The organism is Pseudomonas sp. 008 (assembly GCF_016861935.1).
Taxonomy (GTDB): Bacteria; Pseudomonadota; Gammaproteobacteria; order Pseudomonadales; family Pseudomonadaceae; genus Aquipseudomonas.
Genome location: NZ_BOMA01000002.1, coordinates 515,296 through 572,039 on the forward strand (window position 1 = coordinate 515,296; position 56,744 = coordinate 572,039).

Here is a 56,744-nt window from a genome sequence, read left to right on the forward strand (position 1 = left end):
CTATGAAGATGCATTGCATTTCGTGCGGACCAAAACCCGGCCGTGGATCGACGCCACGCATGAAACAGCCACCGAAGACCCACTGACCATCAAGAGCTTCGGCCACTTGAGCATTCGCCTGCACGCCACCGAAGCCTTGCTGGAGCGCTCCGGCGAATTCCTTGACCAGGCCCAGGCCGACACCAATGCCGAGACCGTCGCCGCCGCGTCGATTGCGGTTGCCGAAGCCCGGGCCATCAGCACCGAGATCTCCCTCGCCGCCGGCAGCACGCTGTTCGAACTGGCTGGTAGCCAGGCGACCCTGATTGAGCACGGCCTCGATCGCCACTGGCGCAACGCCCGGGTGCACACCCTGCACGACCCGGTGCGCTGGAAATACCACGCGGTGGGCAATTACTACCTCAACGATGAAAACCCGCCGTTGCGGGGGACCATTTGATGAGCAAAAAGAAGATCCTGCTCAACGCGTTCAACATGAACTGCATCGGGCACATCAACCATGGTCTGTGGACCCATCCACGGGACACGTCCACCCAGTACAAGACGATCGAATACTGGACCGAACTGGCGCAACTGCTGGAGCGCGGGCTGTTCGACGGTCTGTTCATCGCCGACATCGTCGGTGTGTACGACGTCTATCAGAACTCGGTGGACGTGCCGCTCAAAGAGTCGATCCAGTTGCCGGTCAACGACCCGCTGCTGCTGGTCTCGGCCATGGCCGCGGTCACCAAAAACCTCGGCTTCGGCCTGACCGCCAACCTGACCTACGAGCCGCCGTATCTGTTCGCCCGACGCCTATCGACGCTTGATCATCTGAGTCGCGGCCGCGTCGGCTGGAACATCGTCACCGGCTATCTGGACAGCGCCGCCAAAGCCATGGGTCTCAGCGAACAGGCGGAACACGACCGACGTTACGACCAGGCCGACGAATACCTGCAAGTGCTCTACAAACTCTGGGAAGGCAGCTGGGAAAACGGCGCGGTGCTCAACGACCGCGAGCAACGGATCTACGCCCAGCCAGACAAAGTGCACAAGGTCGAGCACAAGGGCGAGTTCTATCAGGTCGAGGGTTATCACCTCTGCGAGCCGTCGCCGCAACGCACGCCGGTGCTGTTCCAGGCCGGCAGCTCCGATCGCGGCTTGCTGTTCGCCGGTCGGCATGCCGAGTGCGTGTTCATCAGCGGCCAGAACAAACCGGCGACCCGGGCTCAAGTGGACAAGGTTCGTGCCAGCGCCGTCGAGGCCGGGCGCAATCCTTGGGACATCAAGGTGTTCATGGGTTTAAACGTGATCGTCGGCGCCACCGAAGCGCTGGCCTGGGCCAAGCATGCCGAGTACCTGAGCTACGCCAGCGCCGAGGCCGGCGTGGCGCACTTTTCGGCGTCCACCGGGATAGATTTTTCCGAGTACGAACTCGACGAACCGATTCAGTACGTGAAGAGCAACGCCATCCAGTCCGCCACCAAGAACCTGCAAAACAACGACTGGACCCGCCGCAAACTGCTGGAACAACACGCCCTCGGCGGCCGCTACATCACCGTGGTCGGCTCGCCTGAGCAAGTGGCGGATGAGCTGGAATCATGGATCGCCGAAACCGGCCTCGACGGCTTCAACCTGACACGGATCGTCACCCCGGAAAGCTATGTGGATTTCATTGAGCTGGTGATTCCCGAGTTGCAACGCAGGGGCTCGTACAAGACCGCTTACGACGACGGCAGTCTGCGGGAAAAGCTGTTTCAGCGTGATGCGCATTTGCCTGAGCAACACACAGGCTCTGCGTTCCGCCGCTAATCCTGTGGCGAGGGGGCTTGTCGGAACGCCGCATCGCCCCGTTCGGCTGCGCAGCAGTCGCAAACCTGCGGACCGGTTTTACCTGACACACCTCATTGCATGGTTTTGGGGCCGCTTCGCGGCCCAACGGGGGCAAGCCCCCTCGCCACAAATTTGTGCACCGATTAAACAATTGACTGGAAACTACTCATGACCAAAAAACTCTTATCCCACCCAGTCAAAGCACTGGCCCTGGCCCTCGGCCTCTTCAGCTCCATCACCTTCGCCGCCGACGCGCCGCTGAAAGTCGGCACCACCGCCGCCTTCGCCATTCCGCTGGAAGCCGCCGTAGAGGAAGCCAGCAAACAAGGCCTGAAAGTCGAACTCGTGGAGTTCAGCGACTGGATCGCTCCCAACGTCAGCCTCGCCTCGGGCGACATCGACGTGAACTATTTCCAGCACATCCCGTTCCTGGAAAACGCCAAGGCCGCGGCCGGCTTTGATCTGGTGCCGTTCGCCCCGGGCATCATCAACAACGTCGGCCTCTATTCGAAGAAATACAAAAGCTTCGCCGAGTTGCCAGAAGGCGCCAGCGTGGCCATCGCCAACGACCCGATCAACAGCGGTCGCGGCCTGCAACTGTTGGCCAAGGCCGGGTTAATCACGCTCAAACCGGGCGTCGGCTACAAGGCCACCGAAGAGGACATCATCGCCAACCCGAAGAAAATCAAAATCCTTCAGGTCGAAGCCGTGCAACTGGTACGCGCCTACGACGACGCCGATCTGGTCCAGGGTTATCCGGCCTACATTCGCCTGTCGAAAACCTTCGATGCCAGCTCCGCGCTGCTGTTCGACGGTCTCGATCACAAGGAATACGTAATCCAGTTCGTGATCCAGCCGAAAAGCAAAACCGACCCACGGCTGATCAAATTCGTCGACATCTATCAGCACTCGCCAGCGGTTCGCGCAGCGCTGGATAAAGCCCACGGCAAGCTCTATCAAGCTGGCTGGGAAAGCTGAGCATGACGGCCGCCATCCAACGGCGACTGGAGACTCCAGAGCCACACAGTGCTGAACGCACCGAGCTCCACCCCGAGCTGAACCGCGCCCACGTGCGCTTCATCGGCCTGGGTAAAACCTACAATGGCCAGCAAGGTCCGGTGGCGGCCCTGCACGGTATCGACCTGGCAATCCAGCGCGGCGAAGTGTTCGGCATCATCGGGCGCAGCGGTGCCGGCAAGTCGTCTCTGATCCGTACCATCAACCGCCTCGAACAACCGAGCAGCGGGCGAGTGCTGATCGATCAGGTGGACATCGGCGAGTTCGATGAAGACCGTCTGGTGGCGCTGCGCCGACGGATCGGCATGATCTTCCAGCACTTCAATCTGATGTCGGCCAAGACGGTTTGGCAGAACGTCGAGTTGCCGCTGAAAGTCGCCGGTGTGCCCAAGGAAAAACGCGAGCAGAAGGTCCGTGAATTGCTCGAACTGGTCGGCCTGCAAGGTAAACACAAAGCTTATCCGGCGCAGCTTTCCGGCGGGCAGAAACAACGTGTCGGCATCGCCCGTGCGTTGGTGCATGACCCGGAAATTCTGCTGTGCGACGAGGCCACTTCGGCCCTCGATCCGGAGACCACCCAATCGATCCTCGGCCTGTTGCGCGAGATCAACCAGCGACTGGGCCTGACCATCGTGCTGATCACCCACGAGATGGCGGTGATCCGCGATATCTGCGATCGGGTCGTGGTGTTGGAGCACGGGCGAATCGTCGAGCAAGGGCCAGTCTGGGAAGTCTTCGGCAACCCGCAACATGAGGTCAGCAAGACCTTGCTCGCGCCGCTGCAACACGGCCTGCCGGATGAACTGCAAAGCCGCTTGCGGGCACAGCCGCAGTCTTCGGACGCTGCCGTGGTCCTGCGCTTGCAATTCACCGGCAATACACGCGACGAGCCAGACCTGGCGGCGCTTTTCAGCGCCCTCGGTGGCCGCGTGCGTTTGCTGCAAGGGGGCGTGGAACGGATTCAGGGCCATGCGCTGGGGCAATTACTGCTGGCGGTGACCGGTTCGTCCCTCGGTGCCGAGGAATTGCGTCAGCGCGCCAGTCATTGGGCGCAACAGGTGGAGGTGCTGGGTTATGTGGTTTGATCGATTGCTGCAAGGCTTCATCGACACCTTCCTGATGGTCGGCGTGTCGTCACTGATCGCGCTGTTGGTGGGTATTCCGCTGGCGGTGATCCTGGTCACCAGCACCAAAGGCGGGATCTACGAAGCACCGGCGCTGAACCGCGCACTGGGCGCGTTCGTGAACCTGTTCCGCTCGATTCCGTTTCTGATTTTGATGGTGGCGCTGATTCCGTTCACCCGGTTGATCGTCGGCACCACTTATGGCGTTTGGGCAGCGGTGGTGCCGCTGACTATTGCCGCTACGCCGTTCTTCGCACGCATCGCCGAAGTCAGCCTGCGGGAAGTCGACCACGGGTTGATCGAAGCGGCGCAAGCGATGGGGTGCCGGCGCTGGCATATCGTCTGGCATGTGCTGTTGCCCGAGGCGCTGCCGGGAATTGTCGGCGGCTTCACCATTACGCTGGTGACCATGATCAATTCGTCGGCCATGGCCGGGGCGATTGGCGCTGGCGGGTTGGGGGACATTGCGTATCGGTATGGGTATCAGCGCTTTGACAGCCAGATCATGTTGACGGTGATTGTGTTGCTGGTGGTGTTGGTGGCGGTGATTCAGTTGGGTGGGGATCGGCTGGCGCGGGGGTTGAATAAGCGCTGAATCAAGATCAAAAGTGCGAAAGCGCTTATAGTCAGCGCTTCTCTCTTTTTCTGTGCAGCCGACCATGAAACAGACTCCCACCGACCTGGAGCAGATCACCTCCACCACTCTGGGCCATTACAACGCGGTGGCTGAAGACTTCCGTGAAGGCACTCGCGATCACGATGTCAGCCAGAACATCGATGCCCTGCTGCGGCATATTCTGGGTAAGGCGCCCTTCAGCATTCTCGACTTTGGCTGCGGTCCTGGCCGCGACCTGAAAACCTTCACCCGCCTGGGCCACATCGCCATCGGGCTCGACGGTTCGGAAAAGCTTGCGCAGATGGCCCGGGACGACAGCGGGTGTGAGGTCTGGCAGCAGGACTTCCTGAAACTCGATCTGCCGGCCGAGCGCTTCGACGGGATTTTTGCCAATGCGGTGCTGTTTCATGTCCCGAGTCAGGAGTTGCCCAGGGTGTTGAAGCAACTGCGCGCGGCGTTGAAGCCGGGCGGTGTGTTGTTCAGTTCCAATCCCCGTGGCGAGAATCAGGAAGGCTGGAACGGATCACGGTATGGGGCGTATTACGACCTAGCGGCGTGGCAACAAATGCTGTCCGAGGCGGGGTTTGTGGAGCTTGAGCATTACTACCGGCCGGCGGGGCTGCCGCGGGAGCAGCAGCCTTGGTTGGCCAGCGTTTGGCGTCGAGCCGACTGATCGTTACGGCGCTTGTTTCTTCGGCTCGCGTACCTTGTACCAGGCCACATACAGCGCCGGCAAAAACAGCAGCGTCAGCAAGGTGGCGATGATGATCCCGCCAATCATTGCGTAGGCCATCGGCCCCCAGAACACTTCCCGGGCAATCGGGATCATCCCCATGCTCGCCGCCGCGGCCGTCAACAGAATCGGTCGGCGACGGTGTTCCGTGGCGTGCAGCACCGCGTCCCACGGCGTATAGCCGTCCTTCTCGAGGGCGTCGATCTGGGTCACCAAGATCACCGAGTTGCGGATGATGATGCCGATCAGCGCCAGAATCCCGAGGATCGCCACGAAGCCCATCGGCGTGCCCGTCGGGATCAGCGCCAGCACCACGCCGATCAGCCCGAGCGGCGCGACGCTGGCCACCAGGAACAGCTTCTGCACGCTGTGCAACTGGATCATCAGGAAGGTCGCCATCAAAAACAGCATCAACGGCACCACCTTGGCAATCGGCCCCTGGGCCTTGCCGCTTTCCTCCACCGTACCGCCGGTGGCGACTTTGTAGCCCACCGGCAAACCGGCGGCAAACTTGTCGATATCCGGTTGCAACTGCTTCACCAGGTCGGTCGGCTGAATCTCGTCGCGCACCGCAGCCTTGATGGTGATGGTCGGTTTGCGATCACGACGCCACACCAGCGGCTGCTCCAGTTCGTAGCGCACCGTGGCAAACGCCAGCAGCGGAATCGACGTGCCGCCGGGAGTGACGATCTGCAAATTCTGCAAGGTTTCCGGACTGCCGCGCTCGGCATCTTCAGCGCGGCCGACCACGTCGATCAGGTAGATGTCATCATCGACCTGCGTCACCGGCGAGCCGACGACGATGCTGTTCATCAGGTTCGCCACGTCTTCCGACGACAGCCCCAGTTGCCGCGCCTTGTCTTGCGCGATGTCGATGCGCAGCACTTTACCCGGCTCGTTCCAGTCGTAAATGATCTCGCCGATGTGCGGATTTTTATCCAGCTCAGTGGCCAGGGCGATCGCGTGTTTGCGCACCTGATCGATGTCCTTGCCGCTGACCCGGTACTGAATCGGCCGCCCCACCGGCGGGCCCATTTCCAGGGCCTGGACGTAACTGCCGATGCCGACGAACTCTTCACGCAAGCGCTTTTGCAAACGAGCGGTCAGCGCCGTGCGTGACTCCAGGCCTTTGCTGACGATCACCAGTTGCGCGTAGTACGGGTTCTGCAATTGCTGGTCGAGGGGCAGGTAGAAACGGATCGCGCCCTCGCCGATGTAGGTGCTCCAGCGCACGATGTCCGGGTCGCCCTTGAGCGTTGCTTCGAGCTTGTCCACGGCTTTGCGGGTTTCGGCGATCGAGGCGTTTTGCGGCAGGTTCAGGTCGACGAGAATTTCCGGGCGGTCCGAGGACGGGAAGAACTGGTTCTGCACAAACTGCATGGAAAACACCGAGAGCACGAACAGCACTACGGTAATGCCGATAGCCCACCAGCGATTGCGCATGGCCCAGAGCAGGCCACCATTGAATGCCCGACCGATGCGCCCAGGCTCGGTGTCGTGAGGTTTCACCTTGGCGCTCAGGATATGCACCCCAAGCACCGGGGCGAACAGCACGGCGACGACCCATGACACCAACATGGCCACCGCGATCACCGCGAACAGGGTGAAGGTGTACTCACCGGCGGAGCTGGCGTTCAAGCCGATCGGCACGAAACCGGCGACAGTGACCAGCGTGCCGGTGAGCATCGGGAACGCGGTCGAGGTGTAGGCGAAGGTGGCCGCTTGCTCTTTGGTTTCACCCATTTCCAGGCGCGTGACCATCATCTCCACCGTGATCATCGCGTCGTCCACCAGCAGGCCGAGGGCGATGATCAATGCACCGAGGGAAATCCGCTGCATGGTGATGCCGCTGTATTCCATGAAGAGGAAGACCATCGCCAGCACCAACGGAATCGAACATGCCACCACCAGCCCGGCGCGCACGCCAAGGCTGACGAAGCTGACGATCAGCACGATCACCACGGCCTCGAACAACGCACTGGTGAAACCGCCGACAGCTTCTTCCACCACTTCGGCCTGATCGGAAACGTTGTGCACGCCAACGCCCACCGGCAGGTCGGCCGTCAGCTCGTTCATGCGCAGATGCAGCGCCTTGCCAAATGCCTGGATGTTGCCGCCCTTCTTCATGGCGATTGCCAGGCCGATGGCCGGCTGGCCGTTGAAACGAAACTCCGGGGTGGCAGGATCGACATAGCCACGACTGATATCGGCGATGTCGGCCAGGCGGTAGAAGCGGTCGTTGAGCTTCAGATTGACGTTGGCCAGGTCTTTCTCAGAGGCAAACTGCCCCGAGGTCCGCACCGAAATCCGCTCCGGGCCGGCCTCGATCACTCCCGCCGGGGTCACGGCATTCTGTGATTGCAGGCTCTGCACCACCTGGCGCTGATCGATGCCGAGGGCGGCGAGTTTGCGGGTGGAGAAGTTCAGGTACAGCACTTCATCCTGCTCGCCGATCATTTCGACCTTGCCCAATCCTGGCACTTCACGGATTTCGGCACGCACCTGTTCCACGTAATCGCGTAGCTGGCGCATCGACAGGCCGTCAGAGGTAAAGGCATACACCGAACCGAACACATCACCGAACTCATCGTTGAAGCCCGGCCCTTGCAGGCCTTGCGGGAAGTCGCCGCGGATGTCGTTGATCTTCTTGCGCACCTGGTACCAGATTTGCGGAATGTCCTTGGCGCTGGTGGTGTCGAGCAGGTTCACGAAAACCGTTGATTCACCGGGTCGGGTGTAGCTTTTCACGTAATCGAGCGAGTCGAGTTCTTCGAGTTTTTTCTCGATCCGGTCAGTGACCTGCTTGAGGGTTTCTTCCTGGGTCGCGCCGGGCCAACGGGTCTGGATCACCATGGTTTTGATGGTGAACGACGGGTCTTCTTCGCGGCCCAGGTTCAGGTAGGAGAACACGCCCATCAACAGCGCGACGAACATCAAATACCAGACAAACGACTGATGCTTGAGGGCCCACTCGGATAAGTTGAAACTCCCTTTCATTGCGGGCTGCCCTCGTCAATTCTCACTTTCTGCCCCGGTTTGAGGCTATTCACACCGGCACTGACCACCCGCTCGCCGGACTTCACTCCGTTGGCCACGACTACTGTGTCGTCGGTCCGGCTGACCAGGCTGACCTCCCTTGGGGCAACGGTTTGCGTCTGTGGATCGACGACCCAGATCCGTGTTTTCCCATCGACCTCCTGCAATGCGCTCGCCGGCAGTTCGAGGCGTGGTTTGATTTCAGAGCTGAGGGTCACGCTGATCGCCGTGCCGAGATGAAAACCCGGCGGCGTATCGGTCAGGCTCAGGCGGGCGCGACGGGTACGGGTCGCGCTTTGGGCCTGGGGTTCGATTTCACGCACGATGGCGGTGCTGGTGATGCTCGGGTCCAGCTGCGAGGCGACCTGGAACACCACGTCGGCCGGCAAATCATCGACCAGGGTGTCGGGCAAGTCGATCACCGCTTCCTTGATGTCCGGCTGCGCCAGGGTCACCACTTGCTGGCCGGCGGTCACCACTTGCCCGGCTTCGGCATTCCACGCGGTGACAATGGCTTTGTGATCGGTGCGCAGCTCGACGTAGTTGAGTTGGTCCTGCGCCTGGTTGACGGCGGCCCTGGCTTGATCGAGGGACGCCTGGGTGGTTTTCAGTTCGGTCTGGGCGATGTCCAGTTGTGCCTGGGCACCGACCCCGCGATTGAACAGTTCCTGCTGACGCCGGGCGTTGGCCTGGGCGTTGATGAGCTGCGCCTGAACACGCGCCAGGTCACCCTGGGCCGAGCGCAACTGGTTCTGCTGATCGGTGGGGTCGAGGGTGGCGAGCAAGGCGCCTTTCTGGACTTCGGCGCCGACATCGACATTGCGGCTGGCGATACGCCCCGGCACCCGGAAACCGACATTGCTTTCGTAACGGGCCTGAATGCTGCCGGCGAACCGGCCGAGGTTTTCTTGATGGAGCGCTTTCACTTCCACAGACAACACCGGCCGCACCGGTTCTGGCGGCGCTTCTTCCTTGGAACAGGCGACCAGCAGTACAGCGGCGGACAACAGCAACAGGTGCTTCATGGTTGGGCTCCTGTGGTTGGGGTCTGATCGGTATTTTCGACGACCTCCACCCGTACGCCCGGGTGCAGCAACTGGCCGCCCGCAGTGACGACTTTTTCGCCACCGGTGAGGCCGGCGCTGACAATGACTTTGCCGGTCAGGTAACGGCCAACGGTGACGGTGTGCAACTGCGCCTTGCCCTCGGCGTCCACTAACCACACGGCAGGGTCGCTGAGGTTTTTGGTCAGGGCAGCCCAAGGCAGCTCCACCGCGGTTTTGCCCACAGGCTTGGCGGTGGCGCTCACCACCGAGCCGAGCTGCATGCCTTCAGGGAGACCGTCGAGGCTGACTTTGACTTGCACCGTGCCGGTCTGCGCGGACACCGCTGGCGTGACTTCGCGAACGGTGCCCGTGGTCTTGATTTTCGGATTGTCGAGCAGGCTGACCACAATTGATCTGTCCGATGGCGGCTCGGCCAGCAGCGATTCGTAAACGTTGAACACCGCGTCACGCTCGCCATCCCGGGCCAGGCTGAAAATCGGCACCGTGGCTTGTACCACCTGGCCGACTTCGGCCTGGCGCGCGGTAATCACGCCTGGCGCATCGGCAATCAACGCGGTGTAGCTCAGTTGATCGCGGGCGTTGGCCAATTGCGCTTGAGCCGCGCTCAATGCGCTCTGGCTGCTGCGCAAGGCCGCTTGGGCGGAGTCGTATTCGCTCTGGCTGGTGTAGCCCTTGGGCAGGAGTTTTTGCTGACGAACGAAGGCTGCCGCTGTCTGTTTGACCCGCGCCTGTTCGGCAACGACCTGGGCCTGGGCCGAATCGACATTGGTTTGCAGGTCTTTGGGGTCGAGCCTGGCCAGCACTTGTTTGGCTGAAACCCGATCACCGACGTCGACCATGCGCTGGATGATCTTGCCGCCCACGCGGAACGACAACTCGGTCTGGACTCGGGCCTGGACATCGCCGGTGAGTGTCACCGCGGCGGCGTAATCGGTTGGCTTGACCTCTTGCACGAAGACTCGCGGACGGTCCTTCTCGACGGGCTTTTTCTCGCCACAAGCGGTCAGCAGGGCGAAGAGGCTCAGGCCAACCATTAATTTCAATCCGGGACCCGCCATGCAGACTCCTTTGCGTTGTACGTACGTGCCAGTGACGATACGACTGTGAGCTTAGAACAGGGTTCAACAGGTGCACGGGTTTGCTGCATTCCCTGTGGCGAGGGGCTTGACTGTGGCGAGGGGGCTTGCCCCCGTTCGACTGCGCAGCAGTCGTAAGCCGGCTAACACAGTGATCCTGAAAGAAACGCGGTGACTGGTTTAAGGGCTGCTTCGCAACCCAACGGGGGCAAGCCCCCTCGCCACAGGGATCACCGTGTTGCTGACAATAAGGCAGAATGGCTGACCCTGCAGCAGGAAGCTCCCCATGCTCAAAGCCCTCGCGGTGGCCAACTACCGCTCGATCAATAAATTGGTGATTCCGCTCGAACGGCTGAACCTGATCACCGGCCCCAACGGCAGCGGTAAATCCAATCTCTACCGCGCCTTGCGCCTGCTGGCGGAAACCGCTCAGGGTGGCGTGGTCAATGGCTTGGCACGCGAGGGTGGGCTGGATTCGACCTTCTGGGCCGGGCCGGAAACCATCACCCAGCGCATGCGCAAGGGTGAAATCCCGGTCCAGGCAACCATGCGACACGGCGTCAAGCGCCTGCGCCTGGGGTTTGCCGGTGAAGACTTCAGCTACTCGATCGCGCTGGGCCTTGCGGAACCGAGTCTTTCCGCGTTTTCTCTGGACCCGGAAATCAAAAAGGAATGCATCTGGTCCGGGCCGTTCTATCGCCCGGCCAGCCTGCTGGTGGATCGCAACGGCCCGATGATCCGCGCCCGGGTCGGGCGCGGCTGGGAGGTGCTGTCCCAGCACACGCCGAATTTCGACAGCCTGTTCGATCAGGTTGGTAGCTTGCGTACCTCGCCGGAAGTCTTGCAGCTGCGTGAATTCATCCGCCGCTGGCGCTTCTACGATCACTTTCGCAGCGATGCCGAAGCTCCGGCGCGACAACCACAACTGGGCACTCGCACGCCGGTGTTGCACCACGACGGTCGCGACCTCGCGGCGGCATTACAGACCATCCGCGAAATCGGCGATCCCGAAGCCTTGCAGGCGGCGATCAGCGATGCGTTCCCCGGCGCGACGCTGAACATCGCACTGCTGCAAGGTGGCCGATTTGCAATCGAGTTTTATCAGGAAGGGTTGTTGCGGCCACTGTCCGCCGCCGAGCTGTCGGACGGGACGTTGCGCTATCTGTTGCTGGTCGCGGCATTGCTGACACCCCGGCCGCCGACGCTGATGGTGCTGAATGAGCCGGAAACCAGTCTGCATCCGGACTTGTTGCCGGCATTGGCGCGGTTGATTATTCGAGCGTCCGAACAGTGCCAGGTGTGGGTGGTGTCCCATGCGCGGCGCTTGATCTCGGCATTGCAGCAAGACCCGGAGTGCAATTGCATTGTGCTGGAAAAAGATTTCGGTCAGACCGGGATGGTCGGGCAGCGGATGCTGGATGAGCCGGTGTGGTATTGGCCTGACTGAGACACACTGATCGTTCCCACGCTCTGTGGCGAGGGAGCAAGCTCCCTCGCCACAGGTGGGAACGATCATCTGAAGCAAATCACCCCTGCCACTTCCCACCCTCGACAATCACGCTTTCAGGCCTGGTGTCGTCGCTCAGCTCTTTGCGCACATACTGGTCGTACAGCTTGAGCAAAAATTTATCCTCACCCAGCTTCGCCAACTCCGCATTCACCCAATCACGCAGTTCGATGTTGCCCTTCTTTACCGCCGGGGCGATCGGTGCTTCGGCGCCCAACTTCTGCTCCAGTAAGCGGTAGCCCGGGTTTTGTTTGGCCCAGCTGAACAGCACCAGATTGTCCTGCGCATAAGCGTCGCCGCGACCATTGGCCAGGGCTTGCAGGGACTCAGAGTTTTTCTCGAACTTCAGCAGTTTCCAGTCCGGGTGATTTTTGGTCAGCCAGACATCGGCTGTGGTGCCCGTGGTCACGATAGTCGTGCGGGTCGCCAAGTCATCAAGGTTCTTCACTGAACTGGCCTGCGGCACCAGCGCCTGCACCGCCACCTTGAGGTTCGGGTTGGTGAAGTCCACCGCTTCCTTGCGCTCCGGGGTGACGGTCATGTTGGCCAGGATCAGGTCGACCTTGTCGCTTTGCAGGAATGGAATCCGGCTCGCCGGCTCCACCGCCACGAACTCGACTTTGTTTTCATCGCCCAATAGATCCTTGGCGAATTGGCGACCAATGTCGGTATCGAACCCCACGTAGCGCCCGGCTTCATCGACAAAACCGAACGGCGGTTTGTCGGTGAACACCCCGACAATCAGCTTGTCCCGGGCTTTGATCTTTTCCAGGTATCCGGCCGGTGCGCTGCTGACGCTGGCGACTTTCGGCTTGGCCGGTTCTTCGGTTTTGTTGCAGCCGGCCAGCAGCGCCAGGCCGAGCAGCGGGAGTAGCAGCAGAGAATACTTGGCAGTTTTCATGGCAGTTCCAATTCCTTTATTTGAGTCGTTTTAGGTAGTGCGGCGACGAAGGAGAACTTCTCCAGGAACTGCTGCGCTCGTGCGGTTTGCGGGTTCGTAAAGAAAATCTCGGGGGGTTGTTGCTCAAGGATGCGCCCGGCGTCCATGAACACGATGCGGTCGGCCACGGCGCGGGCGAAGGCCATTTCGTGGGTGACAATCAGCAGGGTCATGCCCTCGCGGGCCAGGCCCTGAATCACTTCGAGTACCTCCTTGACCATCTCCGGGTCGAGGGCGGCGGTGACTTCGTCAAAGAGCATGACCTGGGGATTCATGCACAGCGAACGGACGATGGCGATGCGTTGCTGCTGACCACCGGAGAGCTGACGCGGGAACGCGTCGCGCTTGTCCAACAGGCCTACGCGCTCCAGCAAGGCTTCGGCCTGGGTACGGGCTTCGCGGCGGTCGCGCTTCTGCACTTTCACCGGGCCAAGCAGCACGTTATCGAGCACACTCATGTGCGGGAACAGGTGATAACTCTGGAATACCATGCCGATCTGCTGACGCACTTCGCGCCAGTCGGTGCCCTTGCCCAGCAACTCACGCCCGGCAAAATTCAAGCTGCCGCTGTGAGCGACTTCCAGGCCGTTGAGGCAGCGCAGCAAGGTGCTTTTGCCACAGCCGCTGGGGCCGAGGATGACGATCACTTCGCCCGGTTTCACCTTCAGGTCGATGCCGTTGAGCACCTGCTGCTCGTCGAAAAACTTGTTGAAACCCTTGAACTCGATCAATGCGCTCATGCTTGCGTCCAGCGCCGCTCCAGCACGCGGGAAGCGGCCGACAGCGGGTAGCAGATGAAAAAGAAAAACAGAAACAGCGCGCCATAGATCAGTACCGATTCGTAGGTGCGCTCGATGATCTGCTGGCCGACCTTGATCACGTCCACCACGCCGATCAGCACCGCCAGGGAGCTGGTCTTGATGATCCGCGTGTAGACGTTGATGGTCGGCGGCGTCATACGTTTCAGCGCCTGGGGCAGCAGTACGTAGCCGTAGAGTTGCGGGCCGTTCAAGCCAATCGACAATCCCGCTTCTCGCTGGCCGCGCGGTAACGAATGCAAGGCGCCGCGCACCACTTCCCCGACTTCGCTGGCGCCCCACAGCGACAGCACCAGCACCGCGCACCAGAAGCTCGGAATGCTCAGGCCGAAAAAAATCGGCAGGCCGAAGAACAGCAAATACAACCAGACCAGCACCGGGATCGCCCGGAACAATTCCAGATAGACCCGCAAAATGACGTTCAGCCACTTCGAATTCAGCGTGCGCAACACGCCGTAGAGCACGCCGCCGACGGTGCTGAAGGCGATGCTCAGAAAAGAAATCGACAAGGTTTGCGCAGCGCCCTTGCCCAATTGCGGCAACGACACCATGAGCAACTCAAGACCCGAACTGGCCATGCTGGAGCCTCCTTTCCAGACGGCTGAGCAGCAGCGACAACGGCAAAAACAACAGCACGCAGATCAACGTCAGCACGGCGAGCATTTCGTAGGTTTTGTAATAGAGCGCGATGTAGCTCTTGGTGGTGTAGAGAATCTCCGGCACCGCCACCGCCGAGACCACCGTGGTTTCCTTGAGCAGGAATATGAAATTGGCGAATAGCGACGGCAGGCTGAGAATGCCGGCCTGCGGCAAGATCACGTAGCGCAGCAATTGCCCGTGGGACAAGCCAATTGAACGACCGGACTCAAGTTGCGCCTGGGGCACGGCATCCACGCCGGCACGCAGGACTTCGGTGAGGTAGGCTCCGCCGAGAAAGGTCATGGTGATGATCGCTGCGGCGAAGCCCGAGACTTTGATGCCCAGGGCCGGCAAGGCGAAGTAGACGAAGAACAACTGGATCAGCAATGGCGTGTTGCGCGCCAACTCCACATACAGCCCGACCAGACGCTGCAGGTAAGGCGTGCGAAACACCAGAATCGTCGCGTTGACCAGCGCCACCAGCAATGAAGTGCCGATGGCGATGAAGCCGACCTGCAGCGTCACGCCAACGGCTTTGAGAAACGCCGGCAGGGTGCCGAGGATAAATGCGTAGTCGAAGGTCATTGAACATCCTGTAAGCCACTCGGTAAGCGACGATGGCGCAGTCCATGGGCAGTGGATAACCACCCGGCAGGCACCGACTTTAAAGGTATAAAAAGAGTAATTTAAATACCGATAAAGCATATTGATATCACACAAAAAACTATCCTGTGGATTTGCGACGGCAGCGGGAGACGGCTATTTTCCTTTGCGCTGTAGGAAGGATCTTTTTTTCAAAATGCCCCTCCAAGGACGTGCAGCTTTTGGCCAGACTCCCCCGGCCGAACCATCACAAGGAAGAGAACATGGCTGACGTAAAAGTGCCGCCGCGGCTGGATCCGCAGGACATCGTGAAATTGCTGGTGGCGCTGCGCAGGGCGTTGAAGGCGCGGGTGGCCTGAAATCTTTTGATCTTGGCGCAATAAAAAACGCCGACGCTGTAGTAGCCGTCGGCGTTTGAAACCTTGAAGGGGTTCGAGACGGCGGTGAATCAGAACGCCGGCAGTACAGCGCCACTGTATTTCTTGTCGATGAACGCCTTCACTTCCGGGCTGGTCAGGGCCTTGGCCAGTTTCTGGATGGCAACGCTGTCCTTGTTGTCCGGACGTGCCACCAGGAAGTTCACGTAAGGCGAATCGGCACCTTCGATCACCAGCGCGTCTTTAGCCGGGTTGAGGCCCGCGTCCAGCGCGTAGTTGGTGTTGATCATGTCCAGATCGACCTGGTCCAGAACACGCGGCAGCATGGCCGATTCCAGTTCCTTGAACTTGAAATTGTGCGGGTTCTTGGCGATGTCTTTCGGGGTGGCCAAAGCGTTTTTCGGGTCTTTCAACTCGATCAGGCCAGCCTTCTGCAGCAGGATCAGGGCACGGCCGCTGTTGCTGCCTTCGTTCGGGATGGCGATGGTTGCGCCGTCCTTCAGCTCAGCCAGGGTTTTGACTTTCTTCGAGTAGCCGCCGAACGGTTCGACGTGCACGCCGATCACAGTCACCAGGTTCGTGCCTTTGCCTTCGTTGAAGCTTTTCAGGTACGGCAGGGTCTGGAAGTAGTTGGCGTCCAGACGCTTCTGGTCGACCTGCACGTTCGGCTGAACGTAGTCGGTGAAGACTTTGATCTCCAGGTCCACGCCTTCTTTGGCGAGGGTTGGCTTGATCAGTTCAAGAATCTCGGCATGTGGAATCGGCGTCGCCGCAACCACCAGTTTCTCGCCAGCCTGGGCCAGGCCCGCGGTCAAGGCAGCCGCCAATGCGGTGAACAACAGAACCTTTTTCATGCAGTGTCCTTATCGAAAATCACGGTCGTCATCGACGACGGCTAAATGTTTAGGTGCCAGTGAAGTGCTATCGCTGGCGTGACGCGGACAATACCGGGATTTTTTATTCCCGAACAATATCTTTTATTCACTTTCATATTCCATTTTATTCATACAGTCCAATCCACGAACGACCCTGTAGAAGCGAGGCTTGCCCGCGAAGAGGGAGTGTCAGCCGACATCAATATTGCCTGGCACACCGCTGTCGCGAGCAAGCTTCGCTCCTACAGAAGCCCCGTGGTTTTGAGCAGGTCTTTCAAGGCCTCTTTTTCGGCGGCGGAGCCGCTGCCGAGGATTTTTTTCAGTTGCTGCTCGATCTGTAGCAACGATGCCGGCGCCTCGGGCAGATTCAAATGCTCCGGCAAAATCTCATCACCAGTACTCACCAGCAGCGCAAAGTGAATGACGTTCTCCAGCTCTCGGGTGTTGCCCGGCCAACTGTGTTGCTCCAGCAGATGCTGCGCGGCTTCGCTGATCAGTGGCACCGGCAGGTCGAGGCGTTGGCTGTAGATGCCGAGGAAGTATTCGGCCAGCGACAAAATATCGCCCACCCGCTCACGCAAGGCCGGCAGTTCGAGCTGGCCCTCGCTGAGGTAGTGATAAAGCCGCTCATGGAATTTTCCGGCCGCCACCGCTTGCGCCAGATCGATGCTGGTGGCCGCCACCAGACGCACGTCCACCGGGCTCGGCTGGTGCGCACCGACGCGGGTGACTTCGTGGTTTTCCAGGGCTGCTAGCAACTTGATCTGGATCGGCAGCGGCAGGTCGCCGATCTCGTCCAGATACAAGGTGCCGCCGTTGGCCGAGCCGAACCAGCCGGCACGACTGCTGGCCGAACCGCTGTAACTGCCGGCGGCATAGCCGAACAGTTCAGCATCGGCGTAAGTCGGGCTGATCGCGCCGCAATTGACGGACACGAACAACCCGCCACGATCACTGGCGCGATGGATGTGCCGCGCCAGCAGTTCTTTACCGCTGCCGGTTTCACCGCGAATCAACACCGAGATCGAACGTGGCGCCAGCTGTTCCAGCTCCTGACGCAACTGCCGGGAACGCGGATCGACAAACACCAGCGCCTTGGCACGGATGCTCAGCGGGCTTTTCTCCGCATCGGGAAAGGTCAGCAATGGCTGACCGAAGGTTTCATGCAAACTCATGGCAGACTCCCGCCCAAAGCCGCCGGGAGACGGGGGCGTTTAACAAGAAAAAGGGTTACGCACGTCGCAGGGCGTGGTGTTCCATACGGTTTTGCAGGCGATAGAGATAGGCAAAACCCTGCTCCCAGCGCTGGTGACCGGACTTCACATTGATATGCCCGGCACCCGACAAAATCCCCGCCTCCGCACCCCAGTTGCGGGCCAGCTCAAGGGCTCGCGGCGCACTCACGGCGCTGTCGTTGTCGGAGCTGACCACCTGGCTCGGGAACGGCAGCAGGCTGGTTGGAATCGGGGCGAAGTTACGCAGCGCCGGCGAGCACGCGGGGCGCTCGACGTCCGCCGGCGCGACCAGCAAGGCGCCGCGTACTTGACGCAAAAATTGCAATGGCGCGGTGGCCGCCCAATGGGCGACGGTGATGCAACCCAGGCTATGGGCGATCAGGATCACAGGCGTGCTGTCGGCGGCAATCGCCTCGGCCAACGCCGCGACCCAGTCTTCGCGACGAGGCGTCAGCCAATCGGCCTGCTCCACCCGCGCGCTGTTTGGCAGGCTGTTCTGCCAGTGGGTTTGCCAATGATCTTCTGGCGATCCTTGCCAGCCCGGCACAATCAGGTAGCGAATTGATTCGTTGCGCATGGGGGAGCTCTCCTGCTGTGTGTCTGTTCCTGATCGAGTATAGGGAGGAGAGTTATATTCGCTAAGGAATAAGAAGCTATTTATTAAGACCAATATCGAATATACGTTTGCCCGAAATAAAAAAGGGGCCGCACCCTGCCAAGGAGACGGCCCCGGAAACTCAAAATCTGTTTGCGCTGATCAACAATCCTGAAGCCGATGATTGGCGAAATCGGTTATCCAATAAAGGAATATTTAATTACTTTATTAGGCCTAAATCGCATATACGAATCATCTTCGGCAATCGCCGACCCCTCGCTGCTTGCGTCACAACGTAGCGTCCCTTTGGGTCAAATTGATGACGAGCGCTTTTCGCCTTTGAGTTTCCGGGTGCCTTGCTCAAACCTGGGCGGCATGCACCTGACGGGGTTCTGTGGTCGCCTTGTGCGCAAATCGGTTCGCCCGTGCAAACGTCCCGAAATCATTGAACCGCACACCCATCTCGCGCATCACCTCATGCGCCACCGGCACCGTCATCTGGCGGATGTAAAACGGCTCCTTCACCACAAAGTGATGGATCCCGTGGCTGCTGCCGAAGTTGAAGCAGAACGCCTGCAATGGCCACAGCCACCAAGGGTTCAAGACCTGAGTCTGCTGAATCACATTCCCCGGCTCGACGTCACCGTAGTAGTGCATGTTCGAGCTGACAAAGTGCAGGCAGAACGTGCGCAACACGTTCGGACCGATGATCACCACGACAGCTATGTCGATCACTTGCATCACCGCCAATGTCGTCGCCGACCATTCGATGGGCACAGCCAACAGATGCACGATGCCGTTGACGGCGTGAAAACCGAGGAACACATACCACGCCCCCCAATGCATCAGCGCCAGCGGTGCGTAAACTTTCAGGGAGCGTTTGAGGATGCTGAACTTGTGCGCCCAGGTCTTGGCCCGCAGCATGCGGATAAACGCCGACATCACGTTGTCGCCAACCATCAACAGCCGCGCAAAACCCCAGCGCTCACCGTTGGTGATCGCCCGCTCTTCCATGTCGGCTTCAGTGCCGGACACCTTGTGGTGGTTGAGGTGCAAATGGCGGCGGATCCACGGATTGATGGTGCTCGGCCGCGCCAGCCACACCAGGCCCATCATCAGATTGTGCGGCACCCGCTGCTTGCGAAAATACATGCTGTGAATCAAGTCATGCTCAAGTTCATGGGTCAACGAGGCGAAGAACGCGTTGAGCAACAGGCATGCCCACCAAGCCATATATCCGTTGATGTAGAGCACTGCCGAACCGATCATCCCGGCCAGGGCGAAGGCCAGAATACCCGCGCCCAAGGCGTCCTGATGATTGAGAATCGGGTAGCGCTGACGCAGTTCGACGCCTTTGGCCAATACCACTTGGCGAATATGCGCTGATCGCTGTGCTGCATTCAGTCGCTGGGGACTTGCAGAAGTACCGTCCATGCTTCCATCCTCTGGTTATTGATGTTCGCATCCTGCCCTGTGATGCTTAACTGAACGGTAGCCGTGAACGCCAACCTGTTGACCGGACGCGCCAATCGACATGACTGAACCGACCTCCCTCGCCAGCTGGACCCGCGCCCTGCGCAAGCAGCTCGATGCGCTGGGCCTCGACAGCACCGCCCTGTGCCGACAGGCGGGGCTCGATCCGCAGTTGATGGACGACCCGAACGCCCGTTACCCGTTGTCCGGCACCACACGCCTGTGGGAAATCGCGGTACAGGTCAGTGGCGACCCGGCGATTGGCTTGCGGGTGTCGCGGTTTGTCAGCCCGACCACGTTTCATGCGCTCGGGTATGCGTTGGTGGCCAGCGGCAGCTTGCGGGAAGTGTTCGAGCGCATCGTGCGTTATCACCAGGTGGTCAGCGATGCGCTGGACCTGGAGTTGACCCGCGCCGAGGATCGCTATCGCTTCCGCCTGAAAATCCCCCAAGGCAACCCCGCGCCAGCCTTCGAAGCCATTGACGCCTTCGCGGCGATTTACGTGCGCACCTGCCGTAATCGGCTGGGCCGTGACTACGCGCCGCTGGCGGTTTATCTGCGCCGTCCGGAACCTGCCGACCCGCATCAATGGCACAAAGTGTTCCGTTCGCCGGTGTATTTCGCCGCCGAGGAAGACCGACTGGAATTCGCCCTGGTGGATTTCGACAGCCACCTGGACGACGCCAACCCGGAACTGGCCGAACACAACGAAACCGTGCTCAAACGCACCCTGGCACAACTCAAGCCCCTGACCTGGGAGCGCAAGGTTCGCGACGCCATTGAAGAGCAACTGCCTGAGGGCGAACCGTCGGCCGATCGCATCGCCGAAGCACTGCACTTGAGCTTGCGCAGCCTGCAACGGCACCTGGCGGACGAAGGTTGTCGATTCGATACGCTGCTCAACGAAAGTCGGGAAAACCTGGCGCTGCTGCACCTGCGCGACCCGCAATGCTCGTTGAGCGAGGTCAGTTATCTATTGGGATTCGCCGACACCAGCAGCTTCAGCCGCGCGTTCAAGCGCTGGACAGGGATGACGCCGGGGCAGTTTCGGGATGGGTTGCGGTAATAGATTCGCAAGGTGCGTTGAGATTTCCGGCCCCATCGCAATTTCTCAAGCACCACTGAAACCGCTACTGCTACCGCCCCCGATCTCGCCGCAACAGCTTGCGCACCCGCTTCACCAGCTCGCTGACGGTAAACGGCTTGAGCAGGTAATCATCCTCATGCAACTCCAACCCGCGCAGCCGGTCCTCGATGCCGTCCGTGGTGGTGAGCAACAGCACCGGTGTATCGCCGAGCTTGCGGATCTGCTGCAGCAACTGCCAGCCGTTGAGCCCCGGCAGCATCACGTCGAGGATAATCAATTCATATTCGCCAGATTCGATAAAGCGTCGGCCGTCCATGCCATTGAGCGCTACATCCACCGCATAACTCGCTTCGCTCAGGCCTTTGGCCAGGAGGCTGGCGGTCTCGGGTTCGTCTTCCACTAACAGCACACGCATGGCACACCTCGATTGTCGTCTTCACAGGCTAGGCGCGTTCATGGACAAAGCCCATCAATAAAATCGACAGCGCCTGCAAGTGCACATCAAACCACCGCCAACGCCCGCAACCGCTGCGCATCCAGAATCTCGATCTCGCCATACCTGAGATTCAGAATCCCCTGCCCCTGCAAGTCCTTGAGGATCTGGTTGGTGGTCTGGCGCGACAGCGACAGCATCGACGCCAGTTGCTCCTGCGGCAGTTGCAGAACGCGGCGCGGCAGGTCGATTTCACCATAACCCTCGGCGATCATCAGCAAGCGATGGGCCAGGCGCGCCGGGGCCGGCATCAGGCTCAGCTGTTCGAGGTTGATGAAGGTCAGGCGCAGTTTGTGGCTCATCAGCAATGCCAGTTGCCGCCAGTACACCGGGTGTTCGTCGAGCAACGCCAGCAGCGCTGTTTGCGGGATGTGCAACAGAATGCACTGGCCCACGGCGTAGGCATCATGGGTTCGCGGCTGACTATCGAACAGGCAGATTTCGCCGAACCAGTGCGGCGGCTCCACCAGACTCAGCAGCGCTTCCTTGCCCTGCTCATTCACCGCGCCAATGCGCACCGAACCTTCAAGCACCGCATACAACCCGCACGGGGGATCACCGCGTTTGAACAGCAGTTGCCCCGGCGATAGGCGCCGAATCCGGGCGATTGCCAGCAGACTATCCTGTAAGGAAACAGGTACATGACTGAACCATTGCCCCGTATCCAGGCGCGAACGCCAAACCTGCATGTCCATGAAAACTCCTGGAGATTGTCGCCTGGCTGACAGAGCGAGAGATGAACCCGGGGCATCATCAATCACCCTACAGGAGGAATAACAATGAAAAGCCTCGTTGACCATCTCAGTCAATACGCCGCCTACCACCGTGATCCGCGCAATATCGCCAGCCACTTCGTGGGCATTCCCCTGATCGTCGTGGCGGTCGCGGTGTTGCTGTCGCGTCCGCAATGGGCTGGGGGCTGGCTGTCACCGGCAGTGCTGGTGTCACTGGTGTCGGCATGGTTTTACCTGCGCCTGGAACTGCGGCTGGGGGTGCTGATGACGGTATTGCTGGGCCTGTCGGTCTGGCTGGGGAATGTGCTGGCGCAGCAGAGCACGTTCCTCTGGCTTACCAGCGGCATCGGGATGTTTGTGGTGGGTTGGGCGATTCAGTTTGTCGGTCATCATTACGAGGGGCGCAAACCGGCGTTTGTCGATGATGTGACGGGGTTGATTGTCGGGCCATTGTTTGTGGTGGTGGAAGCAGGCTTCCTGCTGGGGCTTCGGAGCGAACTGAAACGGGCCATCGAAGAACGCGCCGGGCCAGTGGTCTTGCGCAATCAACGCTCAGCCGCCTGAGAAAAAGAGCGGTAACGGATTGATGCCGTTACCGCTCAAGGTTTCACAGCGTGCCGAACTCGACCCGAACCGTCAGTGCACCGAGGTTGTCCTTCAAACCCGCTCCGTAGAGGCCTAGCAGGTCATCATTGATACACAACTGCAGCTCGCCTTGCTGGCCGGCCGGAATCTGCGCCAGATCACCGATCAGGAAGGGAATGCCAAAGTCACCAACACGGCCGATCAAAGCACCTTCGGCGGCCCCCATCAGCGTATAGCCGAACTTGGCGATGTAGTTCGGATTGCCCTTTCCATCCACCCAATTACCCTCCGGGCTGGCACACCATAAGCCAAGGACACAACGAGCCAGACGTGGAACCAGACCGTTGATCTGTACACCGGTGCCCTGCCAGGGCAGATTGGCCAGAACCTCCACCGTCGCAGCCTTCAGGTCGTTGGCCAGCGTATCCCCGGCCTGGAACGACAACGCGGCAATCGTCAGGCTCGGGTTCGAAGTGCCGGTGCTGGGGAAGACGCCATCGCCCACCAGGAACAGGTTCTTGTGGTCCCAACTGCGCTGGTATTTGTCGACGACCGATTTGGTTGGATCATCGCCCATGCGATAGGTCCCCATCAGGTGCCCGGCGCCCTGGAAACTGTAAGGCTCATTGTCGTAGGTGAACGTTCCGGGCGTGAGAGGCTTCGTCAGCTCCACCGCGCCGAGCAGTTCGGTGATGATGTGAGTCGCCAACTTCTTCGCCTGCTTGAAGCCCTCCTTGGTGTATTTGGACAGGTCATAGTGAATTTCCGGCCGGGGAATGCCGAGCCGGTCCTTGTACTCGGTCGACGGCACGATGTAACACGTGGGGTGATCGGGATCGTCCTCGACCTGCTCCACCAGAAACGCGATCCGGAACTGACGGATGAACAAGTCGTTGAGCTTTTGAACCAACGCTGTCCCATAGAGCACTTGCTGTGGTTTCAAGGCCGGCGGTAGCGGGTTGGTTTGACTGTGATTCGCCCCGTCGATGAAGTCAGCCACGGTGGTGTAAGGATCGGTGGCCGGCCAGTTCCAGCCCTCGTTACCGATTTCGATGCGCCACGCCGCTCGAGATTTGCGAAAGTCACCGTCACGCAAACTCTCGATGCCCGCCGTGGACAGAGGACCCCGGTACGGAAAAACCGCCTTGCCTTCAGGCATCAGCCCCCATGCCAGGTAGATCGGGTGATCGGCCAGGCTGCGTCCCACCTGCCCACTGCTGTTGGCCACACCTTTGGGCCAGGCCGGACTCGTGGAGTTCAGTAATAGCTTGGGTGTCTCGATGGCATGGGCGGCGATCACATAACGCTGCCCGATAGCGACGCCGGTTCCAGTGACCGGGCCGTCGCCAAGCTGATACTGAATGAATTCGATACCGTTGATATTGCTGTCCGCCCCGACGGTCACTTTGCTCGCCACGGTTCGGTACAACACCTTGACCTTGCCGGTGGCCAGGGCCTTGTTCATTGTCACTGTCGCATCGTACTTGGCCTGGATCGGACAGATCGGTGTGCAGTTGGTGTTGCCGGCACACACCCGGCGCCCCGCGTAAGGTTGGGAATTGCGCCCGGCGGGCGTCGGACTGACCACCAGCGGCAAGCCGTCGAACATCTGCCCCGTCACGGCCGTGACAAAACTGCCATCGACCAGCGACAACGGAATGCTATGCATCGGGAATGAATAACCTTCGGGAAAGGTCATGCCCAGATAGGCCTGGTCGGCGACATTGGCCGCCACGCCGATTTCCGCCTCGGCCCGGCAGTAGGCACTTTGCAGATCGTCATAGCCGATAGGCCAGTCCACCCCGACGCCGTATTTTGATTTCAGGCGAAAATCGTTCGGCACCATGCGCAGACATGTCCCGACCCAATGCCAGGTGGTGCCGCCGCCGACCCGTTCATAGGTGCTGGTGAAGGGCATCGGGCCTTTCTGTACCAGATAGCTGATCGCCGGCTTGTCCCAGCCCAGGATCAAATCGGCGATGGTCGCACGTGGGGCGTTCTCGTTGGTCGGATCACGGGGCGTGTCCAGGCTCGTCACCGGTGGGTAAGGGGCTTCGGGGGTTTTCAGCGTGGCCGTATAGAAGCGCTCCAGGTATTGAGCACGGTTGGCCGGGATTTCCGGGCCTGATTCGAGCACCAGCACATCCACCCCGGCCATGCCCAGTTGATAAGCGATGATGCTGCCGGCCAGCCCCGCGCCAACGATCACTACGTCCGCTTGTTCGGTACTCATGACAAGGCTCCTTGCTGTCCGCTGGCGGGTACCCCGGTGTAATCCTCAAGGCTCGGCGGTGTGGTGTTCCAATAGCCGAAAAACATCTCGCTGTAGCCCATGGGATGGGCCTGGGCAATTTTCCAGGCCCAGCTGTTGATGTAGGCCTGATCGGACACCACCATCGAATCGGTCGATTTGTAGCTCCCGGTGGCATAGGGCTGATACCAGACACCCAACAACCACAGTTTCATGATCGAACGCGCTGCTCGGGCGGTTTGCGTAGTCGCCGGTTGCGCCCCATCCATCAGTACCGCCTGGGCGATCCGGTCCGGAGGCTCAAGGTCCGCCGCCATCGTGGCGTACTGAGTCAGCAAGGCGTTGAGCACATCAGGCGTGATGCGCGGCGTGATGAACTCGAGAAAGATCGGCGGCAAGCCCACCTGGTCGATGGCCGGCGCCAGTCGATCAGCGGGAATGCCGGTGAGGGCCGATGAAAGGCCAATGAAGTTTTGCAGATCACTGCTCATGGCTGACTCCTTGTCCACCCGTGGACTGTGCGCGTTCAAGCAGGTAGGTGAAATCCGCGAAGCTGGTGCGCGGGGATTCGGTGACATGGGTGGCCGCATTGCCGTGGCACGCCATGCAACTGGAAGACGCCTGGGGTACGGTGCCCTGGATATAGGTTTCCAGCGTGGCGTTGGCCAGGAACAAGGGCGCGGGACTGCCCAGTGGGTTGGTCGCCGATATCTGGCAATTGGGCTGTGGAGGGGCAGACGGCCACTGGGTGCTGATCAATTGATAGTTCGCCCAGACGCTCTGCGGATTGACCGTCCGCAGCAGGGCCTGGTACGTGGTGTTCAGCTTTTTGGTGGCGTCGGTCAGCGGCGCGTCACGCTCGATCTGCGAGGGCGTCGCCTTGACTGCCGGGTTCCACGGCCGTGGCGGAGGCTGGTTGACGTCGCTCTTGCTGTTGACGTTGTAGAACAGGTACGGGCCCACCCGCTGCTCAGGAGGTGTGGATTTCTCCGGTACGTTTTTCACATGTTCGAAGGTTGACCACACCCACTGCGCCGCATTGGCGGTCTTATGAACGATGTGCAACCCCACCAGCCCGACCGGCTCGGATACGCACGACTCCTCGACAATCGGCCCATGACTCGGATCGTTGTTGCCCGGCGTATAGACCAGTGCATCGACGGTGTGGAAATCCTGCCTGCGGTCATTGGGGCCCAGTACTTTCCACGACGCCTTCACCATCACCGCACCGACCTGCTTCGTCTCAGCCGAGCCACAGCTGAAAGCCACGGCGTTGCTCGGGCTCGCGGCGAAAAACTTCTGCTGGCCTTCGATGCTGTACAGCCCGTTGTTGACGATCCCGTCGAACATCGATTGGTTGACCACGATTTCGTTGCGCGTATAGACGCCGTTCTGATCCACCAGCGGGCCGCTCTCGAAAGGCTGAATAAACTCATCCAGCACATCGGGCACCTTGCCCATCTGTTGCAACAGGCGGCCAGGCTTGAGTGACTTGCACACTTCGGGGAGGGTAGCCGGCGCATCCCAGGGCAGCGGTGTCTGTCCCTTGGCCCGGAATATCTGGTAGCTCTCTTTCCAGCTTTCCCACACCGTGGCCCCATCCTGCTTGCCGATGGGGGTGCCGGTATTTGGATCGCCATTGTCCAGCGCCGGCCAGCTCAGGGCGATGAAGGTCTGCCACGACAAGTCATCGAAATCGGCCTGCAGGCTAGGCAGAGAAACCGGTTGGGTAACCGTGACATCAAAGGGTATCTGCGGCGACAGCGAGGGGGCGGCAATGGCGGACGAGCCCAACAAAGCGCTCAACAAGGCACAGCCAAACGGGCCATGCCGACTGACTTCCATTCTCATGTTTTATCTCCTTGGCATCAGGGCGCCAGGAGATAACACCGGTCCGTCATGGACTCTCACTGCCTCCTGGCAAGTCAGAGTCTAGGTAGGGTTTGAGGCAAAAAAATCACGGGGGTAGAACCGATCGAAGCAAGGTCGGTTGGTGTTATTACAGATTGGGCGAGGTGTGCTTGGAGACGCCATCGCGAGCAAGGACTTTGGGTTGCCGACAGAGTTTGTGGTCAACACCAATCCACTGCTGGAACGAGCCTGCTCGCGATGCTTTGGCCCTTAAATGTTGGCGACTTTCTGCCAGACCTTGGGTTTGAAGAACAACGTCTCACCCTTCGTCAATCCAACCAGGCTGTCGTGATCCTTCACCACTTCAGCTTCAATCAACTCGCTCTGGCCTTCGACCTTCAGCGTCACCCGCGTGGTGGCGCCCAATGGACGAATATCCCGCACTTCAGCGGCGTGGTGGTCTTCCAGTTCATGCCGCGACAGCGACACTTCGTGTGGACGGAACAGTACGTGCCGGTCTTCGCCCAAATGCAGACGGTTCGAATCGCCGAGGAAGTGATAGACGAAATCGCTGGCCGGATTTTCGTAGACGTCGCCCGGTGACCCGATCTGCTCGATCACCCCCTTGTTCATCACCACGATCCGGTCGGCAACTTCCATCGCCTCTTCCTGGTCGTGGGTCACGAATACCGAAGTCAGGTTGATGTCTTCGTGCAGCCGCGCGAGCCAGCGACGCAGTTCTTTACGGACCTTGGCATCGAGTGCACCAAAAGGCTCGTCGAGCAGCAGCACTTTCGGCTCCACCGCCAGGGCGCGGGCCAACGCGATGCGCTGACGCTGGCCGCCGGAGAGTTGTTCCGGGTAGCGATCGGCCAACCAGTCCAGTTGCACCATGTTCAGCAGTTCGTGGACTTTCACCGCGATCTGGCTTTCGTTCGGACGCTGGTTTTTCGGCTTCATACGCAGGCCGAACGCAACGTTGTCGAACACCGTCATATGGCGGAACAAGGCGTAGTGCTGGAACACGAAACCGACGTTGCGATCACGCACGTCGTGGCCGGAAACATCTTCGCCGTGGAACACGATGTTGCCCTGATCCGGGGTTTCCAGGCCGGCGATGATTCGCAGCAATGTGGTCTTGCCGCAGCCGGACGGCCCCAGCAGCGCCACGAGTTCGCCGCTTTGAATGTCCAGGCTGATGTTGTCCAGCGCCTTGAACGCGTGGAAGTTCTTGCTGACGTTACGCACTTCGATCGACATGACTTATTCCTCCGCGGCGCTGGCGCGCAGGCGGTTAATACGGTTTTCGCTCCACTGCTTGAGCAGCAGGATGAAGAGCGCCAGGATCAGCAACAGGCTCGCCACGGCGAACGCGGCCACGTGGTTGTATTCGTTGTAGAGAATCTCGACGTGCAGCGGCAAAGTGTTGGTCACCCCGCGAATGTGCCCGGACACCACCGACACCGCCCCGAACTCACCCATGGCCCGCGCGGTACACAGCACCACGCCATAGATCAGGCCCCATTTGATGTTCGGCACGGTGACGTGCCAGAACATCTGCCAGCCATTGGCGCCAAGCAAACGCGCGGCCTCTTCCTCCTGGGTACCTTGTTCCTGCATCAGCGGGATCAGCTCACGGGCCACGAACGGCACGGTGACGAAAATCGTCGCCAGCACAATGCCCGGCAAGGCGAAGACGATCTGAATGTCATGGTCCTGCAACCACGGGCCGAACAGCCCCTGGGCGCCGAACATCAGCACGTAGACCAGACCTGCGATCACCGGCGACACCGAGAACGGCAAGTCGATCAGGGTCACCAGCATGCTCTTGCCGCGGAACGAGTATTTGCTCACGCACCACGCCGCGCTGACACCGAACACCAGGTTCAGCGGCACCGAAATCAACACCGCAATCACCGTGAGTTTCAGGGCCGACAACGCGTCCGGCTCAAAGATCGCGGTGAAGAACGCCCCCAGGCCCAGCTTCAGGCCCTGGGACACCACGATGAACAGCGGCAGTAACAGAAACAGCGCAAAAATCAGCCAGCCGAGGCCAATGAGGATTCGCCGCGAAGCAGCACTGCCACGGCGGGCGGCGTTCGAGGAGGCCGCTGCAATAGACGATTGGGACATTTTTCGCGCCTCCTTATGGGGTTTCGATGCGCCGCTGCAACAAGTTGATCAGCAGCAACAGGACAAAGGAAACCACCAGCATCAGTACACCAATGGAGGTGGCGCCGGTGTAATCGTACTGGTCGAGTTTGACCATGATCAGCAGCGGCAGAATTTCGGTTTTCATTGGCATGTTGCCAGCGATGAAAATCACCGAACCGTACTCGCCGACCCCACGGGCAAAGGCCAAAGCGAAACCGGTCAGCCAGGCCGGGAGCAGCGCCGGCATCAGAATATGGCGGAAAACCTGCAACGGATTTGCCCCCAGGCACGCCGCCGCCTCCTCCACTTCACGGGGGATATCGGCCAGTACAGGCTGTACCGTACGTACTACGAATGGAAGTGTTACAAAAGTCAGCGCCAGGGTGATGCCGAGGGGGGTATACGCGATCTTGAAACCCAGGTCCGCCGCGAACTGACCCACCAGGCCGGTGGGGGTGTACAGCGCGGTCAACGCAATACCGGCCACGGCAGTGGGCAATGCGAAGGGCAGATCGATCATCGCATCGATGACTTTGCGCCCCGGGAAGGTGTAGCGCACCAGCACCCAGGCCAGCAGCGTGCCGATCACGCCGTTGATGATCGCGGCGTACAACGCGGTGCCGAAGCTCAGCTTCAACGCGGCCAGCACCCGAGGTGCCGAGATGATTGCCCAGAACTGGTCCCAGGTCAGTTGAGCGGCATGCACGAACATCGCCGCCAGTGGAATGAGCACAATCAGGCTGAGGTACACCAAGGTGTAGCCCAGCGTCAGCCCGAAGCCGGGTATGACGGGGGAGATACGACGCGACATAAAAGTCCTTGGTTGAGAACGCACTAAGCCCCGACGGCAAGATCGGGGCCCGTTGGCAGATCTATTTCAGGCTACTGCGCCTGGTAAATCTGGTCGAACACGCCACCGTCATTGAAGAACTTCGGTTGGGCGGTTTTCCAGCCGCCGAAATTCTTGTCGATGGTCACCAGCTCCAGGGTCGGGAACTGTTTGGCGTACTTGGCGGCTACGTCCTTGTCACGTGGACGATAGAAGTTTTTCGCCGCAATTTCCTGGCCGGCCGGGCTGTACAGGTGCTTGAGGTACGCTTCGGCGATTTCCGTATTGCCCTTCTTCTCGGCGTTCTTGTCGACCACAGCCACCGGTGGCTCGGCAAGGATCGACAGCGAAGGCACGACGATGTCGAACTTGTCGGCGCCGCCGTCTTCTTTCAAGGCCAGGAAAGCTTCGTTTTCCCAGGCCAGCAACACGTCGCCCTGGCCGTTGTTGACGAAGGTGATGGTCGAACCGCGAGCACCGGTGTCCAGCACAGGCACGTGCTTGAACAGGGTCTGCACATACTCTTTGGCCTTGGCTTCGTTACCGCCATTGGCTTTCAGGCCATAGGCCCAGGCCGCGAGGAAGTTCCAGCGTGCACCGCCGGAGGTTTTCGGGTTCGGGGTGATGACCTCCACGCCGTTTTTGGTCAGGTCACCCCAGTCCTTGATGCCTTTCGGGTTGCCCTTGCGCACCAGGAACACGATGGTCGAGGTGTAAGGCGTGCTCGCTTCCGGCAGACGCTTCTGCCAGTCAGCCGGCAGGCTCTTGCCAAGCTTGGCGATTTCGTCGATGTCACCGGCCAGGGCCAGGGTCACCACGTCGGCCCGCAGACCGTCGATCACCGCCCGGCCCTGCTTGCCTGAGCCACCGTGGGACTGCTGGATCTTCACGTTGTCGCCAGCGTGGTCTTTCTTCCAGAAGTTGATGAACTCGGCGTTGTAGTCCTGATACAGCTCACGGGTCGGGTCATACGACACGTTGAGCAGTTCGTAATCCTTGGCAACCGCGGAACCAGCAAAAAGGGCACTGGCCAGGGCGGCCAACGCAAAATGGCGAATCGACGACATGGTGAAAGCTCCTGGAATTCTTGGTGTGGTGGCTTTTTCTTATGGTCTGGAACGGGTTGCCTGACTCAAGGATCGAAGCCTTCGACGCTCCCGTAGGAGCCGCCGAAGGCTGCGATCTTTTGATCTTTGCTTCAGCTCGACTTGTTGCCCGGATGCTGCAAACGGAATTTCTCTTTGCGTTCGATCTGTACCACCTGGGCGTTGTGCACGGTGATTTCCACCGCGCCAAAGCGCAGATCGCGCAACGCGCTCTGGATCTCACGCAAAATGGTAGCTTCGTCCTGCCCGTCAACACTGCGTAGGGATGCGCTCATGGTGCTGCTCCTTTAATGAGATATGCCTGGCAGTGGCGGGCACTGCGTACGGCGTGAGAGCAATAGTAGATAGGCGCAGATATTCTTAAAAATACTATTTAAGAATGTTTATATAACCAAAATGAATTATTTGATGGGACAAGGGATTGCGGGGGATCTACTATTTTCAGGGCCACACAAAACCCTGTGGCGAGGGGGCTTGCCCCCCGTTGGGTCGCCGTAGCGGCCCCAAATTTTTGCGTCTGCTGCGCAGCCGAACGGGGCGGTGCGGCGTTCCGACAAGCCCCCTCGCCACAAGAAGCAGTTCAGGCACTCATCCAATCACCGGCGCCCGAACCCAATCCAAGGACGCCGCCGGTACAGGTCGCCCAAACCAGTACCCCTGCCCCAGATCGCAATCGTGCTCGAGCAGGAAAGCCGCCTGCTCGACCTGCTCGATCCCCTCGGCATGCACCTGCATTCCCATGCTTTGCGCCAACGCAACGATCACCCGCGCGATCGCCGCGTCATCCTCATCACCCGGCAAGCCTGCGACGAATCCCTGATCGATCTTGAGTTTTTGCACCGGTAAACGCTTGAGTCGCAGCAACGACGAATAGCCCGTGCCGAAGTCATCGATGGCCAACCGCACGCCCAACTCACGCAAGCGATGCATCTGCTCCAGCGCCACTTCCGGATCTTCCATCACCGCGCTTTCGGTGACTTCCAGCTCCAGATACGCCGGATCCAGCCCGGTGTCGTGGAGCACCTGAGCCACCTGTTGGTACAACTCACGGCGAGCGAACAGGCGCGAAGAAACGTTCACCGCAACAAACGACAACACCACGCCCCCGGCTTGCCACTGGCACATTTGCTGACAGGCCTGGCGCATGACCCAGGCATCGATCTCGGCAATCAACCCGGTGCGTTCGGCAATGGGGATGAACTCAGCCGGTGACACCAGTCCGCGCTGTGGATGCTCCCAGCGCACCAGGGCCTCAACGCCAATCAGACGACTGGTCTTGAGGTCGTGCACGGGTTGGTAATAAACCCGCAACTCCTGCTGTTCCAGTGCTCGGCGCAACTCGAACGCAATCTCGACACGTTGCTGGGCATGCGCGGTCAGCTCTTCGGTGTAGAGGGCATAGCTGTCGCGACCGGCGCTCTTGGCCTTGAACAGTGCCGAGTCGGCATTGCGCAACAGTTGCTCGGCGCTCAACGCATCGCTGGGGAACAGGCTGATGCCGACACTGGCGTTGATGAACAACGAATGCCCGTCAATCTGAAACCGCTCCTTGAGACCATCGATGACCCGCTGGGCCAGCGCCGCGGCATGCCCCGGTTGCGGGCAATTTTCAGCCAATAGGGCAAATTCGTCGCCACTGAGCCGCGCCAGGGTGATGCCCGGGCCGAACAAGGTATTCAGACGCTCAGCCACGCCCTTGAGCAATTGATCACCAACACTGTGACCGAGGCTGTCGTTGATCAATTTGAAGTGATCGAGGTCGATCATCAGCAACGCACAACCGCGCTTATGGGCCTGCGCCGAGGCCACAGCCTGCCCGGCACGGTCGGTAAACAGCAGGCGATTGGGCAGATTGGTCAGCGGATCGTGGTGGGCCAGGTGCGTCAGTTCATGCTCGGAGTTCTTGATCGCACTGATGTCGGAAAACACCGCAACGTACTGGCTGAGCCGCCCCTGATCGTCATGAACGAGGCGGATCGTCTGCCATTGCGGGTAAATCTCGCCGCTTTTGCGACGATTCCAGATTTCCCCGCTCCACTCACCCAGGCTTTCGAGTGTCGCGAACATCGCCTGGTAGAAACCCGGCGGGTGATGGCCCGACTTGAACATGCTCGGTCGCTGACCCAGCACTTCCTCACACTGGTAGCCGGTGATTTCCATGAACGCCCGGTTCACATGGACGATCAGCCCGTTGCTGTTGGTGACCAGTACCCCTTCGCGGGTGCAATCGAACACCGCGGCCGCCTGTCGCAAACGCTCCCGGTCGGCATTACGTTCCCGCAATTTGGCGCCGACGCCCAGGCAGCGAAACAAACGTGCACGCGCGATGAAAATCAGCCCGGCACTGAAGGCCACCCAGGCATAACCGTTGATCAGTTGCCAGCGCAGCAGGTCGGTGGAGTTATCGAAGAAACTGTTCAATAAATAACCACTGAACTGCAGCCAGACTACGGAAAGCACCAGGTAAAGTAGCGCTGCACGCAAGGCATCGCGATATGTGGCTGACATTCGAGCGTCCATGTCCCTACAAAAAAGGCTGGAATTATAGATTAAAGAAACATCCCGCCACTCTTATCTGAAAGGGCGACTGGTTTTATCTGTGGGCTAAGTGATAATGCGACGGCTGTTTTTTTCTTTATCGAGGGTCCTATAGGCTATGTGGTACGAAGGTTTTCTTGGCTTATCGCCCTGGTCACTGGTGGCAGTCACCCTGCTGATGACCCACGTCACAATCGTCGGCGTCACAGTCTATCTGCATCGCTATTCAGCCCATCGCTCGCTTGAGCTCAATGCCGGCCTGAAACATTTCTTCCGCTTCTGGCTGTGGTTGACCACGGCGCAGAACACCCGCGAGTGGACAGCTATCCACCGCAAGCATCACGCCAAATGCGAAACCGTCGATGACCCGCACAGCCCGGTCATCAAGGGCTTGTCCACCGTTCTGCGCAAAGGTGCCGAGCTGTACCGCGCCGAAGCGGAAAACCCCGAGACCCTGCGCATCTACGGCAAGAACTGCCCCGAAGACTGGATCGAACGCAACCTCTACAGCCGTTTCCCGCTGCTGGGCGTGGCGATCATGGGCGTCATCGACCTGCTGCTGTTCGGCACCATCGGCATCACCATCTGGGCCATCCAGATGATGTGGATCCCGGTCTGGGCCGCCGGCGTGGTCAATGGCTTGGGCCATGCCATCGGCTACCGCAACTTCGAATGCCGCGATGCGGCGACCAATCTGGTGCCCTGGGGCATCCTGATCGGCGGCGAAGAACTGCATAACAACCATCACACCTACCCTAACTCGGCCAAACTGTCGGTGAAGAAGTGGGAATTCGACCTCGGCTGGGCCTGGATCCAGGTCTTCAGCTTCCTGCGCCTGGCCAAGGTCCAGCGGGTTGCGCCGATCGCCCACCGTGTCGAAGGCAAAGGCAACCTGGACATGGACACCGCCATGGCGATCCTCAACAACCGCTTCCAGATCATGGCCCAGTACCGCAAGCTGGTGATCGCGCCACTGGTCAAGCAAGAGCTGGAAAAGGTCGATCACTCGGTCCGCCACCAGTTCCACCGGGCCAAACGCCTGCTCTCGCGGGAAACCAGCCTGCTGGACGACAAGCACCACATGCGCATCCAGACCATGCTCGAGCACAGCCAGGCGCTGAAGGTAATTTACGAGAAACGCCTGGCCTTGCAGCAGATCTGGGTCAAGACCAGCTCAAATGGTCACGACATGCTGGCCGCCATCAAGGATTGGGTACACGAGGCCGAAGCCAGCGGGATTCAATCCCTGCGCGACTTCGCCGACCAACTGAAAACCTACTCCCTGCGCCCCGCCATCTGACCTGTAGGAGCTGCCGCAGGCTGCGATCCTTTGATCTTGAAAGAGCAAAATCAAAAGATCGCAGCCTGCGGCAGCTCCTACAAACGCGTCGCCAGTACCGCCCGGCGGGAGCAAGTGCCCTCGCCAAATAAAGCGGGAACTTCGCCCCAATTCTCCTATCTCAAAGACACTTCGCCACCCCGGCGGGCTTTGTGTTGGCCGCTGTCGAAATAGCGGCACGCCCTTTGAGACTTGTGCCGATGGTCAATAAAAACCTACAAGACACATCCCTTCCACAGTGGCCCGAGGCCGCGCAAACGCTGATGGCGCTGATGCATGCGCAGGGTGAAGTGGCGCGCCTGAGCGAACGCGAACAGCTGTTCAGCTCGCTGCTGGTCAGCGTCAACGCCGTGCTTTGGGCATTCAACTGGGAAACCCGTCAGGTGCTCTACGTCAGCCCGGCCTATGACCGGATCTTCGGCCGCCCCGCCGGCCTGTTGCTGTCCGACTACAACCACTGGCGTGACAGTGTTTATCCCGACGATCTGGACTACGCCGAGCGCAGCCTGGCGCAAGTGCTGGTCAACGGCGCCGTTGAAGACCGCGAATACCGCATCATCGCCGCCGACGGCCAAGTGCGCTGGCTCAGCGACAAGTGCTTCATCAACCGCCAGGCCGAGCCGGGTCAACCGGTGATCATCGTTGGTATTGCCGAAGACATCACCGAAAAGAAGCAGATGGAAACCGAGCTCCACCGCCTGGCCACCACCGACGTACTGACCCAAAGCAGCAACCGCCGACACTTCTTCGAATGTGCCAATCACGAGTTCGAGCAGGCACGCCAGCAAGGCAAGCCGCTGGCCTTCCTGCTGCTGGACATCGATGACTTTAAAGTGATCAACGACACCTACGGCCATCCGGAAGGCGACAAGGTGCTGCAACGCATCGCTGAGAGCGGTCGCGCGGCCCTGCGGCGTGGTGATCTGTTCGGGCGGATCGGCGGTGAGGAATTCGCCGCCGTGTTCCCCGGTTGTGCACCGGACATGGCCATGCAAGTGGCCGAGCGCCTGCACCGGGAGATTCAACGGTTGAGTTTCAGCCATGACGACCAGACGTTCGGCATCACCGTCAGCCAGGGCCTGACCAGCCTCACGCCCGAGGATGAAAACCTCGACAGCCTGTTCGCCCGCGCAGATGCGGCGATGTACCAGGCCAAGCGCCAGGGCAAGAACCGGATAATCTCCAGCTGAGAACTGTCTGGCACTGAAGCCACAGAGCCTCGCTCCTACAAGATTGGCGTCTGGCTTATTTTTTGCGCAAGCGCATCAGCTCCGGCAATCCGATCTTGAGCAACCGCGCCGTGCGGCTCTTGGCCAATGCCTCGATCCCCTCATGCTCGGTCAGGCGCGCCAGTTGCGCGGCCATGTTCATCACCAGCGCTTCGCGGGAGTAAACCCCGCCACCGAGCTGATAAACCGCCGCAATCAGCTCACGCAGCTCCAGCGGCAGCCGCCAGCGGGTGCGCAGCGCCGAACCGTAGGCCGCGCCGAATTCGGCCAGGGCATCGCCGACTTCCTCCCATTCATCCAGCTCACCACCGGCCTGCTTCCACTCCTGCAAACAGCGCAGCAACGCCAGGTCGCCGAGGCGATGCAGCATGCCCGCGCAATAACAGCGCTCCTGATCCAGATCCAGCAAGCGCGCCAGCGTTCGCGCGTATTCAGCGGTGTGCAGGGACAGTTCCCAATAGCGCTCGGCATAGTCCGCCAGTTGCGAATCATTGAGCCGGGCACTGCGTTTGAGGGCAAGCCCCAGAATCAGGTTCATGCTTTGCCCGGTGCCCAAGCGATGCAGCGCCTGGGACAGGGTTTGCACGGCGGCGCCATGATGCTGGGCCGCGCTGTTGGCGGCGGCAATCAGCACGGCGGTGACTTGCGGGTCGGTGCGGATTTCGTCTTCCAGCCGCGTCAGGTCGAGGCCATCGGGATTGAGGCTACGTTTGATCGCCACCTGCACATCGGTCATCAGCGGTGCACCGTCCGCCAGTTCACGCCGCCGTTCCAGATACACCGACAAGGTCATGCCCGGCGCCAATGACGGCACCTCGCAAGACACCTCTTCACCAGCGTTCAACAGCAAATCCTGCAGACGCTGGGTCAGGTTTTCCATGTCCAGGGGTTTGGTCAGGTACGCCGTGGGCGCCAGAGGCAAAGCTTCACGCACGCTGGCGCTGTCGTTGCGGCTGCTCATCAGAATGAACGGCAACGGCGGATTACGTTTGCGCTGACGAACACTGCGCAACACATTCAGGCCATCGACGCCGGGCAACTCCCAGTCGACGATCACCAGGTCATAAGGATTTTCCGCCAACAGCTGCAGCGTTTCCTGGCCATCGGCACACAGGTCCAGCCGCGCATCGCAGCGCACATTCAACAACACCTGCTTGAGCAGGTCGCGGGACCAAGGGTCCGCCTCGGCAATCAGCACTCGCGGTACAGCGGGTAATACCACAGCAGTCATCTGCACACTCCAACGGCAATGCTTGCACCTTAGTCAATGCTGGCCATTCGATACAGCCCAATTGCTCCTGATGTGTTTCAAGGGACATAAAAAAACCCGCCGAAGCGGGTTTTTTGTCGATCAGTTCACAAACGGATCAGAGCTCGGCGAAGCACTCTTCGATGATCGCCAGGCCTTTGTCCAGTTGCTCGTCCGGCGCGGTCAGCGGTACCAGCACGCGCAGAACGTTGCCGTAGGTGCCGCACGACAGCAGGATCAGGCCCTTGTCGCGAGCCTTGGCCACAACGGCGGCTACAGCAGCCGGGTTCGGCTTGTGGCTGTCGCCGTTTTCAAACAGCTCGACAGCGATCATCGCACCCAGGGCACGCACGTCGCCGATCACCGGGTATTTGGCCTGAATGGCTTTCAGACCAGTCACCAGACGCTCGCCAACCGCTTTGCAACGGTCCAGCAGGTGCTCTTCTTCGAACACTTCCATCACGGCCAGGGCCGCGGCGCAAGCGATCGGGCTACCGGCGTAAGTGCCGCCCAGGCCGCCTGGAGCGATGGCGTCCATGTATTCGGCTTTGCCACACACACCGGCCAGCGGGAAGCCGCCAGCGATGGATTTGGCGAAGGTGGTCAGGTCGGCGGCAACACCCATCTGTTCCATGGCGAAGAAGGTGCCGGTACGGCCAGCGCCCGTCTGCACTTCGTCAGCGATCAACAGAATGCCGTGCTGGTCGCACAAAGCGCGCAGACGCTTCATGAACTCTTTAGGCGCGACGTAGAAACCGCCTTCGCCCTGCACCGGCTCGATGATGATCGCAGCGATGTCACGCGGCTCAGCGTCGTTCTTGAAGATGCGCTCGATGCTGGCGATCGAATCGTCGATGCTCACACCGTGCAGTTCGTTCGGGTACAGCGCGCGGAAGATGCCGCCTGGCATCAGGCCCATGCCGGCCGAATAAGGCACGACTTTACCGGTCAGGCCCAGGGTCATCATGGTGCGACCGTGGTAAGCGCCGGTGAACGCGATCACGCCGGCACGGCCAGTGGCGGCGCGGGCGATCTTGATGGAGTTTTCCACAGCTTCGGAGCCGGTGGTCACCAGCAGGGTTTTCTTGGCGAAATCACCCGGCACCTTGGCGTTGATTTTTTCGCACACTTCCACGTACGGCTCGTAGGCCAGCACCTGGAAGCAGGTGTGGGTCAGCTTGTTCAGTTGTTCGGTGACGGCGGCGATGATTTTCGGGTGCACGTGACCGGTGTTCAGCACGGCGATACCGCCGGCGAAGTCGATGAACTCACGACCTTCAACGTCGGTTACGGTGGCGTTCTTCGCGTGGTCGGCGAAGATCGGGTGAATCTGGCCAACACCACGGGGTACAGCAGCAGTGCGGCGGGCCATCAAATCAGCGTTAGTCTTGCTCATACATTCCTCATTCGCCGCTCATCGGTCGGCGTGGTTCAAGGATTAAGCGGCGGGGAAGCAACTACGGCAGCATGCGATGATCGACTGCCACAGCGTTCCCGGCCACAGAGAAAATTCCGTTTGAAGCGCGCAAAGGGACAGCGCTCTCGTGCCCTTTGCGTTTGAAGCAATGCCTTGCCGGGCTTATCCCTTCGGGCTTAGATGCCCAGGCAGAGGTATTTGATTTCCAGGTAATCTTCGATGCCGTACTTGGAGCCTTCACGGCCCAGGCCCGACGCCTTGATGCCGCCGAACGGCGCGACTTCGTTGGAGATCAACCCGGTGTTGACGCCGACCATGCCGTATTCCAGGGCTTCAGCCACACGGAACACACGCCCCAGGTCACGCGCATAGAAGTACGAGGCCAGACCGAACTCGGTGTCGTTGGACATCGCAATCACGTCGGCTTCGTCTTTGAAGCGGAACAGTGGCGCCAACGGACCGAAGGTTTCTTCCTTGGCCACGGCAGCGTTGTTCGGCACGTTGGTCAGGATGGTCGGTTCGAAGAAGTTGCCTTGCATGCTCTTGCCACCCGCCAGCACGGTGGCGCCTTTGCCGACTGCGTCAGCAATGTGCTCTTGAACCTTGGCCACGGCTTTTTCGTCGATCAGCGGGCCAGTGGTGGTGCCGTCTTCCAGACCGTTGCCGATCTTGAGTTTGGCCACGGCGACTTTCAGCTTCTCGGCGAACGCGTCGTAGACCGAATCCTGAATGTACAGACGGTTGGCGCAGACGCAGGTCTGGCCGTTGTTGCGGTACTTGGAAATGATCGCGCCTTCGACAGCCTTATCCAGATCCGCGTCGTCGAACACGATGAACGGCGCGTTGCCGCCCAGTTCCAGCGAGACTTTCTTGATGTCCTTGGCGCACTCGGTCATCAGCTGACGACCGATTTCGGTCGAACCGGTGAACGACAGCTTGCGCACGATCGGGTTGCCGGTCAGCTCGCTGCCGATGTCGCCAGCGCTGCCGGTCACCACACTGAACACGCCGTTCGGAATACCGGCACGCTGAGCCAGTTCAGCCAGAGCGAATGCAGAGAACGGAGTTTGCGATGCAGGCTTGAGCACCATGGTGCAACCGGCGGCCAGGGCCGGGCCGGCTTTACGGGTGATCATTGCAGCCGGGAAGTTCCACGGAGTAATCGCAGCGGTCACGCCGATCGGCTGCTTGATCACGATCAGGCGCTTGTCTGGCTGGTGACCCGGAATCACGTCACCGTAGACGCGCTTGGCCTCTTCAGCGAACCACTCGATAAAGGAAGCGGCGTAAACGATCTCGCCCTTGGCTTCAGCCAATGGCTTGCCCTGCTCCAGGGTCATCAGGCGAGCCAGGTCGTCCTGGTTCTCGATGATCAGCTCGAACCAGCGACGCAGCTTGTTCGCGCGCTCCTTGGCGGTCAGTGCACGCCAGGCCGGCAGCGCTTTATCAGCAGCTTCAATCGCCCGGCGGGTTTCGGCAGCGCCCATTTTCGGCACAGTGCCCAGAATTTCGCCCGTTGCCGGGTTATTGACCTTGATCGTCTGACCGTTGTCCGCATCGACCCAAGCGCCATCGATAAAGGCTTGCTGGCGGAACAACTGGGTGTCTTTAAGCTGCATGTCGGCTTTCCTTAACAGCACCGCGGCCAGCGCGGAGCGAATTATGATTGTAGAAAGGCGCCTTATAGGCTGCCGTCAGGGAAATCATTCACCGGGCTGAAGCACATAAATAGCGCACTGATCGAACTCGTGCGGTTCAGCACCCAGACAAGAGCGTTTGAAATCTCAAACGAATCCTAGGATCAAAGGGGGTAAAGGACAATAGGCTGTTCGAAAAAAAGAACGAAAACGCCGCATTTGCTTATTTTTTCTGATCAACGTAGCAAACGCCGGTTACGCTTTGGAAAAACGCAGGCGATTCAGCGGCATGGACGCCCGCAGCGCATATGAGTATCATGGCGCCCGCATTGCACCAGTAGCTCAGCTGGATAGAGTACTGCCCTCCGAAGGCAGGGGTCGTGGGTTCGAATCCCGCCTGGTGCACCATATGTAGAAATGAAAAAGCCTCAGACCGTAGGGTCTGGGGCTTTTTTGTGCACTTCGAAATCAATGAAGCGACTGCACTTGAAACATAAACTCACGACAATCGGGTTCATGATGATGGTGGATTTCCGACACACTATGTCAAACCACCTTGAACTCTTTTCCAGCCAACGCAAAGACTAATCAGAGCTGATCCTGGAGCGCCCAGATGACTGATCAGAACCACGCCGACCTTCCTTCGCCCCCTCAAGGCGAGTTATTGCTATTCCAGAGCATTGACGGTCAGGTACGTCTGGAGTGTCGCTTCGGGGCCGATACGCTTTGGCTCTCCCAATCGATGATCTGTGAGCTGTACGGAAAGGCCAAAGCCACCATCAGCGAACATATCAGCCACATCTTCGCCGAGGGCGAGCTAGTGGAAGATTCAGTTGTTCGGTTTTACCGAACAACTGCCGCCGACAACAAACCTTACAACGTCAAATATTTCAATCTGCCGCTGATTCTCGCGGTGGGCTACCGGGTCCGCTCCAAACGCGGCGCTCAGTTCCGTCAGTGGGCCACACAGGTACTTCAGGAGTACCTGGTGAAAGGCTTCGTGATGGATGACGAACGGTTGAAAAATCCGCCCGTGGGTCACTCGCAAGTACCCGATTATTTCGATGAGTTGCTTGAACGCATTCGAGATATTCGCGCTAGCGAGCGGCGGGTCTATTTAAGGGTAAAAGATATCTTCGCAATGGCCGCCGATTACGCGCCATCGAACAGGGAGACCACCGCGTTCTTCCAAATCATCCAAAACAAACTTCACTTCGCCAGCACCGGCCTGACAGCGGCCGAGTTGATCGCCCAACGGGTTGACGCTACCAAGATGAATATGGGCTTGACTAGTTTCAAAGGGGATGAAGTACGCAAAAGCGATGTGACGATCGCCAAGAACTACCTCAATCAAGAAGAAATCAGTGCTCTAAATCGTATCGTTACTATGTGGCTGGATTTCGCAGAAGATCAGGCATTGATGCGCAAGCAGGTTTTTCTGCGGGACTGGCAGGAGAAGCTGGACCAGTTTCTGGAGTTCAACAGTCGCGAGGTTCTGCAAGGTGCGGGGCAAATCAGTAAACAGGCCGCAGAGGAAAAAGCGCGGACGGAATATGAACTCTATGCCGAACAGCGTCGATACTTGAAAGAGGCAGAAGGTGAAGGATTAGGAATTGAGGCATTGCGTAATATTTCACAAAAAAATCGTCACTGAGGGTGCTTCACATCTCTGGGGCATATGTTTTACCCAACCAAGCAGCAATGGCTAACTCCACCTCAAAAGACACCGACCGCCACGCCTGGGCCGCGCACTATTTGACGGCCATGGGTAAGGCGGTGGTTGATGATGTGGTGAAAGTTCTGACGCAACCTCCCCAGACGGCAACGCCACAAACCGCAGAATAGCGACCACTCACCCTTGAAATGCGCCCCGATTTTTCGGGGCCTGCCATTTTGGGGTGAGTGTTTTCAGGGGCGGCTACGCTCTGCTTCAACCTCATCAATGAGTGCATCAAGCTCGGCAAATAGTGTTTCGGCAGGAATAGCCGGACGTGGGTCATTACGGCTGACGCCTATAGACTCACGTATTTGCTGATAAGCAGCGTCCGGCAAAGAGTGAGCAGCAGGATGGCTATGGTTGAGAACGGCAACATGCCGCCAAAGCGGTTTTTTCATTCTGTCGTCCAGTCAAACTCGTCGTATTCATCATCTTCTTCATCCTCGATCATCTCATCATCAAGAACGTCTTCCTCAAGTTCATCTTCTGCCTGCTTTGCCAGAAGAAACTCCTTACGACTCTCAGTCACTGCTCGCCGCAGTTCCTCACCCTTCACCGGGCAGTTGAGCATTTGGGCGATGCGGTCGATTTTTTGGGCCACGGCATCCTCCAACGCATCGGCTATAGGCCGATAGTGCGCGCTTTCGGGTGTGGTTGCCAAATTGTCGACCGCTGTTCAGCTCATTTTTTCTGCATTTCCTTGAGTTTGGCTGCCAGATTTTCATTGGGAAAGCGCTTGTGCAATGTCGTCATCAGCGCCTCGGCGGCTTGGGTTTGTCCGGCGTCTTGCAGGCGCATCACTTCACGTAATTGATCATCCAGTGACTTGGCCGGCGCGGCGGCGCGTTTGCTGAGTTTGGCTTCGTCGGCCATTTCTCTGTTGATCGACTCGCGCTGCATCGGTGCAGCAAAATCCGCCATCGGCGCAGCCGGTGCGGGCGCGGACAAAGCCTCGGTCGGTGCGGCCTGGGAGCGCGCTGCGGCTTCCGGTTTGGCGAGCGGTGCGGAGGCTTTGGGCGCAGGTGCGAAGTCGTATCTCGGCAGTTGCTCGGGCGTGCGTTGCACCAATGCCAGCATTAGCGCGACACCGACGAGGCTGGCGAATGCCACTTGCCAGCGGGGTTGTTGGCAGGCGCGGAGCCAGCGTTGCCACAGGTTCGGCTTCGGCGCGGGGGCTTCTCGGTGGGCGGCGGCGAGGATGAAGGCGTCGAGGTGCGCCGGTGGTTCGCCGCTGCTGTGATCGCGAAAATGCTTGAGCATTTCATCGTCGGGCGATGACGGTGTTTGTTTGGCGTCAGTCATGTCAGTACCTCCTCGGCCAGCAGCCGACGCAGTTTTTGCTGGGCGTAGCGCAAGCGGCTTTTAACGGTTTCCAGCGGTGTTTCGGTGAGGGTGGCGATCTGCGGCAGGTCGAGGTCGCCGTGGGCGCGCAGCAGGAACACTTCGCGCTGGTCGGCGGGCAGGGTTTGCAGAGCGGTTTCGAGGCGTTCACCGTCGCGGCTCAGGCTCAGCAGTTGTTCAGGGTCGGCTGCGTCGTCGATCAGGGCGTGGGTCTGTTCGTCATAGCTGTCGTGTAAGGGGTTGTGGATGCCATGTTTGCGCCAGTGATCGATCAGTCGGTTGCGGGCAATCTGGTAGAGCCAGGTACGAAAGTTCGCCCGGCCTTGTGGCTGACTGGTGCTGCGGATCAGGCTCAGCCAGGTTTCCTGGTACACCTCTTCGGCCAGTTCGGGTTTGCCGCTGAGGCCGAGGAGGAATCGATACAGGCCCTGGCGGTGGCGAGCGTACAAAACTTCGAACGCCGGCCCGTCGCCAGAGCGGTAGCGCGCCAGCAGCGATTCATCGCTGCTGGCGGTTGAGCTGATTGCAGGATCGGACATGTCAGCTTTCACTCTATCCGGTTGTCGTTGGGCGGTTGATTGGAGGCGGTGGAGGCTCGCAGGCTCTGCGCCAACTCCACCAATTGCACGAACTCACCGCGCAGGCCAAACGGGTCATCAGCCCGTGCGCCACGGGCCAGGGCTTCGGTGTCTTTCAGGCTGAAATCACCGGTGTAACGCCCATCCTTGAGCTGCTGGGAAAACGCAGCGACGGCGGCGGCAAAGCGCAGGTCATCGCTGGCGGCCGAGATTTTACCGGTCTCACTCTTCAGGATTGGTCGTTCGATCAAGCGACTGTTCCCACCTTCCGGCAACTGATAACGCACCCGCAGCATCGCCAATTCTCCGGTTTTTGCGGAAACTTCTGCCCCGGAATTGCCGTAGCGCAACGGCTCCAGCCAGCCCTTCTCGCCCTTGGGCACAATTTCGTACAGCGCGGTCACCGTGTGCCCTGCGCCGATTTCTCCGGCGTCGACTTTGTCGTTGCTGAAATCCTCACGCTTCAAGGCGCGGTTCTCATAACCCAACAGCCGATATTCGCTGACCTGAGCCGGGTTGAACTCCACCTGCAGCTTCACGTTTTTCGCCACTACTGCGAGGGTTGAGCCGAGTTGATCTACCAGCACTTTGCGCGCTTCGCGCAGGTTGTCGATGTAGGCGTAGTTACCGTCGCCGGCGTCGGCCAGTTGTTCCATCAGGTGTTCATTGTAGTTATCCACACCAAAACCCAGGGTGGTCAGGGACACGCCAGTCTTGCGTTTATCCACAGCCATTTGCTTGAGGCTGTCGAAGTCGCTGATGCCGACGTTGAAGTCACCGTCGGTGGCTAGCAGGATGCGGTTGATGCCTTTGGGGATAAACGCCTGTTGCGCCATTTGGTAAGCCAGTTCGATACCCGACGCGCCGGCCGTCGAACCGCCCGCCGTCAATTGCTCGATGGCGGTACGAATTTTCGCTTTTTCCCGTCCGGAAGTCGGCTCCAGCACCACACGGGATTCTCCGGCGTAGACCACCAGCGAAACCCGGTCCTGCTCGCGCAATTGATCGACCAGCAATTTCAGGGTGCTTTTGACCAGAGGCAGGCCTTCGCGACGGTCCATGGAACCGGACACGTCCACCAGAAATACCAGGTTCGCTGGGGCCAGCGTCGCCACCGCGCGATCGGAGGCCTTGATGCCGATACGCAGCAATCGGGTATGCGGGTTCCAGGGTGACGGCGCCAGTTCGGTGGTCACGCCAAATGGCGAGCCGTCGGTGGGCAAGGCGTAATCGTAGGGGAAATAATTGACCATCTCTTCCAGCCGCACCGCCCCTTCCGGCGGTAAACGCCCCTGATTGAGCAAGCGCCGGACATTGGCGTACGCGCCGGTATCGACATCGGCGCTGAAGGTCGAGACCGGCGCTTCGGCCACGCTGTGAATCGGGTTATCGGCCAGCGCCTGATATTGCTCGCGCTGTTCATCCCGGTAGCCCTGTGGATAAGTTTCACCGGCGGGCACCGGCGCGAAAGCGACCAGCGGGCCCGGTCGTGCGCTGCGCTTGGCCATCGCGGTGTCCGCCATGGCCGCTTCGCGCACCAATGCTTCGGTTTTCGGCGCATTTTGAGCTGGGGGCGCAACCGCTGCCGGGTTGCCCGTCTCAGAGGCTGGTGTGGATGAACCGCCGCAGCCGGCAACGGCCAGCAGTAACCCGACGGCGAAACCCTGGGCGGCCGGGCGGAGGACATGCAGAGGAAGTGACATGGGGGCTGACCTCAGGAGGAAATTGACTCATTCATCCTCTGAGACGGACAGCCCGCCAGATTCGGGTTAAGCCGAAGTGAAAAGTCTTCAGCGGTGGTAACGCCGCACCACACTGCTGTTTTTCAGCACATGGCCTTTGATCTGGTCCATCAGCTGCGCGCGAGTCAGGCCGGCAGGCAGGGCTTCTGGCGCCAGGTCCAGGGCGTAGATCTGGATGATGTAGTGATGGATGCTGTCACCGATGGGCGGGCACGGGCCGATGTAGGTAGTGGTGCCTTTGATGTTGGTGCCACCCACGCCTTCGAGGGTGGATTTAGTGCCGACACCGGCCGGGATCTGCCGCGTCGTGGCCTTGATGCCGTAACGAATCCAGTGATCGACGCCCAGGCCTTTCTGGCCGTCCGGGTCGTGCATGACGATGGCGTAGCTGAGGGTGCCCTGGGGGCCGGCGTTCCAGCTCAGGGCCGGGGACTGGTTCTTGCCGCCGCAACCGCTGGCATCGCTGGCCTCCGCCGACGTGAACAGCCGATTGTCCGAAACGCCGGGGATGCTGAGGGTGAAACGCTCCTGGGCCTGCGCCGGCAATTGCACGCAAAGGGCGACTGCAACGGCCGCCAGCCAAGGGTTCAAAGAGGTCAATCGGGTCATACCGGAGCACCTTGTGCGGGGTGGGGCCGTCGTCGGCACGCAAACTATAGCCGGACCGTTCGTGCGGTGGCAGTGGGAATTGGCTGAACCTGGGAATAAGCGCCAAACTCCTAAGTGAAATACCTGCCTGGAGATCGATCATGGCACTGCACCGCGTCGCCCGTTTCGCCGATGTGCCCCTCGACCGTGGCCTTGAAGTCCGGATCGACAAGATGAAAATCGTCTTGCTGCGGGTCGGCGATCAATTGCGCGCCTATCAGGGCAGATGCCCCCACGCCGGGGCTCCCTTGGCCAAAGGTGCCCTGTGTGAGGGCCGGCTGATCTGCCCGTGGCACAAGGCGGCTTATCGGCTCGAAGACGGAGCGCTGTGCGAGCCACCTTCCATGGACAGTCTGCGGCGCTATCCGCTGGAGTTGCGCGACGATGAGGTCTGGGTCGACGACCAGCCGATGCCCGGCCCCAGCACCCCGCCGGAGGATGATAAGCGGACCTTTGCGATCATCGGCGCCGGTGCAGCGGGGACAGCCTGCGCGGCGGCGCTGCGGGAGAAAGGCTTCGGCGGTCGGGTGCTACTGATCGACCGTGAGCCCGAAGCCGGATACGACCGTACGGCATTGAGCAAATTCGTGATTGCCGGGGAAATGCCACCGGACGAAGTTCCGCCGCTGCGCGATGAGGACTTTTATCGTGAACAGCGCATTGAACGGATAAACAGCGATGTGATGGGCCTGGATGCACCGAACCGGACCCTGCGCCTGGCCGATGGTCAATCGTTGAGCTATGACGCCGCGGTGATTGCCACCGGCGGCATACCAAAATCCCTGTCGCTGCCAGGCGCCGATCTGCCGCAGGTGTTCGTGTTGCGCTCGAAGGCGCAGGCGCAGCAGATTCTGACCACCGCAAAACCGGGTCAAAGGGCAGTGATTGTCGGCGGCAGCTTCATTGGTCTGGAATCCGCTTCATCCCTGCGTCAATACGGCCTCGATGTTACCGTCCTGACGCGCCATGCCATCCCTTTCGAGGCGCAATTCGGCGAGGCCGTCGGCAAAGCGATTCGTGCCCTGCACGAGGCCAATAGTGTGGTGTTTCATACCGATGGCGAAGTGGCGAAGATCGAAGGCACAGGCAAAGTCGAAGCGGTGCTGCTGGACAACGGCCAGCGCTTGCCGGCGGATCTGGTGCTGGTCGGCATTGGCGTCACCCCGGCGACCACTCCGTTTACCGATCTGCCGAAGGAAAAAGATCAGTCATTGAGGGTCGACGGCGGCATGCGCGTGACCGACGGGCTCTGGGCCGTCGGCGATATCGCGACCTTCCCGCTCAATGGCCAGCCCCAACGGATCGAACACTGGCGCCTGGCCCAGCAACAGGCGCGGATTGCGGCGGCAAATATGCTCGGCGGCGACGAGCGCTACCTCGACGTGCCGTATTTCTGGACCTGGCACTTCGGCAAAAACTACGACTATCTCGGACACGCCGAGACCTGGGACGAGGTTGAGTTCAAAGGCGACCCAGAAAATCCGCCGTTTATTGGCCTGTTCGGTAAAAACGGCGTGGTGGCGGCAGCGGTTGCGTGTGATCAGGAACGGGCGATGGCAATGCTCGCCGAACGGATGAAACAACCGCTGTCGGTGGACGAGGCGTGGCGCCTGATCCGGGATTTTGCCTGACGCACTTTTTCAAGGCGTCAGGTTCAGACGTGGCTCATCGGCTCGCGGTTGTCGTCATCTTCGGCCGGCAGGCGGATCACCAATGGATGCTCCAATGGCGCCAAGGGCGGCGGCAGTTGGGACGGGTCGACCGGGGTGAAGTGCGTAACGACATGGCTGACATCGCCTTCCTGATCGTTGTGAATGGTCATTGAGCCCGGCGTGCGCAGTTTCGCCAGTCGGTCGCCGGTCAACTTGAAGCTTTTGCTCAGCCCCTGATCGTCCACCACCGGCGCCGGCAAACGGCGCTGGGCGAAGCTCTTGCTTTTGCGTTGTTGATAACGCGCCCAGCCAATCAGGATCACCGCGTTCACCAGCGCCACCCACAGGTAAATCTGCAACGTACCGAGGGCGTCGAAAAAAGATGCATCGATGCGCGGCCCGTCATGGGTATCGATCAACGGCCACAGACCCCGCGCCAGTAAATACAGCAGCCCGATCCAGGCCAGCACGGTGAAGAAAACATCGAGAACGACCAAAAAGGGCCGCTGCCGGGTTCTGATGATTTTCATTTGATGACCTCCTCTTCATCGTCATCCAGCGGCTTGATGCCCCGGTCCGGACTGACCCAGCGCGCGCGCTTCTGATGTTGGCCAAACAGCACTTTGGGGAAGCTGACCAGGGTGGTGAGCAGGCTGATGAACCAGAACACCAGCGGGTACCAGACCACCCAGAACATGGTCCTGCCGAGTCCCTTTTCGTAACGTCGGTCGATCATGATGCTGACCGCAAATTGCACCAGGCAGACCACCGCCAACAGCAGCCCGGTAAAGGCCGGTGGCATCAGGTGATGGACAGCAATGGCAGGCGGCATTTCGACGAACTTTCCGACGCCCCAGAAGATCACCGACAACAGGAAGGTGAAGGCCCAACCGGTGGACAGGCAGTATTCGAACAGCAACGGCCAGAGGTAACGATGGCGGTATTGCCAGATGCCACGGATGTTCTTGAACAACACCTCGGCGCCGCCCTGGGCCCAGCGCAAGCGCTGCTTCCACAGGCCGCCGAGGGTTTCGGGCATGAGGATCCAGCACAACGCGCGGGGCTCGTAGAAAATGCTCCAGTGATCCAGTTGCAGCTTCCAACTGATGTCGATGTCTTCGGTGATCATGTCCGGGCTCCAGTAGCCGACCCGGTTCAGGGCCGTACGACGGAAGGCGACGATCACCCCGGAGACGGTGAAGATCCGCCCGAACACCCGCTGGGTACGCTTGATCAGGCCGATGATCGAGGAGAACTCGCCGACCTGTACCCGGCCGATCAGGGTCGAACGGGTGCGGATTCGCGGGTTGCCGGTCACAGCGCCCAGTCGTGCGTTGTCGAGCATCGGCGCCACCAGATAGGCCGCGGTGTTCGGCGCCAGCAGCGCGTCACCGTCGATGCACACCAGGTACTCGCTGCGCGCCGCGATGGCGCCCATGCGCAGGGCCACGGCTTTGCCCTGGTTCTCCGCCAGGTGCAGCACCCGCAAACGCGGATCCTGCGCCGCCAGTGCGTCGAGCACCGCGGCGGTGTTGTCCTTGGAGCCGTCGTTGATCGCGATCACTTCGATGTTCGGGTAATGCTGGGCCAGCGCCGCGTGGATGGTATCGGCGGCGTTGTCGCCTTCGTTGTAGCAAGGGATCAGGATCGAGATCAGCGGTTCGCCGGCCAATGGTGGCGGCAAGGTGTCGTCCTGCCACGGCCAGTGCCGCTCCCAGTGCAGCCAGAAATACAGGCCGCCGGCGATCCACAGCCCCGACATGAACAGTGGGTAGAAGAATACGAAGTCCATCAGGAATTGCCCGGTGACCAGAAAGATCAGCCCGAGGGGAACCCCCAGGACGATCGCCAGAACCAACAGGGCCAGAAGTCTGTCCAGCATGTTATGGATTCCACTTGTTGGAGAGCGCGGGCCGCACGGCTTTCAGGTCCGGCTGGTTCTCGAGGAAGTTGTCTGGGTAGTAGCCGAAACTGGTGGCGCCCTGACGCTTGAGGCGGCCCATCCAGTCAGCCAACTGCCCGCCGTCGATGTCGGCGTGTTTATTTTTCGTCCAGTCGCGGGCCTGCAATTCGAACACCGTGCGGTCGAGTGCGCCGGGGCGCGATTTGACCGTCGCCACCAGTGCTTCAAGCCAGGGGCCGGATTGCTGATGGCTCTGTTTTTCCATCAGCGGCATGGCCATCGGTGCCGTCCAGTCGTAGGCGCCCAGGAAGTCGTCGAGGTTCTGTGCAAACCAGGCTTCGCTCTCGGGGTTGAGCATCGGCTCGGCGAAAATATTGCGCGCCGTCTTCACTTGCGGGCCGCGAATGGCGCGAACCTTGGCGGTCAGCTCATGGGTGAAATCGATCAGGTAGCGGCTCTTGAACCGCGTCCAGCGTTGCAGGGTGGCCGGATCCTCGCGCAGGGCGGCAATCGAACCGGGCAGGCCGTTGGCGGCATAGACTTTCAGGGCTTCGGGGCCGGCGTCTTCGAAGTCCGACAGCACCGCGTCATCGTGATAAAGGATGCCGTCGACCGAGGTCAGGCGTGCCACGTCTTCGTAGATTTCACCGATGATGCGCCGCACGTTCGGGTCGAACGGCGACAAGCGCTTGTATTGGTCCGGATCGATCGACGTGGTGCCGGTTTTCGGGTCCCAGCGAGTGACTCGCGGCAACTTCGAATCCAGGGCAAAACTCAGCACCGGCATCCAGGCATAGACTTTGACGTGAGCCCGGGTGCGCAACTGCCAGGCCACGCGATCGAAGATATCGGCGCGCATCGGCAGGTGGCGGTTGGGGAAGTACAGCGAATGCACCAGGCCATCGCCCGCGGGATCCGCGAAGGCTTGCAGGAACACCGTGTTGGCACCCATGTCGGCCATGCGCTGGATCAGTTTGCCGAGGTTGATTTCCTGTTGGGCCGGGTCCGGGTCGTAGACGTTGTCCAGATCCACATGCACCACGCGCATCGGCGATTCGGCCTGCACCGCGACGACGCTGTTGGCGAAGTGTTCGCCATCCGGGTCCGAGGCCACCAGAAAGCGCGGGCCGCTCATCAGGTTGTCGAGGGCATCGAGGCCGTCGTCCAGAGTCAGGGCCATCTGATAACCCTGGTCGTTGATCACTTGCAGCGAGGTGCCATCCGCCACGCCGTACGGCCAGACCCAGACTCGCGGTTTGTAGCCAGTGACCTTGCGGATCTTCTCCGAGATGGCCGCTACGTCGGCGCGCATCCGGGCCTGGAATTGGGCTTCAGTTTCGTAGCGACCGGTGGCGGCGTCATAGCGCCGGGTCGCGGCTGCCGGTTGCAGGTTGCCTTGCGGGTTGGCCAACACGCCTTTGTGGCTGGCGTCGGTGTGGGCGGCGATTTCCACCAGGCCGGACCGGGAAATCTCGCGGATCTGCTCCCAGGTCAGGAAATCCGATCGCTTGCGCGGTGTACCGGCGAAATCCACTGGCTGGTTCTGCGGCGTGTCGATCCACACCCCGACCGGCGCCAGCAAGGCGTGCCAGTTATAGGCGCGCAGCACCGGCATTACGCGGGTGTAGAAGCTCGAATAACCATCATCGAAACTCAGCATGATCGCCCGTGGCGGCAGCTCGGGACCGCCGTTGCGAGCGGCCATGACCTGATCGACGGTGACCGGTGTGTAGTTGTTCTCCCGCAGCCACGCCAGTTGCTCGAGCAGGCGCTCGGTGCGCACGGCCACCACCGCCTGATCGGGGTCGCGGTCTTCGACATCGTGGTATGCGATCCCCAGCACATGGTTTTTCGGCCACGGCTTTTCATTGGCCGGCATCGGGCGTTCGGACGGCGGCGCGAAGGCTGGGGCTTGCTGGGCACAGGCGCTGATCAACAGCACTCCCAGCAGGAGGATGAAACGCGAAATAAAAGGCATCTTCAAACTCTTCTAGAAGCGGTAAGTAAGGTCGACGAGCAGGCGCAGATCGGTTTCCCGGTCACCGTCAAATGGCCGGTTGATCACGCTCAGCAGGCCGCCCACCTCGAACACGTCGTTCCAGCTGTAGCGCTGGCCATAACCCAGCAGGGCGATACCGCCGGTGCCGTGATCGCGCTGGCTGTAGGTGCCCGCACCGGCCTGGAACTGCTGGCTCCAGGAGGTTTCGTAGCGGTGGTAGAGCACGTGATTGACGTTCACCGTCGGCAGCACGCTGAAGTCGGATTTGGGGTTGAAGTACGGCACGTCGTCGGACTTGGAGTTATGGCTGCTGCCGACTTCCAGACCGAGGTCGACTTGCAACCCCGGCGCGCGATAAACGCCCTCGCGACCGGTGAGTACGGCTTCGACACGGTTGTTGCCGTCGCTGAAATGCGAGGGGCTGACCGCCAGTCTCCACTCACGGCTTTCATTGGCGCGCCAGCGGATAAAGCCGCTGCCGCCGTTGGCCGTGATGTCGCTGTTCAACGCTCGCAACGGCGTTTGTGCCGACAGATATTCGAGGCTGCCGCCGTACTGCCAGTGGTCGTCGATGTCTCGGGCAATCGCCAGGCGCGCGCCCTGTTTATCGCCAAAGCCGTAGGAATGGTTGGAGACTTCCGCTTCCAGGGACATGTCGCGAGTCCGACGTTCGAGCCCGACACGCTGGAAGCGATGGTGACCAGTACCTTCCTGGAAATCGCCAGTGGCGTAGCCGGCACCGGCGAACAGGCGCCAGTCTTCATCGATGGGCGGGCTGTACAGCGTGGTTTCGATGCCGAAATCGCGGCTGCCGTTGACCGCCCCGACATCGCCGTTGCCGCCGCCATAACTCTTGCCGCCGTAGGCCTGAACTCGCAGCTCGGCCATGTCATGGACCGCACGCTGACGCTGCAAACGCTGCACCTGACGGTTGTCCGGAAAACGTGCGACCACATCGTCGGTCAGCGCATCCATCTGCCGCCATTCCTGCAGATCCATAGCCGTGTGGCCCTGAGCGATTTCCAGCCCGATATCCCGCGGGGCCATGCTCTCGGTTTCCTTGAGTTGATTCTCGGCGCGTCGTGGCCAGTCCCGGGCCAGGTACAGATCGGCCTGGGCCAGGCGCAGGCCGATGTTGCCCGGAGCCTGATCGACCAACGTCTGTAAACGCTGCTCGCCCGACGGCAAATCGGCGCCGTAGGTGCCGGCCTGGGCGGCAAGTTGCTGCGCGTCCATCCATTCATCGTTGGGATTGCCCACCGGCAGGCCCTTGAGCTCGATCCGTGGTTTCTGGGTCTTGGCCAGGTCTTCGGCGACCTTGCGCGCGTCATCGGCCTTGTCGCTTTCGAGTAGGGCGTAATAGAGCGCGGTGCTGTCTTCCAGGCGATCGCCGACATCGGCATCCGGCGCCACCAGCACCTGGCGATACAAATCGGTGGCGATTTCCGGCTGACGCTGATCCAGATAGGACGACGCCACCCAACGCAGGGCATAGGTCGGAATCTTCACGCCTTCGGCGAGCAGCTTCTGGTATTCGGTGATCACATCGGCGGTGCGTGCACGGGCCTTGAGGGCGCCCATGCGGTCGATTCGCCAGCGGATGACGTCATCGTGGGCCGCAGGGTCCGGCGTCCAGGTCGCCAGCAACTGGTCGTAATCGGCCAGGGCCCGATCGGCGATCACATAACGTTCTTTTTCGCTGCGGGTGGCGAGTTCGGCCAGGCGCACGCGTTCGGCGGCCAGGTCACCTTCGAGACGGCGTTGCGTGACCGGATCAATCAACCCCGGCCGCTGACGCGCCAGGCGCAAGGCCGGCTCCGGCAAACGAGCGCGTTGCAGGGCAATCACGTATTCCCGAGCGACTTCGGGTTTGCTGCCGGCGCGGGTGAAGGCCTGGTCGTACTCAAACAACGCATCGTAAGTGGCACCGGCGCGGGTCAAGGCGTAGGCCAAAGCCAGACGGCGGCCAGGATCATCCGGTTTCGCCGCCACCAGAGCCCTGGCGCGGGCAACCGCCTCGTCAGGTTTACCGGCGTCGGCCTGGGTCATCGCCAGGCCCAGCTGCAGGTCGGCATTTTGCGGTTCAAGGGCCAGGGCCTTGTTGTACACCTGGGTCGCCGAGTCCCAACGCTTGAGGTTGCGATAGGCCCGCGCGGTGGCAGTCAGGGCCTGGGCCGGCAACGCTCGATCACGTCCCTGGGTTTCATAGACCTGTACCACTTCGGCATCCAGACCGGCCCAACTGGCGATCTGCAAGTGATCGCTGATCTGGCCAGTGGAGGCCTGGCTTACCGGCACCTGGCGCAACACCGTCAGCGCAGGCGTGTAGTTGCCGGCCCGCGCATCGCGAACCATTTGATCGTAAGGGGTATCGGCGAGCGCCAGCACCGGCCACAACAATTGGCCGCACAACGCAACGCGAAACAAGGGGCGCAGCCCACGATGAATAAAGGGACCAGCAATACGCGGCATTCGTCAGCATCCTTACATGGCCAGCCGGGTCGCAATGCCCCTTGCCCACTCGTAACGGAAAGCCGGATCGAAAGACCCGGCCAAGCTTTATCGAAGCAGTCTTGCATGCAAGCGTAGTCAATAATTCAAGACACAATATTTCTTCAGATTCGTGGCCGGCCTCCCCTCACCCCGTTTCGGAACCCCAGACAGCAAAACGCCCGGCGTCTGCGTGTTGCAGAGGCCGGGCGTTGCGCTGAAGCCTGCGGTTTTACTGGATGGTGACGTCGCCAGTGCCGCCGAGCTTACTCATCACAAAACCGACAAACTCTTCGAGGGTCATTTTCTGGCCGTTGAAGTCCACCTGATTGTTGGCGTAATGCAACTTGGTGACGACGTTATTACCGTCCAGTTTTGCCAGTTGCGTACCGACCGCCATGCTGCTGAACATGTCGGCGGTTGCGCTCGCCTGATCGGCGATGAGCTTGGCATCGGTCTGACCGTCGATTTGCGACTGCACGGTGAGCAAATCAATGAGCATTGGCTTGGACACCAGTACGTTGAGTTCCAGCAACGCGATCAACTGCTTGACCAATTGGTCCGGCGGCAGGTCCATGGATTGCGGTTTGGTCAGGTCCAGCACCAGGTTGGCGCGGCTTTCGCCGTTGCTGGTGTTGAACGACAGGTTTTCCAGGGCCACCTGGGGACCTGCGGCCAGCAGTTTCTCCAGACCGGTCTTGACCTGTGCCTCTTCGGCCGGGGTCAGGTTCAGCTGCGGCGCCGGCAGGCCGGCGGCAGTGGCTTCGGCGGCGGCCCGCTCGTACGGTTGCAGTTTGGTCTGGTAGATCTGCATCAGCGACATCGTCGACGGGATGTCGAGGTTTTTCAGGCTCATGGCCATCTGCGCAGACCCGATAACCTTGCCGTTCAAGGACACTTCACCGACCTTGTAATCGGCACGCCCCGAAGCGTTGGTGCCTGATTCCCCGGTTTGGTTCTTCATTTCAAAGTTCTTGAAACCGAGTACCGATTGCTTGGGGCCAAAGGTGGTTTTGCTGTTTGTCAGCTCAAGGGTGTTGTCACCGACGTAATAGCCGTAGGTGCTTTTGTTCAGGTTGCTGGCCAGGGTCAAGCCGTTGAGCTCGACCTGCACCGGCGTCTGGTCTTCAGCCACAGTGGTCAGCTTCAGGCTGTCCATGTAACCGTCGGCCTTGACCTTTTGCGCCTGGGCGCTGGCGGCCACGTCGAGTTTCAACCCGGAGAACGTCAGGTTGGACTTGTCATCCAGTGCCGCTTCCAGCGGCAGGAATTCGAGCGAGCCCTTGGTGGAGTTGTCGTAGCCGATGTTGACCACACCCTTGACCGGGGATTTGTCCTTGGCGGCGGCGAACCACTTTTCGGTCAGCGGGGTTTTTTCCAGCTCGTAGTGACTGGTGGCCAGGACTGGCAACCACTTGAACGATACCAGGCGCGAGAACGGCAGCGGGCCGTGTTCGATGCGGTCGACGAACAGCATCTCCATCGGCGCTTCACCAAACATCTCGCCCTCGCCCTTGAGGCGGTAGTGCGCGGTGCTGCTGAACACATGACGCTCCAGCGACACCAGCTCCAGCGACGCCGTGCCGTTGGAGCCTGCCAGCGCGGCTTGCAGTTCTTTGTTGGCGTCGGCGATCGAGCTGTTCAGCACCCCATCGAGTTTGCTGCCGGTGTACCAGGCGCCGCCCGCGCTGATTGCACCGATGGCCACGACAATTCCTAGAAGCACGCCTGCTGATTTATTCATGAAGTACCCGATCAATGTCCATTGTTGAAAGTCTGGTCGTCTTCCCTGAACCCATAACGGGTCGCGGTCACGACTGCGCTGAAAGTGGCGAGGAGATTAGCATTTGCGCCGTGGGACGGCCCAATGATTAAAGGTGAAAGAGTGTCCATGGGCTGCGGCTGCCTGTGGACAACTGGCAGGGGAGAGTTTCGGCGATCGTTCAATCGCCTTCGCGAGCAGCCCTGCCAATACAACCTTACGAATACTGAACCTCGATCTCATCAAGCTGATGATCAAAACTTTTTAGCCGCGCGGTCCACGTATACACCAGCACTTCAAAATCCCGATTGATCACCGCCCCGCCAGTTACCTCCGCGCGTGGGTCACAGAAATCCAGTTGATAGCGTTCGCGGGCCATGGCGTTGGCGACATCGGACAGTTCTCGGGCATTGTTGAGCCAGTGCCAGCCCTCGTCGGCCACTTGCTTGTCCAGCGCCTGGCATTGCTTCTTCAAGGTTTCGAGGCTTTTTTCCAGCGGCGTGCCGGTAAGTTCGCCCATGACTTCCTGAAACGTGCGCCCCGGTTGCCAGTAACTGCCCCAGAAATATCGGTCGAACACCGTTTCTACCCGACGCAAAGCCACCTTGGTGTCCCAGATCAGTACCAGGGTTTTGCCTTGTTCGAGTTGTCGTTTCTTGATGCGCTGGTTCTGGAGCGAAGCCCAGGCGACCACCACGATGGCCATCACGGCGATCAGTGCCGCCGCGCTGTCGAGGAAGATCAGCGCCTTGTCGATCTGGTGGGCCAGCATGACGCCATAGAAATAGGTGGCCGACAGCAAAACCAATGCCGCAATGGCGCACCAGAAGCCGGGAGCGTAAGGGTTTTTCATTATTAGATCCCCATGAC

The 56,744-nt window shown here is 60.2% G+C and carries 50 protein-coding genes, 1 tRNA gene and 1 pseudogene (1 of these 52 running past the window's edge); 15 read left to right on the forward strand and 37 right to left on the reverse strand.

All coding sequences use genetic code 11. From position 1 onward, the window contains the following. From JUI81_RS06940 to JUI81_RS06965, 6 genes are all read left to right on the forward strand, one after another. Positions 1-439 carry the 3' portion of an SfnB family sulfur acquisition oxidoreductase gene (locus JUI81_RS06940; RefSeq protein WP_204123973.1) on the forward strand. 755 nt of this gene lie to the left of the window's left edge, so the window shows 439 of its 1,194 coding nt (coding positions 756-1,194); its start codon lies off the left edge, out of view; the stop codon is at positions 437-439. Next, a complete protein-coding gene (locus JUI81_RS06945; RefSeq protein WP_204123974.1) occupies positions 439-1,791 on the forward strand; it encodes an LLM class flavin-dependent oxidoreductase in 1,353 nt (450 codons plus the stop codon). Before JUI81_RS06940 ends, JUI81_RS06945 begins: the two co-directional genes overlap by 1 nt. A gap of 189 nt (positions 1,792-1,980) precedes the next feature. After that, positions 1,981-2,790: a MetQ/NlpA family ABC transporter substrate-binding protein gene (locus JUI81_RS06950; protein ID WP_018929340.1), complete on the forward strand. Its 810-nt coding sequence runs from the start codon at positions 1,981-1,983 to the stop codon at positions 2,788-2,790. A 2-nt stretch (positions 2,791-2,792) separates the two neighbouring features. Continuing rightward, positions 2,793-3,914, forward strand: a complete 1,122-nt coding sequence (locus tag JUI81_RS06955) for a methionine ABC transporter ATP-binding protein (protein ID WP_086944172.1) — start codon at positions 2,793-2,795, stop codon at positions 3,912-3,914. Next, positions 3,904-4,548 carry a methionine ABC transporter permease gene (locus JUI81_RS06960; RefSeq protein ID WP_018929342.1) on the forward strand — a complete coding sequence of 215 codons (645 nt, stop codon included), beginning with the start codon at positions 3,904-3,906 and terminating at the stop codon, positions 4,546-4,548. The genes JUI81_RS06955 and JUI81_RS06960 overlap by 11 nt, the downstream gene beginning before the upstream one ends. Before the next feature lie 64 nt (positions 4,549-4,612). Continuing rightward, a complete protein-coding gene (locus JUI81_RS06965) occupies positions 4,613-5,242 on the forward strand; it encodes a bifunctional 2-polyprenyl-6-hydroxyphenol methylase/3-demethylubiquinol 3-O-methyltransferase UbiG (protein ID WP_204123975.1) in 630 nt (209 codons plus the stop codon). 3 nt (positions 5,243-5,245) lie between these two features. Here JUI81_RS06965 and JUI81_RS06970 read toward each other — a convergent pair whose 3' ends face one another. From JUI81_RS06970 to JUI81_RS06980, 3 genes are read right to left on the reverse strand one after another with little or no spacing between them, the layout of a single operon-like run. Beyond that, the gene (locus JUI81_RS06970; RefSeq protein WP_204123976.1) at positions 5,246-8,299 is read right to left on the reverse strand and encodes an efflux RND transporter permease subunit; all 3,054 of its coding nucleotides are present in this window, start codon (positions 8,297-8,299) and stop codon (positions 5,246-5,248) included. After that, positions 8,296-9,363: an efflux RND transporter periplasmic adaptor subunit gene (locus JUI81_RS06975; protein ID WP_204123977.1), complete on the reverse strand. Its 1,068-nt coding sequence runs from the start codon at positions 9,361-9,363 to the stop codon at positions 8,296-8,298. Before JUI81_RS06975 ends, JUI81_RS06970 begins: the two co-directional genes overlap by 4 nt. After that, positions 9,360-10,463, reverse strand: a complete 1,104-nt coding sequence (locus tag JUI81_RS06980) for an efflux RND transporter periplasmic adaptor subunit (protein ID WP_204123978.1) — start codon at positions 10,461-10,463, stop codon at positions 9,360-9,362. Before JUI81_RS06980 ends, JUI81_RS06975 begins: the two co-directional genes overlap by 4 nt. Positions 10,464-10,767: 304 nt before the next feature. Here JUI81_RS06980 and JUI81_RS06985 point away from each other — a divergent pair, with 304 nt between their 5' ends. Further along, positions 10,768-11,928, forward strand: coding sequence for an AAA family ATPase (locus tag JUI81_RS06985; RefSeq protein WP_019581718.1), 1,161 nt, complete (start codon positions 10,768-10,770; stop codon positions 11,926-11,928). 79 nt (positions 11,929-12,007) lie between these two features. Here the strand turns inward: JUI81_RS06985 and JUI81_RS06990 are convergent, their stop codons facing one another. The 8 genes from JUI81_RS06990 to JUI81_RS07025 form a co-directional block, all read right to left on the reverse strand. After that, positions 12,008-12,889, reverse strand: a complete 882-nt coding sequence (locus JUI81_RS06990; protein WP_204123979.1) for a transporter substrate-binding domain-containing protein — start codon at positions 12,887-12,889, stop codon at positions 12,008-12,010. Further along, positions 12,886-13,668 (reverse strand): amino acid ABC transporter ATP-binding protein, encoded by a 783-nt coding sequence (locus JUI81_RS06995; protein ID WP_204123980.1) that lies wholly within the window; start codon positions 13,666-13,668, stop codon positions 12,886-12,888. The genes JUI81_RS06990 and JUI81_RS06995 overlap by 4 nt, the downstream gene beginning before the upstream one ends. Beyond that, positions 13,665-14,324, reverse strand: a complete 660-nt coding sequence (locus JUI81_RS07000) for an amino acid ABC transporter permease (protein WP_019581715.1) — start codon at positions 14,322-14,324, stop codon at positions 13,665-13,667. The genes JUI81_RS06995 and JUI81_RS07000 overlap by 4 nt, the downstream gene beginning before the upstream one ends. Further along, on the reverse strand, positions 14,305-14,970 hold the full coding sequence (locus JUI81_RS07005) for an amino acid ABC transporter permease (RefSeq protein ID WP_019581714.1): 666 nt from the start codon (positions 14,968-14,970) through the stop codon (positions 14,305-14,307). Before JUI81_RS07005 ends, JUI81_RS07000 begins: the two co-directional genes overlap by 20 nt. 466 nt (positions 14,971-15,436) lie before the next feature. After that, on the reverse strand, positions 15,437-16,219 hold the full coding sequence (locus JUI81_RS07010; RefSeq protein WP_007941045.1) for a MetQ/NlpA family ABC transporter substrate-binding protein: 783 nt from the start codon (positions 16,217-16,219) through the stop codon (positions 15,437-15,439). Positions 16,220-16,482: 263 nt separating this feature from the next. Continuing rightward, positions 16,483-17,415 carry a sigma 54-interacting transcriptional regulator gene (locus tag JUI81_RS07015; protein ID WP_204123981.1) on the reverse strand — a complete coding sequence of 311 codons (933 nt, stop codon included), beginning with the start codon at positions 17,413-17,415 and terminating at the stop codon, positions 16,483-16,485. Between the two features lie 55 nt (positions 17,416-17,470). Next, the gene (locus JUI81_RS07020; RefSeq protein ID WP_019581711.1) at positions 17,471-18,052 is read right to left on the reverse strand and encodes an alpha/beta hydrolase; all 582 of its coding nucleotides are present in this window, start codon (positions 18,050-18,052) and stop codon (positions 17,471-17,473) included. 378 nt (positions 18,053-18,430) lie between these two features. Continuing rightward, positions 18,431-19,504 carry a fatty acid desaturase gene (locus JUI81_RS07025; RefSeq protein ID WP_204123982.1) on the reverse strand — a complete coding sequence of 358 codons (1,074 nt, stop codon included), beginning with the start codon at positions 19,502-19,504 and terminating at the stop codon, positions 18,431-18,433. 100 nt (positions 19,505-19,604) lie between these two features. On the opposite strand from JUI81_RS07025, the gene JUI81_RS07030 reads away from it, so the two are divergent. Then, entirely contained in the window at positions 19,605-20,609 is a 1,005-nt protein-coding gene (locus JUI81_RS07030; RefSeq protein ID WP_019581709.1) for an AraC family transcriptional regulator, read from the forward strand. A gap of 70 nt (positions 20,610-20,679) precedes the next feature. On the opposite strand, the gene JUI81_RS07035 is transcribed toward JUI81_RS07030, so the two are convergent. Next, positions 20,680-21,045: a response regulator gene (locus JUI81_RS07035; RefSeq protein ID WP_019581708.1), complete on the reverse strand. Its 366-nt coding sequence runs from the start codon at positions 21,043-21,045 to the stop codon at positions 20,680-20,682. Positions 21,046-21,131: 86 nt separating this feature from the next. Further along, the gene (locus JUI81_RS07040) at positions 21,132-21,818 is read right to left on the reverse strand and encodes a Crp/Fnr family transcriptional regulator (protein WP_019581707.1); all 687 of its coding nucleotides are present in this window, start codon (positions 21,816-21,818) and stop codon (positions 21,132-21,134) included. Positions 21,819-21,902: 84 nt separating this feature from the next. On the opposite strand from JUI81_RS07040, the gene JUI81_RS07045 reads away from it, so the two are divergent. Beyond that, positions 21,903-22,421 (forward strand): DUF962 domain-containing protein, encoded by a 519-nt coding sequence (locus tag JUI81_RS07045; RefSeq protein ID WP_204123983.1) that lies wholly within the window; start codon positions 21,903-21,905, stop codon positions 22,419-22,421. 43 nt (positions 22,422-22,464) lie between these two features. On the opposite strand, the gene JUI81_RS07050 is transcribed toward JUI81_RS07045, so the two are convergent. The 9 genes from JUI81_RS07050 to dibA form a co-directional block, all read right to left on the reverse strand. Then, positions 22,465-24,675, reverse strand: a complete 2,211-nt coding sequence (locus JUI81_RS07050; RefSeq protein ID WP_204123984.1) for a GMC family oxidoreductase — start codon at positions 24,673-24,675, stop codon at positions 22,465-22,467. Beyond that, positions 24,672-25,184 (reverse strand): hypothetical protein, encoded by a 513-nt coding sequence (locus JUI81_RS07055; RefSeq protein WP_019581704.1) that lies wholly within the window; start codon positions 25,182-25,184, stop codon positions 24,672-24,674. The genes JUI81_RS07050 and JUI81_RS07055 overlap by 4 nt, the downstream gene beginning before the upstream one ends. Further along, complete coding sequence (locus JUI81_RS07060) at positions 25,174-26,544, reverse strand: cytochrome C (RefSeq protein ID WP_204123985.1); 1,371 nt, start codon at positions 26,542-26,544, stop codon at positions 25,174-25,176. The genes JUI81_RS07055 and JUI81_RS07060 overlap by 11 nt, the downstream gene beginning before the upstream one ends. A gap of 270 nt (positions 26,545-26,814) precedes the next feature. Beyond that, positions 26,815-27,804 carry a sulfate/molybdate ABC transporter ATP-binding protein gene (locus JUI81_RS07065; protein WP_018929361.1) on the reverse strand — a complete coding sequence of 330 codons (990 nt, stop codon included), beginning with the start codon at positions 27,802-27,804 and terminating at the stop codon, positions 26,815-26,817. A 3-nt stretch (positions 27,805-27,807) separates the two neighbouring features. Further along, on the reverse strand, positions 27,808-28,677 hold the full coding sequence (cysW, locus tag JUI81_RS07070; protein WP_007941037.1) for a sulfate ABC transporter permease subunit CysW: 870 nt from the start codon (positions 28,675-28,677) through the stop codon (positions 27,808-27,810). Between the two features lie 13 nt (positions 28,678-28,690). After that, positions 28,691-29,509 (reverse strand): sulfate ABC transporter permease subunit CysT, encoded by an 819-nt coding sequence (gene cysT / locus JUI81_RS07075; protein WP_018929362.1) that lies wholly within the window; start codon positions 29,507-29,509, stop codon positions 28,691-28,693. A 71-nt stretch (positions 29,510-29,580) separates the two neighbouring features. After that, entirely contained in the window at positions 29,581-30,594 is a 1,014-nt protein-coding gene (locus tag JUI81_RS07080) for a sulfate ABC transporter substrate-binding protein (protein ID WP_204123986.1), read from the reverse strand. A 131-nt stretch (positions 30,595-30,725) separates the two neighbouring features. Further along, positions 30,726-30,908 carry a sulfur starvation response protein OscA gene (gene oscA / locus JUI81_RS07085; RefSeq protein WP_018929364.1) on the reverse strand — a complete coding sequence of 61 codons (183 nt, stop codon included), beginning with the start codon at positions 30,906-30,908 and terminating at the stop codon, positions 30,726-30,728. 313 nt (positions 30,909-31,221) lie between these two features. Then, a complete protein-coding gene (dibA, locus tag JUI81_RS07090; RefSeq protein ID WP_028939545.1) occupies positions 31,222-33,141 on the reverse strand; it encodes a phosphodiesterase DibA in 1,920 nt (639 codons plus the stop codon). A gap of 148 nt (positions 33,142-33,289) precedes the next feature. Here dibA and desA point away from each other — a divergent pair, with 148 nt between their 5' ends. Together desA and JUI81_RS07100 are read left to right on the forward strand one after the other, a co-directional pair. Further along, positions 33,290-34,471 carry a delta-9 fatty acid desaturase DesA gene (desA, locus tag JUI81_RS07095; RefSeq protein ID WP_204123987.1) on the forward strand — a complete coding sequence of 394 codons (1,182 nt, stop codon included), beginning with the start codon at positions 33,290-33,292 and terminating at the stop codon, positions 34,469-34,471. Between the two features lie 239 nt (positions 34,472-34,710). Then, positions 34,711-35,700: a sensor domain-containing diguanylate cyclase gene (locus JUI81_RS07100; RefSeq protein ID WP_019581699.1), complete on the forward strand. Its 990-nt coding sequence runs from the start codon at positions 34,711-34,713 to the stop codon at positions 35,698-35,700. A 55-nt stretch (positions 35,701-35,755) separates the two neighbouring features. Here JUI81_RS07100 and JUI81_RS07105 read toward each other — a convergent pair whose 3' ends face one another. From JUI81_RS07105 to gabD, 3 genes are all read right to left on the reverse strand, one after another. Beyond that, positions 35,756-36,970 (reverse strand): response regulator, encoded by a 1,215-nt coding sequence (locus JUI81_RS07105; protein ID WP_204123988.1) that lies wholly within the window; start codon positions 36,968-36,970, stop codon positions 35,756-35,758. Positions 36,971-37,106: 136 nt separating this feature from the next. Continuing rightward, positions 37,107-38,384, reverse strand: a complete 1,278-nt coding sequence (gene gabT / locus JUI81_RS07110; protein ID WP_204123989.1) for a 4-aminobutyrate--2-oxoglutarate transaminase — start codon at positions 38,382-38,384, stop codon at positions 37,107-37,109. Positions 38,385-38,581: 197 nt separating this feature from the next. Continuing rightward, positions 38,582-40,024, reverse strand: coding sequence for an NADP-dependent succinate-semialdehyde dehydrogenase (gene gabD / locus JUI81_RS07115; protein WP_019581696.1), 1,443 nt, complete (start codon positions 40,022-40,024; stop codon positions 38,582-38,584). A 349-nt stretch (positions 40,025-40,373) separates the two neighbouring features. Here gabD and JUI81_RS07120 point away from each other — a divergent pair. From JUI81_RS07120 to JUI81_RS07130, 3 genes and pseudogenes are all read left to right on the forward strand, one after another. Then, positions 40,374-40,450: transfer RNA gene (locus JUI81_RS07120), tRNA-Arg, on the forward strand. Positions 40,451-40,655: 205 nt separating this feature from the next. Further along, positions 40,656-41,696: a virulence RhuM family protein gene (locus JUI81_RS07125; protein ID WP_204123990.1), complete on the forward strand. Its 1,041-nt coding sequence runs from the start codon at positions 40,656-40,658 to the stop codon at positions 41,694-41,696. Positions 41,697-41,698: 2 nt separating this feature from the next. Beyond that, positions 41,699-41,887: pseudogene (locus tag JUI81_RS07130) on the forward strand (DUF3077 domain-containing protein); the annotation flags it as partial. 63 nt (positions 41,888-41,950) lie between these two features. Here JUI81_RS07130 and JUI81_RS07135 read toward each other — a convergent pair. The 6 genes from JUI81_RS07135 to JUI81_RS07160 form a co-directional block, all read right to left on the reverse strand. After that, a complete protein-coding gene (locus JUI81_RS07135) occupies positions 41,951-42,157 on the reverse strand; it encodes a hypothetical protein (RefSeq protein WP_239077664.1) in 207 nt (68 codons plus the stop codon). Continuing rightward, positions 42,154-42,420: a hypothetical protein gene (locus JUI81_RS07140; RefSeq protein ID WP_239077665.1), complete on the reverse strand. Its 267-nt coding sequence runs from the start codon at positions 42,418-42,420 to the stop codon at positions 42,154-42,156. The genes JUI81_RS07135 and JUI81_RS07140 overlap by 4 nt, the downstream gene beginning before the upstream one ends. A 20-nt stretch (positions 42,421-42,440) precedes the next feature. Further along, positions 42,441-43,061 (reverse strand): hypothetical protein, encoded by a 621-nt coding sequence (locus tag JUI81_RS07145; protein WP_204123992.1) that lies wholly within the window; start codon positions 43,059-43,061, stop codon positions 42,441-42,443. Continuing rightward, positions 43,058-43,639 (reverse strand): RNA polymerase sigma factor, encoded by a 582-nt coding sequence (locus JUI81_RS07150; protein WP_019581690.1) that lies wholly within the window; start codon positions 43,637-43,639, stop codon positions 43,058-43,060. Before JUI81_RS07150 ends, JUI81_RS07145 begins: the two co-directional genes overlap by 4 nt. Positions 43,640-43,647: 8 nt before the next feature. After that, positions 43,648-45,381, reverse strand: a complete 1,734-nt coding sequence (locus JUI81_RS07155; RefSeq protein ID WP_204123993.1) for a VWA domain-containing protein — start codon at positions 45,379-45,381, stop codon at positions 43,648-43,650. Positions 45,382-45,468: 87 nt separating this feature from the next. Beyond that, the gene (locus JUI81_RS07160) at positions 45,469-46,029 is read right to left on the reverse strand and encodes a YbhB/YbcL family Raf kinase inhibitor-like protein (protein WP_019581688.1); all 561 of its coding nucleotides are present in this window, start codon (positions 46,027-46,029) and stop codon (positions 45,469-45,471) included. Between the two features lie 140 nt (positions 46,030-46,169). Here JUI81_RS07160 and JUI81_RS07165 point away from each other — a divergent pair, with 140 nt between their 5' ends. Then, complete coding sequence (locus tag JUI81_RS07165; protein WP_204123994.1) at positions 46,170-47,699, forward strand: apoptosis inducing factor family protein; 1,530 nt, start codon at positions 46,170-46,172, stop codon at positions 47,697-47,699. 23 nt (positions 47,700-47,722) lie between these two features. On the opposite strand, the gene pgaD is transcribed toward JUI81_RS07165, so the two are convergent. The 6 genes from pgaD to JUI81_RS07195 all read right to left on the reverse strand — a co-directional run bounded on the left by pgaD (position 47,723) and on the right by JUI81_RS07195 (position 56,727). Further along, positions 47,723-48,250, reverse strand: coding sequence for a poly-beta-1,6-N-acetyl-D-glucosamine biosynthesis protein PgaD (gene pgaD / locus JUI81_RS07170; protein ID WP_019581686.1), 528 nt, complete (start codon positions 48,248-48,250; stop codon positions 47,723-47,725). Continuing rightward, on the reverse strand, positions 48,247-49,602 hold the full coding sequence (gene pgaC, locus JUI81_RS07175) for a poly-beta-1,6-N-acetyl-D-glucosamine synthase (protein ID WP_019581685.1): 1,356 nt from the start codon (positions 49,600-49,602) through the stop codon (positions 48,247-48,249). Before pgaC ends, pgaD begins: the two co-directional genes overlap by 4 nt. Before the next feature lies 1 nt (position 49,603). Beyond that, positions 49,604-51,601: a poly-beta-1,6-N-acetyl-D-glucosamine N-deacetylase PgaB gene (gene pgaB, locus JUI81_RS07180; protein ID WP_204123995.1), complete on the reverse strand. Its 1,998-nt coding sequence runs from the start codon at positions 51,599-51,601 to the stop codon at positions 49,604-49,606. A gap of 12 nt (positions 51,602-51,613) precedes the next feature. Continuing rightward, on the reverse strand, positions 51,614-54,094 hold the full coding sequence (gene pgaA, locus JUI81_RS07185; protein WP_204123996.1) for a poly-beta-1,6 N-acetyl-D-glucosamine export porin PgaA: 2,481 nt from the start codon (positions 54,092-54,094) through the stop codon (positions 51,614-51,616). A gap of 250 nt (positions 54,095-54,344) precedes the next feature. Beyond that, positions 54,345-55,856 (reverse strand): YdgA family protein, encoded by a 1,512-nt coding sequence (locus JUI81_RS07190; protein WP_026331889.1) that lies wholly within the window; start codon positions 55,854-55,856, stop codon positions 54,345-54,347. 235 nt (positions 55,857-56,091) lie between these two features. After that, entirely contained in the window at positions 56,092-56,727 is a 636-nt protein-coding gene (locus JUI81_RS07195) for a hypothetical protein (protein WP_019651562.1), read from the reverse strand. Positions 56,728-56,744 lie beyond the last annotated feature (17 nt).

Coding starts and splice junctions, on each gene's coding strand:
- JUI81_RS06945 (WP_204123974.1), top strand. CDS start 439: ATGAGCAAAAAGAAGATCCTGCTCAACGCGTTCAACATGAACTGCATC.
- JUI81_RS06950 (WP_018929340.1), top strand. CDS start 1,981: ATGACCAAAAAACTCTTATCCCACCCAGTCAAAGCACTGGCCCTGGCC.
- JUI81_RS06955 (WP_086944172.1), top strand. CDS start 2,793: ATGACGGCCGCCATCCAACGGCGACTGGAGACTCCAGAGCCACACAGT.
- JUI81_RS06960 (WP_018929342.1), top strand. CDS start 3,904: ATGTGGTTTGATCGATTGCTGCAAGGCTTCATCGACACCTTCCTGATG.
- JUI81_RS06965 (WP_204123975.1), top strand. CDS start 4,613: ATGAAACAGACTCCCACCGACCTGGAGCAGATCACCTCCACCACTCTG.
- JUI81_RS06970 (WP_204123976.1), bottom strand. CDS start 8,299: ATGAAAGGGAGTTTCAACTTATCCGAGTGGGCCCTCAAGCATCAGTCG.
- JUI81_RS06975 (WP_204123977.1), bottom strand. CDS start 9,363: ATGAAGCACCTGTTGCTGTTGTCCGCCGCTGTACTGCTGGTCGCCTGT.
- JUI81_RS06980 (WP_204123978.1), bottom strand. CDS start 10,463: ATGGCGGGTCCCGGATTGAAATTAATGGTTGGCCTGAGCCTCTTCGCC.
- JUI81_RS06985 (WP_019581718.1), top strand. CDS start 10,768: ATGCTCAAAGCCCTCGCGGTGGCCAACTACCGCTCGATCAATAAATTG.
- JUI81_RS06990 (WP_204123979.1), bottom strand. CDS start 12,889: ATGAAAACTGCCAAGTATTCTCTGCTGCTACTCCCGCTGCTCGGCCTG.
- JUI81_RS06995 (WP_204123980.1), bottom strand. CDS start 13,668: ATGAGCGCATTGATCGAGTTCAAGGGTTTCAACAAGTTTTTCGACGAG.
- JUI81_RS07000 (WP_019581715.1), bottom strand. CDS start 14,324: ATGGCCAGTTCGGGTCTTGAGTTGCTCATGGTGTCGTTGCCGCAATTG.
- JUI81_RS07005 (WP_019581714.1), bottom strand. CDS start 14,970: ATGACCTTCGACTACGCATTTATCCTCGGCACCCTGCCGGCGTTTCTC.
- JUI81_RS07010 (WP_007941045.1), bottom strand. CDS start 16,219: ATGAAAAAGGTTCTGTTGTTCACCGCATTGGCGGCTGCCTTGACCGCG.
- JUI81_RS07015 (WP_204123981.1), bottom strand. CDS start 17,415: ATGAGTTTGCATGAAACCTTCGGTCAGCCATTGCTGACCTTTCCCGAT.
- JUI81_RS07020 (WP_019581711.1), bottom strand. CDS start 18,052: ATGCGCAACGAATCAATTCGCTACCTGATTGTGCCGGGCTGGCAAGGA.
- JUI81_RS07025 (WP_204123982.1), bottom strand. CDS start 19,504: ATGGACGGTACTTCTGCAAGTCCCCAGCGACTGAATGCAGCACAGCGA.
- JUI81_RS07030 (WP_019581709.1), top strand. CDS start 19,605: ATGACTGAACCGACCTCCCTCGCCAGCTGGACCCGCGCCCTGCGCAAG.
- JUI81_RS07035 (WP_019581708.1), bottom strand. CDS start 21,045: ATGCGTGTGCTGTTAGTGGAAGACGAACCCGAGACCGCCAGCCTCCTG.
- JUI81_RS07040 (WP_019581707.1), bottom strand. CDS start 21,818: ATGGACATGCAGGTTTGGCGTTCGCGCCTGGATACGGGGCAATGGTTC.
- JUI81_RS07045 (WP_204123983.1), top strand. CDS start 21,903: ATGAAAAGCCTCGTTGACCATCTCAGTCAATACGCCGCCTACCACCGT.
- JUI81_RS07050 (WP_204123984.1), bottom strand. CDS start 24,675: ATGAGTACCGAACAAGCGGACGTAGTGATCGTTGGCGCGGGGCTGGCC.
- JUI81_RS07055 (WP_019581704.1), bottom strand. CDS start 25,184: ATGAGCAGTGATCTGCAAAACTTCATTGGCCTTTCATCGGCCCTCACC.
- JUI81_RS07060 (WP_204123985.1), bottom strand. CDS start 26,544: ATGAGAATGGAAGTCAGTCGGCATGGCCCGTTTGGCTGTGCCTTGTTG.
- JUI81_RS07065 (WP_018929361.1), bottom strand. CDS start 27,804: ATGTCGATCGAAGTGCGTAACGTCAGCAAGAACTTCCACGCGTTCAAG.
- cysW (WP_007941037.1), bottom strand. CDS start 28,677: ATGTCCCAATCGTCTATTGCAGCGGCCTCCTCGAACGCCGCCCGCCGT.
- cysT (WP_018929362.1), bottom strand. CDS start 29,509: ATGTCGCGTCGTATCTCCCCCGTCATACCCGGCTTCGGGCTGACGCTG.
- JUI81_RS07080 (WP_204123986.1), bottom strand. CDS start 30,594: ATGTCGTCGATTCGCCATTTTGCGTTGGCCGCCCTGGCCAGTGCCCTT.
- oscA (WP_018929364.1), bottom strand. CDS start 30,908: ATGAGCGCATCCCTACGCAGTGTTGACGGGCAGGACGAAGCTACCATT.
- dibA (WP_028939545.1), bottom strand. CDS start 33,141: ATGTCAGCCACATATCGCGATGCCTTGCGTGCAGCGCTACTTTACCTG.
- desA (WP_204123987.1), top strand. CDS start 33,290: ATGTGGTACGAAGGTTTTCTTGGCTTATCGCCCTGGTCACTGGTGGCA.
- JUI81_RS07100 (WP_019581699.1), top strand. CDS start 34,711: ATGGTCAATAAAAACCTACAAGACACATCCCTTCCACAGTGGCCCGAG.
- JUI81_RS07105 (WP_204123988.1), bottom strand. CDS start 36,970: ATGACTGCTGTGGTATTACCCGCTGTACCGCGAGTGCTGATTGCCGAG.
- gabT (WP_204123989.1), bottom strand. CDS start 38,384: ATGAGCAAGACTAACGCTGATTTGATGGCCCGCCGCACTGCTGCTGTA.
- gabD (WP_019581696.1), bottom strand. CDS start 40,024: ATGCAGCTTAAAGACACCCAGTTGTTCCGCCAGCAAGCCTTTATCGAT.
- JUI81_RS07125 (WP_204123990.1), top strand. CDS start 40,656: ATGACTGATCAGAACCACGCCGACCTTCCTTCGCCCCCTCAAGGCGAG.
- JUI81_RS07135 (WP_239077664.1), bottom strand. CDS start 42,157: ATGAAAAAACCGCTTTGGCGGCATGTTGCCGTTCTCAACCATAGCCAT.
- JUI81_RS07145 (WP_204123992.1), bottom strand. CDS start 43,061: ATGACTGACGCCAAACAAACACCGTCATCGCCCGACGATGAAATGCTC.
- JUI81_RS07150 (WP_019581690.1), bottom strand. CDS start 43,639: ATGTCCGATCCTGCAATCAGCTCAACCGCCAGCAGCGATGAATCGCTG.
- JUI81_RS07155 (WP_204123993.1), bottom strand. CDS start 45,381: ATGTCACTTCCTCTGCATGTCCTCCGCCCGGCCGCCCAGGGTTTCGCC.
- JUI81_RS07160 (WP_019581688.1), bottom strand. CDS start 46,029: ATGACCCGATTGACCTCTTTGAACCCTTGGCTGGCGGCCGTTGCAGTC.
- JUI81_RS07165 (WP_204123994.1), top strand. CDS start 46,170: ATGGCACTGCACCGCGTCGCCCGTTTCGCCGATGTGCCCCTCGACCGT.
- pgaD (WP_019581686.1), bottom strand. CDS start 48,250: ATGAAAATCATCAGAACCCGGCAGCGGCCCTTTTTGGTCGTTCTCGAT.
- pgaC (WP_019581685.1), bottom strand. CDS start 49,602: ATGCTGGACAGACTTCTGGCCCTGTTGGTTCTGGCGATCGTCCTGGGG.
- pgaB (WP_204123995.1), bottom strand. CDS start 51,601: ATGCCTTTTATTTCGCGTTTCATCCTCCTGCTGGGAGTGCTGTTGATC.
- pgaA (WP_204123996.1), bottom strand. CDS start 54,094: ATGCCGCGTATTGCTGGTCCCTTTATTCATCGTGGGCTGCGCCCCTTG.
- JUI81_RS07190 (WP_026331889.1), bottom strand. CDS start 55,856: ATGAATAAATCAGCAGGCGTGCTTCTAGGAATTGTCGTGGCCATCGGT.
- JUI81_RS07195 (WP_019651562.1), bottom strand. CDS start 56,727: ATGAAAAACCCTTACGCTCCCGGCTTCTGGTGCGCCATTGCGGCATTG.